This is a genomic window from Thiocapsa sp. (assembly GCF_022340925.1).
Lineage (GTDB): Bacteria > Pseudomonadota > Gammaproteobacteria > Chromatiales > Chromatiaceae > Thiocapsa.
The window spans coordinates 1-57,671 of record NZ_JAJDNA010000003.1 but is presented as its reverse complement, the minus strand read 5'-3'; the positions used below and the strand labels follow the sequence as shown (position 1 = coordinate 57,671).

The 57,671-nt window shown below is 66.0% G+C and carries 44 protein-coding genes and 1 pseudogene; 21 read left to right on the top strand and 24 right to left on the bottom strand.

What is annotated here, in order from left to right; translation table 11 throughout:
- Positions 1–214: 214 nt before the first annotated feature.
- Positions 215–385, top strand: a complete 171-nt coding sequence (locus LJE61_RS00335) for a hypothetical protein (RefSeq protein WP_296917060.1) — start codon at positions 215–217, stop codon at positions 383–385.
- A gap of 12 nt (positions 386–397) precedes the next feature.
- Here LJE61_RS00335 and LJE61_RS00330 read toward each other — a convergent pair whose 3' ends face one another.
- Entirely contained in the window at positions 398–1,351 is a 954-nt protein-coding gene (locus LJE61_RS00330; RefSeq protein ID WP_296917058.1) for a response regulator, read from the bottom strand.
- A gap of 70 nt (positions 1,352–1,421) precedes the next feature.
- Between LJE61_RS00330 and pgl the strand changes: the two genes are divergently transcribed.
- Positions 1,422–2,114 carry a 6-phosphogluconolactonase gene (gene pgl, locus LJE61_RS00325; protein ID WP_296917056.1) on the top strand — a complete coding sequence of 231 codons (693 nt, stop codon included), beginning with the start codon at positions 1,422–1,424 and terminating at the stop codon, positions 2,112–2,114.
- 14 nt (positions 2,115–2,128) lie between these two features.
- Complete coding sequence (locus tag LJE61_RS00320; RefSeq protein ID WP_296912192.1) at positions 2,129–2,272, top strand: hypothetical protein; 144 nt, start codon at positions 2,129–2,131, stop codon at positions 2,270–2,272.
- Between the two features lie 203 nt (positions 2,273–2,475).
- Here the strand turns inward: LJE61_RS00320 and LJE61_RS00315 are convergent, their stop codons facing one another.
- From LJE61_RS00315 to LJE61_RS00290, 6 genes are all read right to left on the bottom strand, one after another.
- Complete coding sequence (locus LJE61_RS00315) at positions 2,476–4,206, bottom strand: nickel-dependent hydrogenase large subunit (protein ID WP_296912190.1); 1,731 nt, start codon at positions 4,204–4,206, stop codon at positions 2,476–2,478.
- A gap of 64 nt (positions 4,207–4,270) precedes the next feature.
- Positions 4,271–5,566 carry a (Fe-S)-binding protein gene (locus LJE61_RS00310; protein WP_296917054.1) on the bottom strand — a complete coding sequence of 432 codons (1,296 nt, stop codon included), beginning with the start codon at positions 5,564–5,566 and terminating at the stop codon, positions 4,271–4,273.
- Entirely contained in the window at positions 5,563–6,225 is a 663-nt protein-coding gene (locus LJE61_RS00305; protein WP_296912184.1) for a hypothetical protein, read from the bottom strand. The genes LJE61_RS00310 and LJE61_RS00305 overlap by 4 nt, the downstream gene beginning before the upstream one ends.
- On the bottom strand, positions 6,222–7,331 hold the full coding sequence (locus LJE61_RS00300) for a hydrogenase small subunit (RefSeq protein ID WP_296912181.1): 1,110 nt from the start codon (positions 7,329–7,331) through the stop codon (positions 6,222–6,224). Before LJE61_RS00300 ends, LJE61_RS00305 begins: the two co-directional genes overlap by 4 nt.
- Positions 7,332–7,349: 18 nt before the next feature.
- Entirely contained in the window at positions 7,350–7,799 is a 450-nt protein-coding gene (locus LJE61_RS00295; RefSeq protein WP_296912178.1) for a hydrogenase expression/formation C-terminal domain-containing protein, read from the bottom strand.
- Positions 7,800–8,022: 223 nt separating this feature from the next.
- Entirely contained in the window at positions 8,023–8,490 is a 468-nt protein-coding gene (locus LJE61_RS00290) for a hydrogenase maturation protease (protein WP_296909508.1), read from the bottom strand.
- A 302-nt stretch (positions 8,491–8,792) separates the two neighbouring features.
- Between LJE61_RS00290 and LJE61_RS00285 the strand changes: the two genes are divergently transcribed.
- Positions 8,793–9,062, top strand: coding sequence for a HypC/HybG/HupF family hydrogenase formation chaperone (locus tag LJE61_RS00285; protein WP_296909507.1), 270 nt, complete (start codon positions 8,793–8,795; stop codon positions 9,060–9,062).
- Positions 9,063–9,190: 128 nt separating this feature from the next.
- Here the strand turns inward: LJE61_RS00285 and LJE61_RS00280 are convergent, their stop codons facing one another.
- Positions 9,191–9,646, bottom strand: a complete 456-nt coding sequence (locus tag LJE61_RS00280; protein ID WP_296909506.1) for a hypothetical protein — start codon at positions 9,644–9,646, stop codon at positions 9,191–9,193.
- 465 nt (positions 9,647–10,111) lie between these two features.
- Between LJE61_RS00280 and ppsR the strand changes: the two genes are divergently transcribed.
- The 6 genes from ppsR (at position 10,112) to LJE61_RS00250 (ending at position 15,754) form a co-directional block, all read left to right on the top strand.
- Positions 10,112–10,930, top strand: coding sequence for a posphoenolpyruvate synthetase regulatory kinase/phosphorylase PpsR (gene ppsR / locus LJE61_RS00275; protein ID WP_296909505.1), 819 nt, complete (start codon positions 10,112–10,114; stop codon positions 10,928–10,930).
- Positions 10,931–11,069: 139 nt separating this feature from the next.
- Positions 11,070–12,167 carry a Re/Si-specific NAD(P)(+) transhydrogenase subunit alpha gene (locus LJE61_RS00270; protein WP_296909504.1) on the top strand — a complete coding sequence of 366 codons (1,098 nt, stop codon included), beginning with the start codon at positions 11,070–11,072 and terminating at the stop codon, positions 12,165–12,167.
- A 212-nt stretch (positions 12,168–12,379) separates the two neighbouring features.
- Complete coding sequence (locus LJE61_RS00265; protein WP_296909509.1) at positions 12,380–12,676, top strand: proton-translocating transhydrogenase family protein; 297 nt, start codon at positions 12,380–12,382, stop codon at positions 12,674–12,676.
- 12 nt (positions 12,677–12,688) lie between these two features.
- The gene (locus LJE61_RS00260) at positions 12,689–14,095 is read left to right on the top strand and encodes an NAD(P)(+) transhydrogenase (Re/Si-specific) subunit beta (protein ID WP_296909503.1); all 1,407 of its coding nucleotides are present in this window, start codon (positions 12,689–12,691) and stop codon (positions 14,093–14,095) included.
- Between the two features lie 149 nt (positions 14,096–14,244).
- Positions 14,245–14,475 carry a hypothetical protein gene (locus tag LJE61_RS00255; protein ID WP_296917052.1) on the top strand — a complete coding sequence of 77 codons (231 nt, stop codon included), beginning with the start codon at positions 14,245–14,247 and terminating at the stop codon, positions 14,473–14,475.
- Positions 14,465–15,754, top strand: coding sequence for an amylo-alpha-1,6-glucosidase (locus LJE61_RS00250; protein WP_296917050.1), 1,290 nt, complete (start codon positions 14,465–14,467; stop codon positions 15,752–15,754). Before LJE61_RS00255 ends, LJE61_RS00250 begins: the two co-directional genes overlap by 11 nt.
- Before the next feature lie 174 nt (positions 15,755–15,928).
- On the opposite strand, the gene LJE61_RS00245 is transcribed toward LJE61_RS00250, so the two are convergent.
- Positions 15,929–17,227 carry an META domain-containing protein gene (locus LJE61_RS00245; protein ID WP_296917048.1) on the bottom strand — a complete coding sequence of 433 codons (1,299 nt, stop codon included), beginning with the start codon at positions 17,225–17,227 and terminating at the stop codon, positions 15,929–15,931.
- A 141-nt stretch (positions 17,228–17,368) separates the two neighbouring features.
- Between LJE61_RS00245 and LJE61_RS00240 the strand changes: the two genes are divergently transcribed.
- Positions 17,369–17,917 (top strand): HugZ family pyridoxamine 5'-phosphate oxidase, encoded by a 549-nt coding sequence (locus tag LJE61_RS00240; protein ID WP_296917046.1) that lies wholly within the window; start codon positions 17,369–17,371, stop codon positions 17,915–17,917.
- 63 nt (positions 17,918–17,980) lie between these two features.
- On the opposite strand, the gene folP is transcribed toward LJE61_RS00240, so the two are convergent.
- Complete coding sequence (gene folP, locus LJE61_RS00235; RefSeq protein ID WP_296917044.1) at positions 17,981–18,775, bottom strand: dihydropteroate synthase; 795 nt, start codon at positions 18,773–18,775, stop codon at positions 17,981–17,983.
- A gap of 223 nt (positions 18,776–18,998) precedes the next feature.
- Between folP and LJE61_RS00230 the strand changes: the two genes are divergently transcribed.
- Positions 18,999–19,361, top strand: a complete 363-nt coding sequence (locus LJE61_RS00230) for a hypothetical protein (RefSeq protein WP_296914902.1) — start codon at positions 18,999–19,001, stop codon at positions 19,359–19,361.
- A 34-nt stretch (positions 19,362–19,395) separates the two neighbouring features.
- On the opposite strand, the gene LJE61_RS00225 is transcribed toward LJE61_RS00230, so the two are convergent.
- Together LJE61_RS00225 and LJE61_RS00220 are read right to left on the bottom strand one after the other, a co-directional pair.
- Positions 19,396–20,448: an FAD:protein FMN transferase gene (locus LJE61_RS00225; RefSeq protein ID WP_296914899.1), complete on the bottom strand. Its 1,053-nt coding sequence runs from the start codon at positions 20,446–20,448 to the stop codon at positions 19,396–19,398.
- A 354-nt stretch (positions 20,449–20,802) separates the two neighbouring features.
- Positions 20,803–20,970, bottom strand: coding sequence for a hypothetical protein (locus LJE61_RS00220; protein WP_296914896.1), 168 nt, complete (start codon positions 20,968–20,970; stop codon positions 20,803–20,805).
- Positions 20,971–21,164: 194 nt separating this feature from the next.
- Here LJE61_RS00220 and LJE61_RS00215 point away from each other — a divergent pair, with 194 nt between their 5' ends.
- Positions 21,165–24,929 carry an efflux RND transporter permease subunit gene (locus tag LJE61_RS00215; protein WP_296917042.1) on the top strand — a complete coding sequence of 1,255 codons (3,765 nt, stop codon included), beginning with the start codon at positions 21,165–21,167 and terminating at the stop codon, positions 24,927–24,929.
- A 291-nt stretch (positions 24,930–25,220) separates the two neighbouring features.
- Here the strand turns inward: LJE61_RS00215 and LJE61_RS00210 are convergent, their stop codons facing one another.
- Together LJE61_RS00210 and LJE61_RS00205 are read right to left on the bottom strand one after the other, a co-directional pair.
- Entirely contained in the window at positions 25,221–28,394 is a 3,174-nt protein-coding gene (locus LJE61_RS00210; protein WP_296917039.1) for an efflux RND transporter permease subunit, read from the bottom strand.
- Between the two features lie 3 nt (positions 28,395–28,397).
- Positions 28,398–29,504: an efflux RND transporter periplasmic adaptor subunit gene (locus tag LJE61_RS00205; RefSeq protein ID WP_296917037.1), complete on the bottom strand. Its 1,107-nt coding sequence runs from the start codon at positions 29,502–29,504 to the stop codon at positions 28,398–28,400.
- Between the two features lie 216 nt (positions 29,505–29,720).
- Between LJE61_RS00205 and LJE61_RS00200 the strand changes: the two genes are divergently transcribed.
- Entirely contained in the window at positions 29,721–32,339 is a 2,619-nt protein-coding gene (locus LJE61_RS00200; RefSeq protein ID WP_519972865.1) for a penicillin-binding protein 1A, read from the top strand.
- Positions 32,340–32,344: 5 nt separating this feature from the next.
- On the opposite strand, the gene LJE61_RS00195 is transcribed toward LJE61_RS00200, so the two are convergent.
- The gene (locus LJE61_RS00195) at positions 32,345–33,256 is read right to left on the bottom strand and encodes a DUF6279 family lipoprotein (RefSeq protein ID WP_296911984.1); all 912 of its coding nucleotides are present in this window, start codon (positions 33,254–33,256) and stop codon (positions 32,345–32,347) included.
- Positions 33,257–33,491: 235 nt separating this feature from the next.
- Here LJE61_RS00195 and LJE61_RS00190 point away from each other — a divergent pair, with 235 nt between their 5' ends.
- The 7 genes from LJE61_RS00190 to LJE61_RS00160 all read left to right on the top strand — a co-directional run bounded on the left by LJE61_RS00190 (position 33,492) and on the right by LJE61_RS00160 (position 45,885).
- Positions 33,492–35,606, top strand: a complete 2,115-nt coding sequence (locus LJE61_RS00190; RefSeq protein WP_296917035.1) for a protein-disulfide reductase DsbD family protein — start codon at positions 33,492–33,494, stop codon at positions 35,604–35,606.
- A gap of 91 nt (positions 35,607–35,697) precedes the next feature.
- Positions 35,698–36,318 (top strand): thioredoxin family protein, encoded by a 621-nt coding sequence (locus LJE61_RS00185; protein WP_296909813.1) that lies wholly within the window; start codon positions 35,698–35,700, stop codon positions 36,316–36,318.
- 323 nt (positions 36,319–36,641) lie between these two features.
- Positions 36,642–37,844 carry an alanine transaminase gene (gene alaC / locus LJE61_RS00180; protein ID WP_296917033.1) on the top strand — a complete coding sequence of 401 codons (1,203 nt, stop codon included), beginning with the start codon at positions 36,642–36,644 and terminating at the stop codon, positions 37,842–37,844.
- Positions 37,845–37,877: 33 nt separating this feature from the next.
- Entirely contained in the window at positions 37,878–39,194 is a 1,317-nt protein-coding gene (locus LJE61_RS00175) for a homoserine dehydrogenase (RefSeq protein ID WP_296909817.1), read from the top strand.
- 126 nt (positions 39,195–39,320) lie between these two features.
- Positions 39,321–42,131 (top strand): multiheme c-type cytochrome, encoded by a 2,811-nt coding sequence (locus LJE61_RS00170; protein ID WP_296909819.1) that lies wholly within the window; start codon positions 39,321–39,323, stop codon positions 42,129–42,131.
- 239 nt (positions 42,132–42,370) lie between these two features.
- Positions 42,371–44,212, top strand: a complete 1,842-nt coding sequence (locus LJE61_RS00165) for a CRTAC1 family protein (protein WP_296909821.1) — start codon at positions 42,371–42,373, stop codon at positions 44,210–44,212.
- Positions 44,209–45,885 (top strand): tetratricopeptide repeat protein, encoded by a 1,677-nt coding sequence (locus tag LJE61_RS00160; RefSeq protein ID WP_296909823.1) that lies wholly within the window; start codon positions 44,209–44,211, stop codon positions 45,883–45,885. The genes LJE61_RS00165 and LJE61_RS00160 overlap by 4 nt, the downstream gene beginning before the upstream one ends.
- Positions 45,886–46,050: 165 nt before the next feature.
- Here LJE61_RS00160 and LJE61_RS00155 read toward each other — a convergent pair whose 3' ends face one another.
- The 9 genes and pseudogenes from LJE61_RS00155 to LJE61_RS00115 all read right to left on the bottom strand — a co-directional run.
- Positions 46,051–46,395, bottom strand: a complete 345-nt coding sequence (locus LJE61_RS00155) for a hypothetical protein (RefSeq protein WP_296909825.1) — start codon at positions 46,393–46,395, stop codon at positions 46,051–46,053.
- A 172-nt stretch (positions 46,396–46,567) separates the two neighbouring features.
- A complete protein-coding gene (locus tag LJE61_RS00150) occupies positions 46,568–48,091 on the bottom strand; it encodes a fused MFS/spermidine synthase (RefSeq protein ID WP_296909827.1) in 1,524 nt (507 codons plus the stop codon).
- A 238-nt stretch (positions 48,092–48,329) separates the two neighbouring features.
- Positions 48,330–49,421: a DUF4340 domain-containing protein gene (locus tag LJE61_RS00145; RefSeq protein ID WP_296917031.1), complete on the bottom strand. Its 1,092-nt coding sequence runs from the start codon at positions 49,419–49,421 to the stop codon at positions 48,330–48,332.
- A 3-nt stretch (positions 49,422–49,424) separates the two neighbouring features.
- Positions 49,425–52,361, bottom strand: a complete 2,937-nt coding sequence (locus LJE61_RS00140) for a Gldg family protein (protein ID WP_296909831.1) — start codon at positions 52,359–52,361, stop codon at positions 49,425–49,427.
- Positions 52,354–53,295, bottom strand: coding sequence for an ABC transporter ATP-binding protein (locus tag LJE61_RS00135; RefSeq protein ID WP_296909833.1), 942 nt, complete (start codon positions 53,293–53,295; stop codon positions 52,354–52,356). The genes LJE61_RS00140 and LJE61_RS00135 overlap by 8 nt, the downstream gene beginning before the upstream one ends.
- Positions 53,296–53,524: 229 nt before the next feature.
- The gene (locus LJE61_RS00130) at positions 53,525–53,722 is read right to left on the bottom strand and encodes a CPXCG motif-containing cysteine-rich protein (protein WP_296917029.1); all 198 of its coding nucleotides are present in this window, start codon (positions 53,720–53,722) and stop codon (positions 53,525–53,527) included.
- A gap of 103 nt (positions 53,723–53,825) precedes the next feature.
- Positions 53,826–55,307: a glucose-6-phosphate dehydrogenase gene (gene zwf, locus LJE61_RS00125; RefSeq protein WP_519972871.1), complete on the bottom strand. Its 1,482-nt coding sequence runs from the start codon at positions 55,305–55,307 to the stop codon at positions 53,826–53,828.
- A gap of 244 nt (positions 55,308–55,551) precedes the next feature.
- Positions 55,552–56,568, bottom strand: coding sequence for a phosphogluconate dehydrogenase (NAD(+)-dependent, decarboxylating) (gnd, locus tag LJE61_RS00120; RefSeq protein WP_296917025.1), 1,017 nt, complete (start codon positions 56,566–56,568; stop codon positions 55,552–55,554).
- A gap of 95 nt (positions 56,569–56,663) precedes the next feature.
- Positions 56,664–57,671 (bottom strand): annotated as a pseudogene (locus LJE61_RS00115) (glycogen debranching enzyme); the annotation flags it as partial.

Sequence of the window (57,671 nt, the reverse complement as noted above, 5' to 3'; positions counted from 1 at the left end):
TGTTACGTCGAGGCGTACCATTGCCCCGGATGCGTTCCGCCTCGGATGGAACGGACGCTCCTCCAGTTTCGGGCGCTTAGGCGAAAAAACGGAGTAGGCGGGAAACCGCTTCGTCCGGTTCCCCGCCGTTTGCTCAATCCGCATGGCCAGGCAATTCGCGTTCGGTTGGAGACGCCTCGGCGATTGCACGGTCTCTGGCAGAGGAGTGAGGACCATGGATCAGAATCCACTCAAGGCGATCGAATTCTTCGGTTTTATGGCGCTGGCCGGGTGGCTCGTATATAGCCAGCTCGTCGCGTCGCGACGTGACCATGCCCGCCAGCACGGAAGCGGCTCCGAGGCGGGCGAAGATGCCTCGCGCGATGAGACGGATACCCCCGCTTGAAGATGATCGGGTTCAGCGCTCGAGACGCTTGAGCGCGGCGCGCAGCGACCGTGCCGAGGCTGACGGGATCTGCCTGAGGGTGTCGAGCATCGCGGAGATTCCCGCCTCCCGTGCCCAAGGGCTCAGAGAGGCGGCTGCCGGGTGTCCGGGGCGAGTCCGGTTGGTTTTCACGCGATCGCCCGGTTCGGCTTCGCCAGTCGCGGGAGTCTTGGCCGAGTCCCATGTCTCCGATCCGGGGCCGGCGCGCTCAGCGGCGACGCGGTGCTCGACAAGCCCCGGCAGGGTCTCGCGGATCAGCCGACTCTCGAGCCCTTGCAGGTCCTCCAGGGCCGCGTGTGGCGGGGTGGCGGCACGTGCCCCCGGCTCATCGGCGAGTCGTGTATCCACGAGATGGCGTGCCTCGACAAGCAGGACCTCGGTGAGATCGCGGCGCAGGTCTTCGATGAGGGCGGTCAGGCGCCTGTTCAGCGCGGCCTCCAGCCGTTCGTCGATCAAGGCCAGGAGCTCCGGGCGGCTCAGGACGCCGGGTGAGACGGGTGAGTGGTCAGCGGCGCCCGGCACCTTCGGGTTGGCGGGGTGCGCGGGCGGCGGGGCGCCATCCTGGACGGCGGCGCGGATGCGCCCGAGAATCTCCGGGAGGCACTCGTCCGCGCGTGATTTCGGCAGGACGGCGAGGACGCCTTTCCGCATCGCTGTCGCGGTCAGGTCGCCGTCCTCTTGCGACGTGCAGAGGACCACCGGGAGGTGCGCGGTTCGCGGATCGGCATGGATGATCTCGAGGGCCTCCAGGCCGTTCAGTCCAGGCATGATATGGTCCATGAGGACGGCGTCCGGCACCCGGCTCTTGAGCGTCTCGAAGGCGGATTCAGCGGAATCGGCCGTGTCGACCTCGACGCCCTGGTGTTGCAGTGTGATGCGCAACGCGTACCGCGTGGTCTTGGAATCGTCGACCAGAAGGATCTTCATATCGTTTTGAAAGGCGGGGGCTTCGCGTTAGGACCGCCGGCAGTGTACTGGTCAGAGGGGGTAGAGCGCCATGGCAGAGCCGTCCATCCGCTTCGTTCGTCTCCGGTCCGCCGCTGCCGTTGCCGAGGAGACGGCCCGTCGGATGGCCGCGGCCGCGCGCCGCGCGATCGCTCTGAGCGGGCGATTCCGCTGCGTGCTGGCGGGGGGACGCACCCCATTGGCGGCCTACCGACGGCTGGCCGATCAGCCCGAGGAGTGGTCGCACTGGCACCTGTTTCTCGGCGACGAGCGCTGTCTGCCTCCCGATGATATCGAGCGCAACAGCCGCGCGATCGAGCTGGCCCTGGCCGAGCGGGTCGCCATCCCGCGGGACAATGTCCACTGGATACCCGCGGAGCTGGGGGCCCAGGAGGCCGCACGACGTTACGAGGAGTCGATCCGGATGTGGCTGCCCTTTGATCTCGTCCTGCTCGGAATGGGCGAGGACGGCCACACGGCGAGTCTCTTCCCGGGTCATGCGGTCCCCCCGGATGTCTATGTGGCGCCCGTGCACGGGGCGCCGAAGCCACCGCACGATCGGGTGACCCTGACCCCAATGGCCATCGCGGCTTCCGCCCAGCGCCTGATCCTGGTCACGGGTGCCGAAAAGCGCGAGGCCCTGGCCGCCTGGCGTCGCGGTGCGGATCTGCCGATCTCGCGGGTCGCCGCTCTGGGGCCAACGGATGTCTTGCTGGATCCCGAGTCGGCCGGGGGATCAACCTGATCCCGTTCCGCCGCATGCAACGGGGTGTCGCCGCCGCCGACTGGTCCCGAGCCGCGTCCACGTTCGGGTGGATCCGCGCCCTGATGGCGATCGACCTGACCCTGGGGCTGATCACCCTGGTGGTTGCCGCTGCCGGCCCGACATTGATCGGCGGCTGAGCGACGATGGCGTTACCCTTGGCTGGCCGATCCTGCAAGCCTCGGAGCCGGTTTGCCTGGGAGACCTGCGGGCACCCGGCGATGGCGAGCGTTTGCCGGGATTGTCGCTGTCTCTCAGCTCCATCTGGGAACCCAGTCTGTAGCCGCCGCGTGCCGTCACAGGCCGCTTGCGCGGCCTCGTCTGCGTTCCAGTGTTCCCTTGCTCAAGCGATCTTGATCTCCAACTGCTCGCCGGTCCCGGGATCAGTGAGGTGGACCGCGCAGGCGATGCAGGGGTCGAAGGAGTGGATGGTGCGCAGGATCTCGACCGGCTGCCTCGCGTCGGCCAACTGGTGGTTGTCCTGCAGCGCCGCCTCGTAGGCGCCCGGCTGGCTGCTGGGGTCGCGCGGTCCGGCGTTCCAGGTGGATGGGACCACCGCCTGGTAGTTGGCGATCTTGCGGTCCTTGATGACGATCCAGTGCCCGAGTGAGCCCCGCGGGGCCTCCGTATACCCGGCGCCGCGCGCCTCGCGCGGCCAGCTCGAGGGTTCCCAGAGGGCCTCGTTGAAGGTCCGGGTGTCGCCCGCCTTGATGTTCGCGATCAGCTCGCCGTACCAGCCTTGGGCGGCATCGGCCACGACCTTGGTCTCGAGTGTCCGGGCGGCCGTGCGTCCGAGTGTCGAGAAGAGCGCGCGCACCGGAAGCTCCAACCGGGACAGGGTCATCTCGACCAGCTCACGCGTCTGGTCGTGGCCGCTGGCATAGAGGACGAGGACCCGTGCGAGCGGGCCAACCTCCATCGCCTGGCCCTTCCAGCGGGGCGCCTTCATCCAGGAATAACCATCGCTCACGTCCAGCTGGGTGTACGGCGGTTTGACGCCGCCGCGCCCGTCATACTCGAGCTTGGTCTCCCCCGCATAGGGATGCAGGCCCTGGTCCTTGCCGCCGGCGTATTCGTACCAGGAATGGGCCACGTACTCCTGGATCTGTCCGTCGTCGTGGAGATCGACCTCATGGACGGTGCTGAGATCCCGGTTCAGGATGATCCCGCGCGGAAAGAGAAACTGCGCAGGGTCCATGACGCCGGCGGCGGGCAGGTCGCCGTAGCTCATGAAGTTGCCCAGGCCCTCGCCACGCTCGCCCCAGTCCTTGTAGAAGCTGGCGATGGCCAGGGTATCCGGCACATAGACCTGATCGACGAAGGTCTGCATGGTCCGGAGGATGGACTGGACCTCGGCGAGGCGCTTGGCGTTGATGGCCGAATCCGAGTTGAGGTCGATCGGCGAGGGAACGCCACCGACGACGAAATTCGGGTGCGGGTTCTTGCCGCCGAAGATCGCGTGCAGGCGCGCGACGTCGCGCTGCCAGGCCAGCGCCTCCAGATAATGCGAGACAGCCAACAGGTTGGCTTCGGGCGGAAGCTTGTAGGCCGGGTGACCCCAATAGCCATTGGCGAAGATGCCGAGCTGGCCGGATTCGACGAAGGTCTTGATGCGCTTCTGGGTATCGGCGAAATAGCCGGGCGAGGACTTGGGCCAGCTGCTGATGGACTGCGCCAAGGCAGAGGTTGCCTTGGGATCGGCGCTCAGGGCGCTGACCACGTCCACCCAATCGAGCGCATGCAGGTGATAGAAGTGCATCACATGATCGTGCACGTGCTGTGCGCTGATCATGAGGTTGCGGATCAACTGCGCATTGTCCGGAAGCTCGATGCCGAGGGCATCCTCGACGGCGCGCACCGAGGCGATGCCGTGCACCAGCGTGCAGACGCCGCAGATGCGTTGCGCGAAGGCCCAGGCGTCGCGCGGGTCGCGGCCCTTGAGGATGATCTCGAGCCCGCGGACCGCGGTTCCGGAGCTGTAGGCCTGCGCGATCGTGTCACCGTCCATCTGGGCCTCGATGCGCAAGTGGCCCTCGATGCGGGTGACGGGATCGACGACGATACGTTCACTCATCTTCGTGTGTCTCCTGTGAGGGGCCGGCGCGCCGGCCCGCTTCAACCGGGTGACGGCCGCGCATTCAGGCCTGGGCGTCGGCTGGCGACGCGGGCCGCGGTTTCTCGACCAGGTGCTCGGCGATCATCTCGGTGAGACCCACCACCGGGATATCCATGTTGAACTCCTCGAGACCCTCCTCGAGCTGGGTCCGGCAAGTGGCGCACATGGTCACCATCCGCTCCGCATTGACCTCCTCGATCTGCGCCTTCTTGTGTTTGAAGGCGGCCATCTTCAGCGGCTCGGCGCGCTCATTCGAGCTCACCCCGCCACCCGCGCCACAGCACCACTGGAGCTTGCCGTGCTCCTTCAGGTCAACGAAGTTCTCGGCCACCAGGTTCATCAGGTTGCGTTGCTGCTGGATCACGCCGCTCTTGCGGGCGAGGTTGCAGGGGTCGTGCATCGAGAGACGATCAGTCTCCATGCCTTCGGTCTGGATACGGCCCGCGGCACGCAGCTCGTCGAGCACCTCGATGATGTGGAAGACCTTGAAGGGGTAAGACCGGCCAATCAGGTTCGGACCCTCCCAGCGGATCGCCGTGAAGGCGTGCCCACACTCGGGACTGATGACCTTGGAAACCCTGAGCTTCTCCGCGGCGGCCACGACGCGCTCGACCAGCTCGGCGGCGACGTCCTTGTTGCCGATCTGGATGCCGGCGTTGGTCGCCTCGAAGCAGTCCGTCGACAGCGTCCAGCTCACCCCGGCATGGGCGAAGATCCGGGTGATGGCCTCGAGATACTCGGGGAAGTTGATGACCTCCATCGAGGAGAGCAGCACCAGGTATTCGGCACCGTCCTTGTCCACCGGGACCGCGAGCCCGCTGCTGTCCTCCACGTGCTTGATCTGCACCGCGAGCGTCTTCCACTGAAGGCCCATCGGACTGCCGGTCTGGATCGCCCGCACCGAGGCGGCGATCAGGCCCTCGGGTGCATGTCCGGACTGGACCATGCCCTCGCGCGATTTGCGGATCATCAGCGCCAGGTCGTTGCCGACCGGGCAGACCATCGAGCAGCGACCGCACATGGTGCAGGAGTCGTAGAGCAGCTCCTCCCATTCGGCGAGCATCTGGTCGGTGACCTTCTGCTGCAGGCCGATCAGGCCCTTGATCCTACCCCAGAGCGTGAAGTCGTTCTCCCAGACCCGCCGCAGGGGCTCCAGCTTGAGGATCGGCGTGTACTTGGGATCGCCGGTCTCGACATAGAAGGGGCAGGCCTGGGCGCAGATGCCGCAGTGCACGCAGCTCGAGAAGAAGGCGGCGACGGGGCCGTCGACCTCGGCACGAAAGGCCGCCAGACCCCGTTCGAGTGTCAGCTCGCTCATGACTGAACCCCCTTGCGGCCGAATGCCGCGCCGTTGTACCAGCGCGCGATGAACAGGGTGAAGATATGCGTGAGCTTGGTGAATGGCAGCAGGATCAGCATGATCTCCGCGGAGAGGATGTGCATGCCCAGCACCAGCGGATAGGGGTTGATCATCCGGTTGAAGGCCAGGAAACCCGTCAGCACCACCGCGAAGACCACCGTCCAGACCAGATAGTCCTCAATGGTGCTGATGCGCCGCTTGACCGGATGGGTCATCCGGTGGATCAGGGTGGCGATCAGGGCAACCAGGGTCACCGCGGTAACCATGCTGATGATCGGGTTGGGCAATGCCGGCCAGGAGAGGCCCGTCAGGCTCTCGATCAGCTTGATGTGGGGAACAAAGAGCAGCAGCGCGATCAGGAAGCCGATGTGCCAGACCCAGCCGACCACCACGTTGAAGGGGGCACGCTTGAAGGTCCCCGGGTCCGCCACCGTGCGGGTGAAGACGGTTCGAAGGCCCGGCAGCCATTCGCTGGCACGGGGCTCGGCATAGTTGCGCTCGCGGCCGAGGACGAAGATCTCGGCGATGCGCACCAGCAGACCGATCGCGAAGATGGCGATCGCGACATTGAACATCGGACCCTTGGTCCAAAGCAGAAATTCCATCGAGCCGCTCATAGTTTCTGCTCCAGTTCATCGACCGTGACGGGTTGGCGCCTGGCCTCTTCCGCCTTGGTCCGTCTCTTGGCGAGGGCCGCCACCGCGCCGCCCACCAGGGCACCGGCCGCGCCGGCGCCCAAGACCGTCATGCCGGACGCGGAGGTCGGCACGGAGAGCGCTTGGTAGAAGCCGCCGGCGTCCCAGAAGCTCGGCTCCGCGCAACCCAGACAGGGGTGCCCCGCCTCTACCGGCCAACTGGTGCCGTCGTTCCAGCGCATGGTGGCGCAGGCGTTGTAGGTGCTCGGGCCCTTGCAGCCGAGCTGATAGAGACACCACCCAAGCCTGGCGCCCTCGTCGTCGAAGCTCTTGGCGAACAGGCCCTTGTCGTAGAAGGGACGGCGATAGCAGCGGTCGTGAATGGATTGCCCGAAGAAGGCCAGCGGGCGATGGTAGGCGTCCAGCTCGGGGAGACGCCCGAAGATCAGGTAATGGGCGAGCACGCCCGTGATCACCATCGGGATCGGCGGACAACCGGAGACATTGACGACCGGCTTGTGCTTGACCACATCCAACACCGACACGGCCCCGGTGGGGTTGGGACTGGCATGGGGCAGGCCGCCGAAGGCGGCGCACGAGCCCACCGCGACGACCGCGGCGGCATGCTCGACGGTCTCCATGAGCATGTCGTAATTGCTGTGGCCGGCGACGGTCGAATAGCCGGGATTGGAGTCGGGGCCGGGCAGCGAGCCATCCACGACCACCAGATAGTCGCCTGCATGCGCCTTCATCGCCTGAACGCGCGCAAGCTCTGCGGCCTCGCCGGCCGCCGCCTGCAGGGTATGGTGATAGTCCAGCGAGATCACATCGAGGATAAGATCCTCGACCGTCGGCGCATGGCTGCGGGTCAGCGACTCGGTGCAGCCCGTGCATTCCTGAAAGGACAGCCAGATCACGGAGGGCCGCCGGGCCTGCTCGAGCGCCGCGGCGATCGTCGAGGTCATGCTCGGCGGCAACGCCATCATCGAAGCGGTGGCGGCGCAGAACTTGAGGAATCCGCGGCGCGACACGCCGCGCTCGCGCAGGCTCTCGCCCAGGGTCTTCTCAGTGGCGTTGCGGGCAGCCATAGTCCCTCCTTACCAGTGTCAGGACGTTGGAGGCGGGTCGCCCCCGACGCGATTCAGGCGGGCGTCGAGCACGGCGATCGCATCATCGAGGTCTTGCGGCTGCGGACGCAAGATCTCGGGAACGTGCGCGATCTCAAGATGCAGGGCGAGGCGCTGCGCCTCGGAATTCAGATAATCCACCAGCCAGACCCCTGCGGTGGCGGTCTCTTGAACGCGCGTCGGGCCGAGGGCTTCGATGCTCGCCTGGACCTCGCCCTTCCCGAGAAACGCGATGAGGCGATCCAGATCGCCCGGCCCGAATGGCATGGACTTCAGATCGATCTTGGTGGTCTCGCCGGTGCCGACCAGGCGGGCGAGGGCATGGCGGACCTCGTGCAGGACGGACTCGAGCGCGCCGTTCAAGGGCAGCTCGCGCGACGCGGGCGCGCCGGCTCCGCTGACGACTGGGATCTCGTCCAGGGACGACATGCGACTGACCTCCGCCTATACATTCAACATTCTAGGCCTTTTCTGAGGCCCCGGGTTTGATTCAGCGCAGCCAATTAGAACGTTAGCGAGCTCGAATGGAGTTGCGGCGCAGCGTCGCGCCGCCAGCCGTCAGATTCCAGCTGCTCGAGATCAGGGGGCCGGCTTCACGCAAGAGCCCCATGGCCCGGCTCCGTGCGACGCAATCGCGGGATCCGGCCACGCGTCACCCCCACCGGGCCAGCAGCTCGCGGATCGCCGCAATGGCTGCCGGGACCGCTGCCTCGACGTCGGCGGTGAGCCGATCGCCCCAACCGACGTACGCGGGCTCGATGCCGACGAGGGCGCGCTGGGCCGGCAGCGTCTCGGTGAGCCGCGCGATGTCCATCAGGTCGGAGAGGCTGACCTCGTGGACGCTCTTGGCGTGGGCTCTCAGCTGCCGGTCCATCGCCTCGCCCTCGAAGACGCGCACGCTTCCGGGCGCATCCCCCATCACGGCGGCATCGACGACGACGAGCCGGGGGCAGTCGCCGATCGGTGCGGCCAGGGTGAAGCTCAGGGTCCCGCCGTCGATGAAGCGAAGCGGGCCATCCGGATCACTCTGAAGCGCGAGTCGGCGGACCACCGTGGCCCCAACCGCCTCGTCGGTCATGAGGACGTTGCCGAGTCCGAGGATGAGGGTTGTTGGTTGCACGGCGGCGGACTCCGAAAGGTGGCTTGGGAATCGCGGATGCTTCGCTGATCGGCCGAGCGGGGCGCGTCGGCATGCGATGCCGCAGCCGGCCAAGGTCGCCATGCCGTGACGCGGGGACCGACCTGTCTGCAATGTCGTCACGGAAAAGAGGTGCGGTGACGTCGCGATCGTCTGATCTGAGTGCTTGCACATGGCGCCGCCGCCGCTTAGCCTCCTCCCTCAATGATACTTCGCACGCCAGGAACCTGTCTGACTTGAGTCCGACAGGCGCTTAGCATGATGCGTCCCTGGGGGTCTTGCCCATGTGTCTCGGCATCCCGATGCAGATCCAGTCCATCGACGGCTTCTTCGCCCGTTGCGCGGCGAAGGGTGCCGAACGCCAGGTGAATCTCTTTATGCTCCAGGACGAGGGAATCGCTGTCGGCGACTATGTCGTCGTTCATCTGGGATACGCGATCAGCCGGATGACGCCCGAAGAGGCCGCGGCCGCCTGGGAGATCTACGACGCGATGCTTGCGGCAGAGGGAGGCGAGGCGATTCCGGTGCGACCGGGGCCGGCGACAACCGGATAAGGGTGCGGCAGCGCGAGATCGGCCGGCGTCGGTCCGGCTCATCGACCAGACCGGATCCCGGTCCCGTATCCCGCGTCTCATCTCTTCAATCGCGGTCCCGCCGGCTCGGCGGCACGGCCGTCCGGGACTCAGCCCATGAAGGCGCTTGCGAGCGCATACTGATGCTCCGCCTCGGAGGTCTCGGGCGCATCCTCGCCCTCCATCATGGTGCAGTTGACGGCCATGCGGGCCTGCATGGCCGCCTTCCAGGCGCGATTCTGTTTTTCGGCGAGCAGCGCGTCGGGGGTCAGCGCGGCCGCCGCAGCGGCGGCGACGAAGTGGTCGGCCTGCGCCAGCCAATCCGTATCCTTGCCGCAGTCGGTGTAGGTCTTGGCCGCATAGGCCTTGGCGGCCTTGTAGGCATCTTCCAGCTCACCCGGGCCGACCTCCTCGCGCAAGCCGGTTGCGATGGCGCGGCTCACCCGTTCGTCCTTGCTCAGCTGCACCACATGCTGCGCGAAGCGCGACCCGAGGATGCGCTGTTGCTCGGAGGTCAGTGCATTGAGTGCTTCACGCAGCGCGTGGTCGTTGTTGATCGTGGGCATATGCGGAGCTCCTCAGCTTGTGAGTGAGCCTGCCGGATGGTTTGCCGGCGCGGCGAGGGTCGTTCGACGTGCTGACCCGGCGCTTATCCACGTCGGTTGCTCAGCGCACCCGCCTCTGCGCGATGCGGGGATCGTACCTTGGTCAGCGTCTATCTATGGAGATGCTGACTGATTGGCCATCCTGGCCAACAATCAGCACGACAAGCGAAAACGCGGTTTCCGCTTTCCTTCATTTTCAGCCGCTGAGGCGGCCGAATACGGCGGGGCATCCTGCCCCGCGCGGGAAGCGCTGAATGCTACAGCGCTTCCCTATATCAACAAACTCCAATATAGATCACATTGACGTGTATCACACCGGACCTGTCCGCGCCCGGGGTGCCGGCCGACGGCCGGCCCTCGTCTGATCCGCTGCGGCGAGGCGTGTGCAGGCGTGCAGGCAAACCCTACGAGAGCCCCCCAGAATCGATGAAGCGCACCGTCTTTTTCGTCTCCGAGAGCACCGGCATCACGGCCGAGACGCTCGGCCACAGCCTGCTGTCGCAGTTCGATACCATCGACTTCGAGCAGGTCTACATGCCCTACATCAACACCGATCTGCGCGCGAAGGCCTTGACGCAGCGGATGCAGGAGGCCGCGGATCGCGACGGGGTCCGTCCGATCGTATTCGCGACCATGCTGAACAACGAGATCCGCGAGATCCTCAAGGGCGGCAACTGTTTCTACATGGAGCTCTTCGAGGGTTTCGTCGAGCCGCTCTCCGCCGAGCTCGGCGCGCCGCCAAGCCGCAAGGCCGGGCGCAGCCACGCCATCACCAAGCCGAGCTCCTACACCAAGCGGATCGAGGCGATCAACTTCGCCATGGCCAATGACGACGGGGTACGCCCGGACAATTTTCACCGTGCAGACGTGGTCTTGATCGGTGTCTCTCGCTCCGGCAAGACACCGACCTGCCTCTATCTGGCGATGCACTATGGACTGCGATCCGCCAACTACCCCCTCACCGAGGAGGACTTCGACCGGGGTGATGTCCCGCAATTGGTGTGGGACTGCCGTCAGAAGCTCTTTGCACTGACCATCGACCCGCAGCGTCTCCAATTGATCCGCGAAGAGCGCCGCCCCCGCAGCACCTACGCCTCCCTGGCCCGCTGTCAGGACGACATCCGCATGGCCGCCCAGATCTACAAGCGGCTGCAGATCCCGGTGCTCAACACCACCAGTCAGTCGATCGAGGAGATCGCTTCTCACATCATCAGAGCGTTGCGCGGAACCGGCGAGCACGCTTGAGCGTCACGACGCACCCGCGAGCGCTGCCTCTCGCCCGGCCGCACCGGGCCGGAGCTTGCGGTGAGTGATTCACGCAACCATAATGCGGCGGTTTTTTGCCGCCTGTCGGCGGTGGCTCGGCGGATAGGATAACCAGAAGATGAAGATCGGAATCCCATTGGAGACCTGCCCGGGCGAGACACGCGTGGCCTCGGTCCCGGATGTGGTCGCGAAACTGGCTCGCAAGGGATTCGAGGTCCTGATCGAGAGCGGGGCGGGTGCGCGTGCCGGGTATCCCGATGCCGGCTTCGAGGCCGCCGGTGCCCGCCTGACCGACCGCGCCGGCGCCTTCGATGTCGATCTGTTGCTCAAGGTGCGTCGGCCCGATGCCGACGATGTCGCGGCGATGCGACCCGGCGGACTCTATGTCGGTCTGCTGGAGAGCTGCGGGGAGGACGCCATCGTCTCGGCGATGCTTGCGAAAGAGATGCGAGTCCTCGGCATGGAGCGGATGCCGCGCACCTCGCGCGCCCAGTCCATGGACGCGCTCTCGTCTCAGAGCAACATCGCCGGCTATCGCGCGACCATCGAGGCCGCGGCCCGCTACGGCCGTTTCCTGCCCATGATGATGACCTCCGCGGGGTCGGCGAAGCCGGCGCGGGTGGTTGTCCTGGGCGCCGGGGTGGCTGGACTCCAGGCGATCGCCACCGCGCGGCGGCTCGGCGCCGACGTCCACGCCTACGACGTGCGCCCCGAGACGCATGAGCAGATCCGCTCGCTGGGTGCCAAACCGATCGAGCTGGACCTGGGCGAGAGCGGGGCCGGGGAGGGCGGCTACGCCAAGGAGCTCTCCGAGGCGGCCAAGGCACGCCAGCAGGCGGCCCTGGGCGATCAGCTCGCCAAGGCCCATGTCATCATCACGACCGCCCTGATCCCCTGTCGACCGGCGCCGGTTCTGGTCACCGAGGAGGTCGTCCGGCGCCTGCGTCCCGGCTCGGTGATCGTCGATTTGGCCGCCGCCAGCGGCGGCAACTGCCCACTCACGGTTGCCGGCGAGATCGTGGAGCGGCATGGTGTCACCATCGTCGGACTGACCAACTATCCGGCGCTCGTGCCGGCGGATGCGAGCGCCTTCTATGCCCGCAATCTGGCCAACCTGATCGACATCATGGTGACGCCCGGCGAGGCGGGGCCCGAGCTCAGGGACCTTGCCGAGGACGACATCACGGCGGCCATGCTGGTCAAACCAGCGGCTTGACCGGGGTTCGACGATCTTCAACCGCGAAGGCGCACGACGACTAACGATGGGTCGCGATCGGCTCACGATTCACCGGGGCAATGAGCGCTGGCGCCGGGCCAAGTCCTGCGAAACCTGCGCGCCCTGTCCGCCTTTGCGATTCGGTCACCTATTTGATGAAGACGGATCACTGGCGCTTCGCCACTGACCATCGTCCAACCGGAGTCATCCTAATGCCCGAGGCACTCGACCCGTCACTCGTAGCCCTCTATGTCTTTGTCCTGGCCTGCTTTATCGGCTATTGGGTCGTCTGGGGGGTGACGCCCTCGCTGCACACGCCGCTGGTCGCACTGACCAATGCCATCTCGGGCATCGTCCTGGTTGGCGCCTTGCTCGTGACGGGCGACCCGGATGCGGGACTCCTCACCAAGCTCGTGGGTTTCATCGCGGTCTTCCTGGCCTCGATCAATGTCTTCGGCGGTTTCCTGGTGACGCACCGCATGCTGTCGATGTTCAAGAAGAAGAAATAGGGAACCGGATCCATGGTGCTCTCAGTCAACCTTCAGGCCGTGGCCTATCTGGTCTCCGCGGTCCTCTTCATCCTGGCCCTGAAGGGTCTCACGCATCCGGCTTCGGCCCGGCGCGGCAACCTTTACGGCATGCTGGGCATGCTGATCGCGATCGGGGCCACCCTGCTCGGCGATCAGGTGCAGGACTATGGTCTCATCGTCGTCGCGATCGCGGGCGGGGCCGTCATCGGGATCGTCGTCGCGCTGCGCATCCAGATGACCGCGATGCCTCAGCTCGTGGCTGCCCTGCACAGCTTCGTGGGCATGGCCGCCGTGCTGGTGGCCGTGGGGACCTTCCTCTCCAAGCGCGGCGCCGGGGAGCTGAATGCGCTGCTGATGGGTGAGATCTCGGCCGGCGTCGTGATCGGCGCCATTACCTTTACCGGGTCCGTGATCGCCTTCGGGAAGCTGCAAGGCCTGTTGAGTGGCAGCCCGGTCAAGTTCGCGGGTCAACACCTCCTCAACGCCGTGATCGGCCTCGCGACGATCGGCCTGGCCGTGCACTTCGCCATGACCGGGAGCCTGGTCTCGCTCACCTTGATGACCCTGCTGGCCTTCACGCTCGGGTTGACCCTGATCATCCCGATCGGCGGGGCCGACATGCCGGTGATCATCTCGATGTTGAACAGCTACTCGGGCTGGGCCGCGGCCGCCACCGGCTTCACCCTGCACAACAACCTGCTGATCATCGTCGGGGCCTTGGTCGGCTGCTCGGGTGCGATCCTCTCCTACATCATGTGCAAGGCGATGAATCGCTCGATCCTGAACGTCGTCTTCGGCGGCTTCGGCTCGGACGGCAGCGCGGCCGAAAGCGCCGGCGCCGTCGCGGCGGAGAAGGGCGTCAAGTCAGCCGCCGTGGAAGACGCAGTCTACTGGATGGAGGATGCGAACCGGGTCATCATCGTTCCCGGTTACGGCATGGCGGTCGCGCAGGCACAGCATGCCTTGAAGGAGTTAATGGAGCATCTCGAGGCGCGCGGGGTGGAGGTCAGGTTCGCCATCCACCCCGTTGCGGGGCGGATGCCCGGGCACATGAACGTGCTCCTCGCAGAGGCCGACATCCCCTACGACCACGTCCTCGAGATGGATGAGATCAACCCCGAGTTCCCGAGCACCGATGTGGTGCTGGTCGTCGGGGCCAACGACGTGGTGAACCCCGCGGCCAAGGAAGACGCATCGAGCCCGATCTACGGGATGCCGATCCTGGAGGCCGGGCGCGCGCGCCAGGTCTATTTCCTCAAGCGGTCGATGCGTCCGGGCTACTCCGGGGTCGACAATCTGCTCTTCTACCAGGAGAACACGTCGCTGGTGTTCGGTGACGCCAAGCAGACCATCGAGGCAATGAACAGCGCTCTGAAGGGCGGTGGTCACGGACATTGAACGGCGGCGTCCCCCGGGCATGCGCCTCATCGTGTTGATGTGGCGGCCCTGCGCAGGTACCGAGGCGTTGTTATCGCACGGGCCAGCGGCTACTCGATGGCACGGCTGGGTGTACGCCACTGCCGGCGGGTCTGGAACGCGAGGAAGCCGTGCCCGAGGCGGACGCCGCGCGCTTCGCGGCGCTCACGCGGCACCTTGAATCCGTTCTGGCGCATTCGGACTTCATCTCCGAGAAGTTGGACTTCCTGATCGTCATGGTGGCGCTGTTTCGCCACGAGAGCCTGCTGGAGATCGCACGCTTCTACCTGGTCTTGACGGTCGCCGCAATGGCAATCCAGTTTCGGTCTGTCCGTTGGGAGGGAGATGGCCATGTCAGATGAAGGTAACGCGCTCGGTACGCAGACGGACCCCTCGGCCCTTGTTGGCTATCGTCAGGCCGTCGCGCTTCTCCGCGCCTGCAGCACCGAGCACGGGTTCGTCGCCTCGCCGACGCAGAGCCGGAACTACTGCAGGATCTGGGGCCGTGACGGAGCGATCATCTCCTTGGCGGCATTGTTGACGGGCGACGACGACCTCCGCGCGACCGCCCGCAGGACCCTTGAGACGCTGGCTCGGTATCAAGGCCCCCACGGGGAGATTCCGAGCAATGTCGATCCCGTCTCCGGGCGCATCAGCTATGGCGGCACCACGGGTCGGGTGGATTCGAATCTGTGGTTTGTGATCGCCTGCGGTGAGTACTGGCGAGCAACTGGAGACGACCCCTTGCTCGAGCAGCTGGTACCGGCTATCGAGAAGGCGCGCTTTCTGCTCGGAGCCTGGGAATTCAACAACCGCGGGCTGATCTACGTCCCGCTGACCGGCGATTGGGCGGATGAGTATCTACACAACGGCTACGTCCTCTACGATCAACTGCTGTACGTGCAGGCACAGCGCACCCTGGCAAGCATCCACAACGCCCTGCACGGCTCCAGCGATCATGCTTTGGCAGAAAGGATCAGCCGGCTACGGCACCTCATCCGCGCGAATTACTGGTTCGATGACACGCGGATCCCGGACGATGTCTATCACAAGGTCCTCTATCGCAAGGGCCTTCAGGCCGCGTCGCACTGTCGCGAACGGCACTGGATGGCGTCGTTCTCACCCAGCGGCTACAGCTATCGTTTTGATGCACTGGCGAATGTTCTGGCATCGCTTTTCGACGTTGCCGACGAAACGCAACGAAATCAGGTGGATGCGTACATCCGCAGTGAGGCGGTGAACGACGAGTTGGCCCTGCTGCCCGCCTTCCACCCGGTCATCCAGCCTGTCGATGAGGATTGGGGGCATCTGCAGGTGATGTTCTCCTACACGTTCAAGAACAAGCCTTACGAGTACCATAACGGCGGACTCTGGCCGATGGTCACAGGCTTCTACGCGTGCGACCTGGCCCGACGTGGCCGGAAGAAGGCCGCGCAACGGTTCGTCGAGGGTATCAACCGGGCCAACGCGATGCCCATGGATGGCGAATCCTGGGGCTTTGCCGAATACATCCATGGAAAAGAGCTCAAGCCGGGCGGCACAGAGCGTCAAGGCTGGAGCGCGGCCGCTGCCGTCATGGCGCAGCGCGCCCTCGAGGGGCACAGCCTTTTTCGCATCGACGATTCCCCAGCGAAGCGCTGACGGTTTGCGTTTTTCGTTTGGGACACACTCAGATGTTCGGATACCACTCGTCCACCGCAAACCAGTGGAACGAAAAAAGCTGATCAAGCTGGAGTTTGTCGAGATCGGAGCCCTCCCGCACTGCAGCGCCGACCTGGAGAAGGGGACGACCGCCCAGGGAGTGACAGACGCGGCTCACTCGCGGCGCGCCAGCAGGGTCCGCCCGTCGTCCGTGCGCAGGATGAGCGCACCCTGGGGGTCCAGCTCGAAGCGCCGGACCCGTCCGATCAGCTCGAAGAAGGCACCTTCCTGATTCATCAGTGCGGGGGCGCAGGCCATCATGGTGGTCGCCGAGGTCGAGAGCGTCAGGCCCTCGCCGGTGAGGACGTATTCGCCGAGATAGTTGTTGCAGGTGGCCCGACCCCAGAGGCGGCCATCGGCGCCGAAATTCAGCGTGGCGCGGGAGCGGTCGATGATGCCGCCCCCGGCGAGGTCTTCGACCACCCACTCAGGGCCTTGGAGCAGCGCGGCCGGGTCGCCCCCGCACCCATCCAGCGAGAGGTCGTCGAGGACGACCTGGACCATCCGGGGATAAGGCATTCCGGTCATGGTGTCGGTGCAGGGTCGGTCCCGGATTGTGATCGTCAGATCGCCGTCCTCGATCAGGTTGCGGTAGCGTCTCCCGTCATCGAGCAGCTCCGGCTCGGTCAGGGCGACGGTGATGCGGGTCTCGCCGAGATCCGTGGTCAGCTCGACGTGTGTGGCGTCCATCTCGAGGTGCCAGGCGGGCTCGTTGCCGGCCGCCCGAAACCCGTTGAGGCCGGCCTCCAGCGGGATGCACTCCGGGTAGGTCGCTCCTGAGAGCGTCAAGAGCGCGCGATCGCCCTTGCTCCAGAAAGCGGTGTCGGGATCGGAAAGGGCCACGTACCGGGCGCCCGAGGCGGACACCGTCTGTCGCAGATCGAAGGTTTGATCGCCCAGCGCGAGCCGCATGCGGCCTTCACTGAAACCGACGCGAACACGCTGATCGCCGCAGGCAAGCTCGGCGCTGAAGGCCATTGGCTCGTACCGACGCACCAGGGTCGTACCCAGGTCGACGGACTGGGCGGTGGGATCGACCGGGATCGGTTCAGTCGCCCAGGCCAGGAGACCTCCTGATAGGATGCTCCCTGTGAGCTCATAGAACGGGGACTCGCTCAATGCCGAGCGCCCGACCCGGAGATCGAAAGGGATCGGCACCTGACGGCCCTCCAAGGCGATCCGCTGCTCGGCGACGACCCGGCCGCCGGGCACGCTGGAGTCGCTGACCTCGACGATGGCTAGGCTGTCGGGCGGCAAGGCAATCCGTGCCAGGTAGGTGAGTGACCCGCTGATCACCAGGGTTCCAGCGGGGTCCGAATCGCCTCCGGGCACCGCGCCGAGCGCGGGCCCGAATCCGCCGAGACGCCCGCATAACAGCAGGGCCACGAGATAGGTCAGACGGTTCTTGTACATCGGCTGGACTCCCGGGTCTCTCGAGTGCGGGCGGACAAACGCCGCTTGGCTTTATATCAAGGTCGATGCCGGCACGGCCAGCCGGCGTCGCCCGCCGCTTGGTGGCCCGCCCGTTTGCAGGGCATTCGAGGAGACAGGTCGATGCGATCAGAGCCGACAGCCCCCGGATCGGACGACGCGGACGCGAACGACCGGGACAGGCTCCGCGAGAAGCTGCTTGAGTTTCGCTCCAGTTTCGCCTCGTTGCTCATGGCGACGGTGAATCGAGACGGATCGCCCGAGGCCAGCTATGCGCCCTTTGTGGAGGAAGGCGGCGACTTCTACATCTATGTCAGCGAGCTGTCGATCCACACCCGGAACCTGATGGACACGGGCCGAGCCAGCGTCCTCTTCATCGAGGAGGAGACCGCATCGCGGAATACCTTCGCGCGACGGCGTCTGACCGTCCAATGCGTTGCCCGGGAAGTCGCGCGCGGAACCCCGGGTTTCGATACGGCCCTGAGCCGTTTCGAGTCACGCTTCGGCGCGCTCATCAAGACCCTGCGCGGGCTGCCGGACTTCCATCTCTTTCAGCTGCGTCCGGGCGGCGCGCGTTACGTGACCGGATTCGGCAAGGCGTTCGAGATCGATCGGCTCGACCTGGCCGGGGCACGGCATCTCAAGGGCGCCGATCTGTCGGGGGAACGCTGAAGTATTCAGCGTTTCCCGTCCGGTGCGGCCGGCCTGAAGACGTCCTGACCTCCTTGCCGGGACTCAGGCGGTTGCCTCGCGAATGGCCCAGGCCACGTCGGCGGCTTGACGGTTGCCGGCGACGTCATGCACCCGAAAGACCCGGACCCCGGCCATGACACCGATTGCCGTGGTCGCACAGGTCGCGGGCATCAGTGCCGCGAAGTCGGGCTCGCCGCAGAGGCTGCTCAGAAAGCGCTTGCGGCTCGTCCCGAGAAGGACGGGCCACCCCATGCGGACCAGCTCACCCAGGCCGGCCAGCAAGGCGAGGTTGTGCCCGAGGGTCTTGCCGAACCCGATGCCGGGATCGATCAGGAGGTTCTGCTCCGCGACACCGGCGGCGAGCGCCGCGTCCACCCGCGCGCTGAGAAAGTCCCGGACCTCGTTCACGACGTCGACGTAGGTCGGGTTCTTCTGCATCGAGAGGGGGGTTCCCCGGCGATGCATCAGGACGATCGGCGCCGCGCGCTCGGCCGCCAGCGCGAGCATGCCCGCGTCGTCGCATCCAGCCGAGGTGTCGTTGATCCAGTGGGCGCCCGCCTCCAGCGCCGCCTCCGCCACCTGTGCCGACGTGGTGTCGATGCTGACGCGGATGCGCTCCGGCAACGACGCGCTGAGGCGCTCGATCACCGGGATCACCCGCCGCTGCTGCTCCCGCGCGGGAACCGGCTGCGACCCCGGTCGCGTCGACTCGCCTCCGACGTCGATCAGGTCGGCGCCCTCGTCAATCATGGCCATGCCGTGCCGGACCGCGCGCTCCGTGTCGGAATGACGTCCGCCATCGGAGAAGCTGTCCGGTGTGACATTGAGAATCCCCATGATGCGGGGACCTGTGCTCGGTCTTTCGGGAGCGCGGACCATCTGGTCATCTCCGATGGATTGCCTTTGACGCCATGCTCGTCATGCGTGCATGATCCGCACGCGCGTCCGGACCGTTGGATCCGCGCAGCCTCGCGGCTCGGCCCGTCATCGCCCGCGCGGCTCGGGGCTCGAAGCGAGAGCGCGGCCGGACGCTGCGGGCAAACCGAAACGGGACCGACTTATGAGCAGCGTGCGGAACGGATTGATCGGGGCCTTGACGGCCATCGTACTCCTGGCCGGGTGTGCCGCAAGGGGCGGATACGTCGAATCCCCGCCGCCTCTGCTGAACCCGTCGGAGGCCGCAACCATCGACATCTACCGGGACGGATCAGCACCCGGTTGGTTCGCCAACATTCGGGTCGAGCTCGAGGGCCGGGAGATCTACAGGGTCGGCCACAACGAGGCGTACAGCTTCAAGCTCGACCCCGGTCAATATCTCCTCGTCTACCGTATCGGTTTCAACGAGTGCCGACAGATCATCTGGGCCGAGCCCCGACGAACCTACCGGATTCGTTTGTCGCCGACCTGTGCCCGCGGTGACTGACCTGAGTCCGGGGTGAGGGGAAGGGCGGGGGCCCTCAATCGGCGCCTCCCTCCTCGCCGAGCAGACGCTCAAATGCCGGCGTGGCCCGATCTTCATGCCGCTCGCCGCCCCGGCTGATCAGGAAGGCCGCGATGTCTCTAGATTCGGCGAGCTCGAAGCCCCGCTCGGGTCCGAGCACGAGGAGCGCGGTCGCGAGTGCATCGGCCGTCGCGCAATCCTGCGCAATGACGGTGACCGAGGCGAGGCGGTGATCCACCGGGTGTCCGGTGCTCGGGTCGATCGTGTGCGAGTAGAGCCTGCCCTCGTGCTCGTAGAAGTTGCGGTAATCGCCTGATGTGGCCATGGCTGCGTCCCGCAACGGGACAACGCGATAGACGGCGCGGGCGGCGGCATCCGGCCGCTCGACCGCGATGCGCCAGGGCGCGCCGCCCGGCTTGAACCCCTTCGCCTTCAGCTCGCCGCCGATCTCGACCAGATAGGCATCGACCCCGCGCTGATCGAGGAGCGCGGCGACCTGGTCGACGCCATACCCCTTTGCAATCGCCGACAGATCGACGTAGAGGTCGGGGCGCTCCTTGCGCAGCGCCGAGGGATCGGCGCGCACCGCGAGCTTCTCGTAGCCGACCCGCCGCCGAGTCTCCTCGATGAGGTGCGCGTCCGGCACCGAGAAGGGATGGGCGTCCGGTCCGAACCCCCAGAGGTTCACGAGCGGACCCACGGTGATATCGAAGGCCCCCGCGCTCGCGACGCTGATCGAGCGGGCGAGGGTGACGAGCTCGACGAGCTCCGCGCTCGTCGGAAACCATTCGGTGGAGGGACTGGCATTGAAGCGGGAGAGGTCGGAATCGGGCCGATAGGTCGACATCAGACCGTTGACGTGCTCGAGGTGCGCGTCGATCTCCGCCTGCAATGCCGCGGGCGACAGACCCGGAGGGAGATCCACAAGCTTGACACTGTAGCTGGTGCCCATGGTCCTGCCGGTGATCTCGACGAGCTCGGGTTGCCGGCTGCAACCCGACAGGGTCAAGGCGACGAGCAGGACGACGGCGAGCAGCCGGGTGCGGGACGGGATGAGGGTGCTTGGCATGGGGTCGTCGCCGGGCCAGCCTGACGCAGGCAACCGGTCGCGGAGGTCCAGTCGTTCGGGTGAGCCAGGATACCGACAGGCCCGAAGCGCTGTGGATCGCCTTTCCCGATGGTTCTGGCGGCGGCCATCGGCCACGGGAGGGTTGGGTGCACTCAGGATCGCCGGCGCGTCGAATGACGCGCTTGCGGCCTGCTGATCGAGCGGGTCGAGGTCAGGGAGCGATGCAGGCCTCGTTGTCTCGCGGGGCATCCCCGAGGATCGGCGTGTCCAGCCGCGTCGGCGAACGAGATCAGCAAACGACGGCACCGCCTCTGGCTGTTCCCGCCCCGGGATGACCGTCCTGGCTTGGGAAGCTCAGGCTTCGAGACAGGGTCGTGTGCAGGGTGACGAGGCCCGGTCTGGCGTGTCTGGAAGCGGCGCATCGAGCTCGACGCGCAGCATCTCGCGGCCAAACAGGAGCGGCATCAACAGATAGAGTGCTGTCACGGTGGCGCCGGCGATGGTCAGATTATCGATATACATGGTCGCGTGTGCACATGTGTGTCCATTAAGGCATGAGTATATTAGCGATGACTAAATAAAAGTCAATCACACCGCCGGGCAGCGGATTCGTCCTTGGCTCATCAGCGGCTTGTTGAATCAGGGCTTGTGGGCTAGATTGGCTAAACCCATTCAGAAGATAGACAAATGTCATGGACGATAGGAGCGAATGAGTTATGCCGGATCCTATCGTAGAGTCGCAGACCTCTGAGCCTCCACCCCCGTCCGATGACGGGCAGGCCGGGTCGCTCGGTCTTGCCGGGCGGATCGCGCGGGCCTTCATCAATACGCCGGTCACGCCGATGCTGCTGTTCGGCGCGCTCTTCCTCGGCATCTTGGGTCTCCTGTTCACACCGCGGCAGGAGGACCCGCAGATCTCGGTGCCGATGATCGACATCTTCGTACAGTACCCGGGCGCCTCGGCCCAACAGGTCGAGCGGCTGGTCACCGATCCGTTGGAGCGGATCATGAAAGAGATCAAGGGTGTTCGCCACGTCTACTCGGCCACCCAGCGCGGGGCGGCGATCGTGACGGTGCGGTTCGAGGTCGGGGAGGAGATGGGGGCCTCGATCGTCAAGGTCCATGACAAGCTTCAGTCGAACCTGGACAAGATTCCGCCGGACGTCGAGATGCCTCTGGTCAAGCCGATCGGGGTCGACGACGTCCCGGTGGTGACCCTAACCCTTTGGTCGGACGACGTCGAGGACCATCAACTCAGAAAGCTGGCCCTCGACGTGCTCCAGGCGATCGGCTCCCTGCCCAGCGCCGGCAAGGGATTCGTGGTCGGCGGGCGCGAGGATCAGATTCGAGTCGAGGTGCTGATGGAGCGCCTGGCGGGACATGGCATCACCCTCGAGCGCATCGCCGACACGATTCGGACGGCGAACTCCGAGCTGACCACCGGGGTCAGCGAGTCGGGCGACGCGGCGTTCAATGTCTATTCCGGCTCCTTCCTGCGCAACGCCGAGGACATCGGTCGCCTGGTCATCGGCAATCGTGGGGACTACCCGCTCTATCTGCGCGACATCGCAACCGTGGAGCACGTGCCGCAGGATACCTCGCACGTGGTCAGCCATTACACCGGGCCGGCCTATCAGGGAACGGTCGAGGCAAACGGCGCCCAGGCCGTCACCGTGGCGATCGCCAAGAAGCAAGGGACCAACGGCGTGACGGTCGCGCGACAGATCCTCGACCAGCTCGAAGAGCTGAAGGCGACCCTGATCCCCTCGAATGTCCATGTCGAGGTGACCCGTAACTACGGAAAGAGCGCGAACGACAAGGTCAACGAGCTCCTGCGGGCGATGTTCGAGGCCGCGGTCATCGTCTCGATCCTGTGCCTGGTCGGACTGGGCGCGCGCGCGGCCTTCGTGGTCATCACCGTCATCCCCGTGGTCATCCTGCTGACCATCTGGTGGGCCTGGATGGTGGACTACACCATCGACCGGGTCAGCCTCTTCGCGCTGATCTTCGCCATCGGGATCCTGGTCGACGATGCGACGGTCGTCGTCGAGAACATCTTCCGCCACTGGCTCGAGCGGGGCCAGACGACCATCGAGACCGCCGTGCGAGCGGTCGACGAGGTCGGCAACCCGACCATTCTGGCCACCTTCACGATCATCGCCGCCCTGTTGCCGATGGGCTGGGTCAGCGGGCTCATGGGGCCCTATATGCGGCCCATCCCGGTGCTGGGATCCTCGGCCATGTTCTTCTCGCTGGTGGCCGCCTTCGTCTTCACCCCCTGGTTCGCGCTGCGGGTGCGTCCGCGCATGGCCGCCCTGGAGAAGGCGGAGCGGCGCGAGGAACGCAGCCGCCGACTGGTCAGTCGCGGCTACCGCCCGCTGGTGATACCCCTGATCCGCAACCGGGCGCTCGGCATTGCCTTTCTGGTCGGGACCATCGCCGCCACGGCGGGCGTCTGCCTGCTCTTCTACACCCAGACCGTGCCGGTGAAGATGCTGCCGTTCGACAACAAGCCGGAGTTCAGCGTCGTCGTCAACATGCCCGAAGGCACCGCCTTGCCGGTGACCGCGAACGTGGTGCGCCGGCTCGCCGAGCAGGTGCGCACCATGCCGGAGGTGACCGCCGTCCAGTCCTATGTCGGCACTGCCCAGCCTTTCAATTTCAATGGCATGGTACGCCACTACTATCTGCGCGACCGGCCCTGGGAGGGCGATCTCCTGGTCATGCTCAAGGACAAGGACGAGCGCGAAGCCGGCAGCCACGCGCTGGCAGTCGCTGCACGGCAGATGCTCACCCCCTTGGCGGATGAGCTGGGCGCGCGGATCGCGGTCGTGGAGATGCCGCCCGGTCCGCCTGTCCTGCAGACGGTCGTGGCCGAGGTCTATGGGCCCGACGCCGATACGCGCCGCAAGGTTGCCGCGAATCTCACCGACATCTTCGAGGAGGTCGAGGGGATCGTCGACGTCGACAACTATATGGCGGAGCCGTACCCCTATTGGCGCTTCGAGGTCGACGCCGAGAAGGCCGTTCGGATGGGGATCTCGGTCGACACGATCAACCGGAACCTCGCCATGGCCATGGGCGGCTTCAAGCTCGGCGACGTCAAGCGCGGCGTGGTGCAGGAGCCGGCCTACATCGTCCTGCAGGTCCCGCTCGCCAACCGCGCGGAGATCAACAGCCTGGCCAGTCTGCCGATCCAATCGGAGCTGGGCGAGCAGGTCCCGCTCGGCGAGCTGGGGCGTTTCGTCCAGGAGCAGGAGGATCCGATCATCTACCACAAGGACCTGCGTCGCATGGAATACGTGGTCGGTGAGATGGAGGGGCGCCTGGGTGCGCCCATCTACGGCATGCTGGACGTCGAGGAGCGCCTGGAGGACTACCGGGCCCCGGACGGGGTCCAGATCAGCGGGATGCCCGGGGGGCTGATCGGGCCGCCCCCGACCGATCGGCAGTCCGGCTTCGAGTGGTCGGGGGAATGGACGGTCACCTATGAGACCTTCCGCGACATGGGTCTCGCCTTCATGGCCGCGCTGGTGCTGATCTATGGTCTGATCGTCTGGGAGTTCCGCAACTTCAAGATCGCCGGGCTCATCATGTCACCCATCCCGCTGACCCTGATCGGGATCATCCCCGGGCACCTGATCATGGGGGCGGAGTTCACCGCGACCTCGATGATCGGGCTGATCGCGCTCGGCGGCATCATCGTTCGCCAGTCGATCCTCATCGTCGAGTTCGTCAAGCTCGAAGTCTCGAAGGGGAGACCCGTCGTCGAGGCCGCGGTCGCCGGTGCGGAGATCCGCATGCGTCCGATCCTGATCACGTCCCTGACCCTGATGGCGGGCGCCTGGGCCATCATCGACGACCCGATCTTCCAGGGCATGGCCGTCAGCCTGCTGTTCGGGGCGGGGTTCGCGACCCTGATGGCGGTGATCGTGATCCCGCTCGGCTGCATCAGCCTGCGGCGCGAGTTCTATCTGGTGGAGACAGCAAGCGGTGAACGGGCACTCTCACCCCGGTATGCCGAGGTCGAGGGGGTGGCGGTGCCCGACCGGCCCGCGCCCGCCGCCAAGCGTCCCCGCCCCACGGGCGGCACGCCGGTCTGGCTGAGGCTGTGGAGCGCGCTGGTCGGATTTGCCTTCTGGTTGTTCGAGGTCATCGGCCGGCTCATCGCCTGGCTCAAGCATCGCCGCTCCAGGGGGCGGGGCGATGGCCCTGGCCCATCTCCTGGGAAGGCGGGCGGCCCGGCTGTGACCGGTCCCGGCGGCCCAGCGACCGCCAGCGGTGCCGCAACGGCGCGGTCTGCCGCTGCTGCGCTCCCGCGGTCCTCCGCGCAGCCGTCGCCAGCTCCTGCGGCGAGAGCGGCTCGGGCCTCGGCCAAGCCCAAGCCCAAGCCTGACACCAAGGTCGTGCGGGCCGAGACCGGTCCCGTCAAGAAACGGCGCGTCAGGCGTGCCCCGAAGAAGACCTCGGACTCCGCCTGAATGCTCAAGTCGTAGCGTCGGAAATGGTTGGGCCGAGCTTGCGAGGCCCGACCATCCTGCCTTGTCCCGGTCGGCTGGGTGTCCCGTGAGTGAAAGGTTCTCTCCCCTTGTCTCACCCAGTGTTGCGCCGAGGCATCCTGGCCCGGCGCCCAGTCTGGCTTCGCGCGCGGCATTGCTCGGATCCGGACCACGCTGCCACCGTTTCGCCGCACAGCAACCGGTTGGAAGCTCGTTGCCTGTTGGGATGATCACCCGGAGCGCCTGCTGCCCCTTCCGGTATAGCGGTTGCGCTCACTGCTTGGAGGCGGCGCGCCCGACGCGCAGCCTCCGTCGAGCGTTCCGCTTCTCGTCCCGTTCCATCAGGAGATCCCAGGCCACCGGGACGATGAAGAGGGTCAGGAAGGTCGCGGTGGCCAGACCGGTGACAAAGGTCGAGGCCATGGTGCCCCAGATCACCGAATAGCTCGGGATGCCGATGGCCATCGGCAGCAGGCCGAGCGTGGTGGTGAGCGTGGTCAGAACGATCGGGCGCAGGCGCAGGTGAACCCCCTCGCGGATCGCCTCTCGTCGCCCCGCACCGGCGCGATAGCGGCGGTTGATGAAGTCGAGCAGGACCAGGGAGTCGTTGACCACCACGCCCGTCACACCGACCACGGCAATGAAGCTGTTGATCGTGAAGAGCGACTGGGTGACTACCTTGCCGAAGACAACGCCGATGATCGAGAACATCACCGCGGAGAGGATGATCAGGGGCTGGCTGTATGACCTGAACTGGGTGGCCAGGATCAGATAGATCAGGAGCACGGCGAGGCCGAATGCCTTGGCAAGACTGTCGAAGGAGCGTTGGGTCTCCTCGTACTCGCCCCCGAAGACCAGGGTCGCGCCCGGGTGGCCGGCGCGCAGCTCCCGGTATTGCGCGCGGACCCAGGCGTTGACCTGCGCCGCGGAGACCGGCGCCCCGGGCCGGATGTTCGCCGTGATGGTCAGGCTGCGCTGGCGCTGATAGCGCCTGAGCTCGCCGGGTTGGATCTCGGCGACAGGTCGGACGATGTCGCGCAGGAGCACTGGCCCGGACGGGTGCTCCCACACGGGGATGTCCAATGCTGCCTCGGGGGCGTCCAGATAGGCGGGATCGACGCGAAGCTTGAGGTCGACCTCTTCGTCGCTCAGACGATACTTGCCGATATAACGGCCGTCCAGCACCGAGGCGGCCATGCGTGCGGCGTCACCCGGGGTGAGACCCAGCTCGCGCGCCCGTGACTCATCCACCGTGAGTCGGAAGACGCGGGCCGGGATGCCGCGATCATCCTGCAGGTCGAGGAGGTGAGGGCCGAATTCGGGATGATGACCGAGCCGCTCCAGCAGCGCCGCGCTGAGCGCGCGCACCGCCGTCTCGCTCGATCCGGCGATCTGGACGTTGATGTCCTTGCCGGTCGGCGGACCGTCCTTTTCGGCACGCACCCGGATTCGGAAGCCGTGCCCTGCGAACCGCTCGATCAGCCGCTCGCGCATCCGCTCGAGATGGGCCAGCGGGTCATCGAAGGCCTGCTCGGATTTGCGCGGCAGCGCGACCATGACCGTGCCCAGGTGACGTCCCATCTCGTCTTCGTAGTCCTCGCTGACTGTGAACCCGGCAAACCCCGCAGCGGAACGCGCGTACCCGGGCCCGTCGTTCATGATGAAACCGGCGATGGCCTTGACGCGGTGATGGGTCTCCTCGATCGGCGTCTCGGGCGGCCCCTCGACGAAGACATAGTAGGTGGAGTAGTCGTCGGGGAAGAACTGGATGCGCATCAGGGGCGCGATGCCCGCGACCGACACGCCGAGGATCGCGACCGCCGCGGCAAAGGTCACCAGCACGACGGTGAGGCTGAGCAGCCGGAAGCGGATCGTGGCCCGGATCAGCCAGTCGGTCATGCGGCGCAGCGCCCGCATCAGGAGGTTGTCCCGTTCTAGGTGCGCCGCGCCGTCACCCGTTGAAACGGGCCGCGGTCCGAAGTCGAGGTAGTGCAGCGGCAGGATAAAGAGGCACTCGATCAGGGAGGCGAGGATCGCGAAGCTGACGGCCTTCGGGATCAAGGCGAAGAACTGCCCCGTCGAGCCGGTCATGATCAGCATCGGCAGGAAGGCGGCGACCGTGGTCGCCGTGGCCGAGATCACCGGCCAGGCCACCTCTGCCGTGCCCTCGACGATCGCCTGCTCGATCGGCTCGCCTTCCTGGGCACGGCGGTAGATGTTCTCCACGACGACGATGGCGTCGTCGACGATGATGCCGGAGACCAGCACGAAGCTGAACAGGGTGATCTCGTTGAGCGAGTTGCCGGTCAGCTGCATCAGCACCATCGTGACCATGAAGGAGAAGGGGATGCCGACCGTGACGATGCCCGCGTTACGCAGGCCCATGAAGTACCAGAGGATCAGGCTGACCAGGAGGATCCCGACGAGCAGGTTCCAGCCCAGTGTCTGGATGGACTCCCCGATGTAGGTCGTCGAATCCTGGGTGAGGACGACCGCGACGCCTTCCTGGTCGAGGGTCGGGGCGAGCTCGGCGATGACCGCCTCGACGGCCGCGTAGATCTCCATGGCGTTGCCGCCCTTAGCCTTGAGGAGCCGCAGCGCCACCCCGTCCCGGCCGTTGGCCGAGGTGACGATGCTCGGCGCGCGATAGCCGAGCCGGGCATCCGAGACCAGGTCCGCCAGCGTCACGAACGAGCCGTCGGCGTCGCGCCGAATCAGGGTGTCGACGACCTGCTCGCGGCTTCGGAACCGTTCGTCCACCCGAATGACGTACTCGCCGCTCCCGTCGCTGAAGTCGCCGGCGGGGAGGGTGACGTTGGCGTCCTGCAATGCGGCGGCCACCTGATCATAGCTGACGCCATGTGACTTGAGCTTCCAGGGGTCGAGGAAGACGTGGAACTCGCGGCGCTGCTCCCCGTCGAGCTTGGCCTCGCTGACCCCCGGGATCTGCGCCATTCGGATCTGCAATTCCTTTGCGATCAGTGACAAGGCGCGGTTCGAGCGGTCGCCGATGAGGTTGACTGTGACCACCGGGAGCCAGAAGGAGGTGCGCACCAGATCGAAGTGCGGGGGGTCGACGCCATCGGGCAGCCGCTCGAGCATGCTGAGCACGCGAAAGCGCAGCTCGTTGTATAGCGCGTCGGAATCGGCGTCGTCGCGGAACTTCACGATGATGGTCGAACGCTCACGCACGGAGGTCGCGCGAACGAGCTCGACGTTCTCGAGCCCGTCGAGGGCGAGCTCGATCTCGCGCGTCACCAGGGCCTCGACGTCGCGCGGCGAGGCCCCGGGATAGACCGTGGTGACGATGACCTTGCCGAAGTTGATCTCCGGATAGCGCTCCATCGGAAGCGCAGCGAGTGAAAAGGCGCCCGCGACGATCATCAACACGAACAGGAGGTTGAAGAGCACCTGCTGGCGCAGGGTAAAGCGGACGAGCCCTCGCATGGCTCAGCGTTCCCCCAGCAGCCGCACGCGATCGCCGGGGCGAAGGCCCGGCGCCGTGACCCGCACCAGCGCCGGGTCCTGCGCGTCCGGCCCGAGTCGCAGGACCGGGAGCCGCGCCCCGTCCTCGCGGATGACCCAGGACTCCTCGTAGCTGGAGCCGAGTGCGGCTGGGGGGAGACTCACGGCACCGGTGGCCTCGGGAAGCCCCAGGCGCAGTCGCACGCGTAATCCCCCGCGCGCTGGGTGCACCGGCTCATCCAGGGCGAGCTCGACGGCGATCTTGCGGGTCTCGGGGTCGAATCCCGGATTGACTCGGTACAGGCGTGCAGACACCTCGGAGGTCGCTCCGCGAGGCTGGTCGAGGAGCTCGAGTCGCAGGGTCCCGCCGCCCCCCTCGAGTGCGGAGAACTGCTCCGGAGTGAGGGCGAAGGGCACCAGAAGGGTCGAGAAATCGGCGGCATAACCGACCGGATCGCCTTCGCGCACCCATTGACCGAGCTCTACCTCTCGGGCGGTGACGTGCCACCCGACCGGTGCGCCGATGGTTGCCCGCGTCAGCCGCTCCTCGAGTATCCGGCGTCGCACGTCCAGCGCCCGCAAGGCATGGCGGTTGTCGCGGAGTGCCTGCTCCAGGGCGTCCAGCTGAGACGCCGATGCGCTGCTCTGGCGCACCAGCTCGCGAAAACGGGTGACTTCCCGCCGATCGAACTCGATCTGCGACTTCAGGCGGTCTTCCTGGACCTTGACCTCCTCGAGCTCGAGGCCGACGAAGGTGGTATCCAGCTGCGCGAAGCGCCCGCTCTCATCGACCCTGTCGCCGACGTCGAGGAAGAGCGCCTGCACACGGCCGTCCGTCTCTGCGACCAGCGGGCGTTTGGCGACGGCACGGGTGAACCCGATCAGCGCCGCCTCCCGCATCGCGGGAACCGCCTCGACCAGGGCGACATCCGGCGCGGCGGCGCCCACGGGGGCAGCGAGCGCGGCACCAGAGGCCAGTGCCAGGAGCAGGATGAGCGGCCAGGATCCCGTCCGGACAGGCGTGGGCGAGTGCCGCCTCCGAGCTTGGTGCGTGGGATGGAACGGGGGTCGCGTCGGATCCAGTGCGCGCATCGCCAGCCCCCTGGGGCGTGGCGACCCGCAACGAGGACGCGCGGATCTGGCCGGGCGGTCTATCCTTGATCGAATCGGCATCGCCTTCCGCTCAATCGGCTGCGGTCAGTTTCCAGGGAGGCTAGTGTACAATCGCCAGCGTCAGTATTGACCAAAAAGACTTGCTCCGACACGTCGGCGTCAGGCCAGGGTCGGGCGCGCCGGATGGAGACCCGCTTGAGCCAAGAGTCCGACACCAACCCATCAGAGAACGGCTGGTCCAAGGCGGCTGTACCTGGATCGGCCGCGACCCGATCCCCTCAGTCCGGTGTTCCCGACACCGCGTCGCCGACCCGCGGTGCGTCCTTGTTGGGGGCGCCGCAGGATGATGCCCCGCGCTCCGGCCGGCGGGGTGGCGGCGCTGAGTCATCGCGGCGTGATCGTTCGGCGTTCATCTGGCTCGGTCGCTTCCTGGCGCCGCTCGGGGCGCCGCTGCAGTTGCTTGCCTTGGGGTTGCTCGGCGCCGGCGTCTTCGTGTCCGTCCATCTCCCGGAGCTGCCGAGCGTCGACGCCGTTCGCGAGGTGAAGTTCGAGGAGCCGCTGCGGGTGTACAGTCGTGACGGGGCGCTGATGGCCGAGTTCGGCGTCGAGCGCCGCCATCCGGTGCCCTACCAAGACATGCCACCCCTGGTGGTGAACGCCTTCCTCGCGACCGAGGACAGCCGCTTTTTCGAACATGGGGGGGTCGATGCGGTTGGCATGCTACGGGCCCTTCTGAGTTTCGCTTCGACCGGCACCAAGACACAGGGTGGCAGCACCATCACCATGCAGGTGACACGGAATTTTCTGCTGAGCTCGGAGAAGACCTTCCGGCGTAAGCTCGCCGAGGTGCTGCTGACCTTACAGGTTGAACGGACCCTGTCGAAGGATCAGATCCTGGATCTCTACCTGAATCAGATCTTTTTCGGCCACCGTGCCTACGGGGTCTCGGCCGCCGCATCGCTCTACTATGACAAAGAGCTGGACGAGTTGACGCCTGCCGAGGCGGCGATGCTTGCCGGTATCCCCAAGGCACCCTCCGCGAACAATCCGGTGAGCAATCCGGAACGCGCACTGGAGCGTCGCAACTACATCCTCGGACGTATGTTGGAGCTCGGCTATATCGGCCGGGACGAGCATGAGATCGCGATCCTCACGCCGGACCTGGCCGGACTCCACCGCCGTCAGCCAGAGCTGGATGCGGGCTATGTCGCGGAGATGGCCCGACAGGCCGTCGCCAAACATTACGGGGAGGCGGCACTCAGTCAGGGCTATCGCGTCACCACGACGATCGAGTCGCGTCTGCAGTCCGCCGCTCAGGAGGCCTTGCGACAGGCCCTGCGGGCTTACGATCGGCGGCATGGGTACCGAGGCCCCGAGGCCAAGGTCGATCTGACCGGGGCCAGCGAGGCGGACATGGATGCCTATCTCGCGACGGTACCGGCGGTTCCGGGTTTGCCGCCTGGGCTGGTGACGCAGTCGTCATCGGGCGAGGCGGAGGTGTATCTGGGACAGGGCCGCCGGACCCGGATCGGCCTCAAGCAGGTCGTTTGGGCGCAGGAGTTCCGTAACGCGAACTGGCGCGGACCCCGACCGAGGCACGTCTCGGACGTGCTGGCGGTCGGTCATCTCATCCGGCTGCAGCAGGTCGGGGAGGGGCAATGGGGGCTGGGGCAGAACCCGCGGGTATCCGGTGCCCTGGTCTCGATTGCGCCACAGGACGGTGCGGTGCGCGCCCTTGTCGGTGGCTATTCGTTCAATGAGAGCAAATTCAACCGGGCGGTGGATATGCGCCGCCAGCCGGGGTCGAGCTTCAAGCCCTTCATCTATGCCGCGGCGCTCAGCGAAGGCTGGACGCCTGCAAGTCTCATCAAGGATGAGTCCGTGCGGGTGCCCGGCGAGCAGGACTGGAACCCTCGCAATTATGATCGCCGGGAGCTCGGGCCCATACGGATGCGGAAGGCCCTGGCGCTGTCGCGCAATCTCGCAACGATCAACCTGCTTCAGAGCGTGGGCCTGGAGGACGCGCAGCACTTCATCCGCGCCTTCGGATTCGAGCTCGAGGCGATGCCTCTGGGTCTGTCGATGGCCTTGGGCACGGGCGAGCTCTCGCCGATGAAGCTGGCCGAAGGCTATGCCGTGTTCGCGAATGGCGGCTTCCACGTGATGCCCTACTTCATCGAGCGGATCGAGAGCGGAGAAGGGCAGGTGATCTTCGAGGCCAATCCGCCGCGGTCTTGCGCGGATTGCTGGTATCGGTACGGCGACGCCCCCGCACGCGTTCAGGGTACCCAGTCAGCCCAGCCGGCTCCGCAGGTCATCGATCCGCGGATCGCCTACCAGATCACCTCATTGCTGCGCGAGGTGATCGAAACCGGGACAGGAACCGGAGCTAAGAAATTGAATCGCGAAGATATCGTGGGAAAAACGGGCACCACGAACGATGTGCGCGACTCCTGGTTCGCCGGCTATCAGGCCGACTTCGTCACCGTGGCCTGGATGGGCTTCGACGATTTCGAGAAACTGGGTCGAGGCGAGGAGGGTGGTCGGGCCGCCCTGGGGCTGTGGGTCGACTTCATGTCAACCGCGCTCGATGGCCATCCCGTTGCATCGCTTGACCCGCCTGCGGGGATGGTGCAGGTCCGGGTCGATCCGATCCGGGGCACCGAAGTCAAACGGGGCGGGATCGTCGAGATGGTGAGCGAAGAGTTCCGGACGGCCTTGCTCGGGCCCGAGCCGATCCAGGCGGCCTCCGCGGAGAGGCGAGATACCTCGGTCAGACGATCCGCGCCACGTGTGATGGATGATCTTTTTTGAGCCGATCAGGCGACGGCGTGCAGTCCGGTGGGAGTGCCACAGGTCCGCGGTGCCATGCGGGGTTGCTTCTGAAGCCTCATGAAGTCGTCGCGCAGGTTGCGCAACCGGTTGTCCAGCCTCTCGCGTTGACGCTCGTCGAGGGTCGGCCCAAGCCGGATGAACAGCTCGGCGATCCGCTCGCCCAGCACCTCACCATCCCGGTCCAGAGTGGCCGGAAGGTCTTTGAAGTCGACCAGCCATTCGGTTAGGAAAGACTTGATCCGGGCCTCTCCCGCATTCGCCCGGAGCAGCCCGATCAACTGCCCGCGCTTGCGGCCGCGATACTCGACGACGTCGCTCTGCGTATCCGGCATGCGGCTGGTCACGTCGGCGACGATCGCCCGTTGCTCAGCGTCGAGCGGACCCGTCCAATCCTCGACGGAGCTCACGTAGCGTCGGGCGCGCCGTTCGCGCTCCTTGGTGCGGTTGCGCATCGCCAGCTCTGCGCGGTCCTCTGCGGCCTCGTCCTGGAAGCGTCTCGACAGGCGCTCGATCTGGGATGGGCTCAGCTCTGCCAGAAGCGGCGCCGTGACCGTGACGGCGAATCGCGCCTGCCGCCGATAGAGACTGCGAAACTCACCGGTGAGGCAAGTCATGTTGCGCTCGTCGAAGCCCAGGCGGCTCGCCTTGAGGAGCTGATCGAAAAAGGCCGCGAGGTAAGGCAGCTCCTCGGCGCGATGGCGCGCCAGCTCGGCATCCAGGACCGAGTCCCACCCGCTGAGCTGGGCACCCTCCAGATTCAGGTAGTCCTTGGCGTAGCCTTTGACGAGCAGATCGGCGGTATTGTAGGCGATGCCGACGCGGCTGCAGCCTGCGAGGGTCAGGACAGCCGCGAACAGGGTCACGGCGAGACGAATCGGGGCGGAGGCGCTGGGCATGATGGGCGACATCTGCTTGAGGGGTTCTCGATCTCCGTCATTGGACGTCTGTGACGCCGATTGGATCCTGAATGCGGACGCCCGCTCTTGTCGAAAGCGGGCGTGCCCTGATCTGGGCCGAGACGAGATGACTGGAGCGATGGTCTCGACCCCTCGAAAGAGCCCGCACACCGATGGGATGATCGCGATACACGAACGACTGCCGCGGCGCTTCAACCCTCGCCGGCAGAGGGGCATGGCGATTGGTACAATCAGCCCGCTCTTGCTGTTTGCCTGCCTCGCCTGGCTTTCGCCGACGTCGGCCAACCCGGTCACGACCGAGCATGTTACCGCGCGCCTGGTGGCCGAGCGAACCGAGATGGCGCCCGGCGAGACGGTCGACCTGGCGCTCGTTCTCGAGATCGAGCCGGGCTGGCACACCTACTGGCGAAACCCTGGCGACTCGGGCGATTCCCCAAGGGTCAGCTGGAGTCTTCCCGAGGGCGTTGAGGTTGGGCCGCTGCGTTGGACGCGGCCGGAGCTCATCCCCGTCGGTCCGCTCGCGAACTACGGCTATTCGGGCCGAGCCGTTCACCTGTTCGCCTTGAGCCTGCCCGAGGACTGGCCGATCGGTGAGCCCGTGCGGATCCGTGCGGACGCCGACTGGCTGGTCTGTGAGGCGCATTGCATCCCCGAGTCCGGCACCTTCGGGCTGACTGTGGCGACCGCGCTTGGCCCCGGACCGATTGACCCTGCGCAGGCCGAGGTCTTTGCCTCGGCCCGCGGTGATCTCGCCGACGGGACAATCGAGGGGGCGGTGCTCAGGACAGAGGCGGCTGGCCTGAGTCTTGATATCCCGGCCGATCTTCTGCCCGCTGGCTTAGATGAGGCCTGGTTCTTTGCGGGATCCTGGGGGCTGATCGAGCATGCCGCCGCGCAATCCTGGCGCCTCGTCGACGGTGATCTTCGGATCCAGCTCACCGCCGGTCCCGCGGCGGCCCAGGTCGATCCCGAGGGTCTGCTGGTCGTCAGCGACAGACAGGGAGGAGTCCGCTCGTACGAGGTGGCGGCCGTCCGCGGGCCGCCCCTTCTCGAGGGGGACGCGCAACGCTCGATCAGCCTGCCGCTGGCGCTGGTCTTTGCCTTGCTCGGCGGGTTGATCCTGAACCTGATGCCTTGCGTGTTCCCAATCCTGGCGATGAAGGCGTTGAGCCTGGTCAAGGGCCTGGCCGGGGAGGGCCCCGGTGCGGCGCGCGCGCGCGTGCTCCATGGGGTCGCCTACACCGCGGGCGTGCTGGTCTTCTTCGCTGCCCTGGCCGGACTCCTGCTGGCCCTGCGCTCGGGTGGCGCGGCGGTGGGTTGGGGCTTTCAGCTCCAATACCCGCCGTTTGTCGTGCTCATGGCCTACGTCTTCCTGGTGATCGGCCTGAGTCTCTCGGGCGCGATCACCGTTGGTCGGCGTCTGATGTCACTCGGCGGGACCCGGAGTGGAGGTGGGACCCTGGGTGCATTTGGGACCGGCGCCCTCGCGGCCCTGGTCGCGGCACCTTGCACCGCGCCCTTCATGGGGGCGGCCTTGGGGTATGCGGTCACCCTGACCTGGCCGCCGGCGCTGGCGATCATGCTGACCCTCGGGTTCGGGTTGGCGCTACCCTTCTTGCTGCTGTCCCTGGTCCCGCAGCTCGCCCGCTGGCTGCCCAAGCCCGGCCCCTGGATGGAGACCCTCAAGCAGGTTCTGGCCTTTCCCATGTTCGCGGCCGCGGCCTGGTTGGTGTGGGTGCTGAGCGTCCAGACCGGTCCCCGCGGGGTCGCCTCCGTCCTCGCGGGCTCGGTCCTGGTGGCCTTTGCGCTCTGGCTGCGTGAGCGCGCCCAGCATCTGCGGCCGGGGCAGCGGCGGTTGGCCCTTGCGATGCTGCTGGCGACGCTGGGCGGGGCGGCCTATCTGGGCGTCGCGACCGTTCGGCTGTCTGCCCCGGCGCAGTCGCTCGGGGCCGAGACGGGCCGACAGCTGCCGAGCGAGCCCTACTCGCCCGAGCGTCTCGCGGCGGCACGCGCCGAGCTCCGCCCGGTCTTCGTCAACATGACCGCCGCCTGGTGCATCACGTGTCTGGTCAACGAACGTGTCGCCTTGGATACGGCGGGCGTGAAGGGGCTTTTCTCGGCTGCAGACGTACTCTACCTCAAGGGGGATTGGACCAATCGGGATCCCGCGATCACCCGGTACCTCGCCGAGTATGAGCGCAACGGTGTTCCGCTGTACGTCTTTTATCCAGTGAATGGCGAACCCAAGGTCCTGCCTCAGATCCTGACCGAGGACATCGTGCAAGGCGCGGTCCGGCAGGGGCCAATGGCGTCGTCGCGGAGCCACTGATCGAGGAACGGCACAGGCACAGCAGCGTCGTGACCGTCTTCATTGCATCCCTGGACATGAACCACTTTGACCTGAAGAGAAGGAGAAACCCATGACAGCATCCTGTCTGAAGGCCGCTGCCCTCGGCGTCGTCGCGCTGGCGGCCGCATTGACCGTCGGTCCCACCGCCGCGGCCCCCAAGGTCGGTGCACCGGCGCCGGATTTCAGCGTCCTCGACACCAAGGGCGAGACCTGGAGCCTCGGCCAGCTCGCCGGCAAGCAGGTCATACTGGAATGGACCAATCACGATTGCCCGTTTGTGAGGAAGCATTACGAGTCGGGGAACATGCAGGCCCTGCAGAAGGAAGCCGGCGACGCTGGTTATATCTGGCTGTCGGTCATCTCATCGGCTCCGGGTAAGCAAGGGCATGTCACCCCTGCCGAGGCCGACGCGCTGACCGAGAGCCGAGACGCCACTCCGACCGCGGTCCTGCTGGATACGTCCGGAGCCATGGGCCGCGCCTACGACGCCAAGACCACTCCGCACATGTACGTCATCGACGCGTCGGGCACACTCGTGTATATGGGCGGAATCGACGACCGGCCCACGACCAAGCAGGCCGATGTCGAGGGTGCGAGCAATTTCGTGCGCCTGGTCATGGCCGATCTGGCGGCCGGCAATCCCGTCGCTAATCCAGTCACCCGACCCTATGGGTGCTCGGTCAAGTATTGAGCCTGTGGGCGGATCAGGCCGGCGTCCGGAGGCGTCGGCCCCTGGGAGCGCCGGGCTCGGGCCATGCCACCCGATGCCCTTGCGGGGTCAGCTTTGAATCTGCCTGGAGGCACTGTAAACTCTCGGCTTTTACCCGCGAGTGAGCGGCCAGCCAGCGGCGTCCAAGGCTCGGCTCGGATTCGTCGAGCAGCCCCGAGGATGGCCGGCCCCGTTGCCAGGTCAGCGACCAGCGTCCCGGGATTGCCGACAAGGCATCGCCCCGGCGACCGATCTCCGGCCGCTCCTTCCAGGTTCACGTCCCTTCAGCATCGAGAGGTCCTCGCGTGGTCGCCCCCGAGCCCGAATTCCACCGCATCAAGCGGTTACCGCCCTATGTCTTCAACATCGTCAACGAGTTGAAGGCCGAGGCGCGAGCCCGGGGCGAGGACATCATCGACTTCGGGATGGGCAATCCGGACCAGCCGACGCCGCAGCACATCGTCGATAAGCTGGTCGAGGCGTCGCTTCGCAAGGACACCCACCGGTACTCCGTCTCGCGCGGCATCCCCCGCCTGCGCCGTGCCATCTGTCATTGGTATCGCGACCGCTTCGATGTCCACCTGGATCCCGACGGCGAGGCCATCGTGACGATCGGCTCCAAGGAGGGACTCGCCCATTTGGCCCTTGCCACCATGGGCAGCGGCGACACCGTTCTGGTGCCCAATCCGGCGTATCCCATCCACCCCTACGGCTTCATTATCGCGGGCGCGGACGTGCGCCATGTGCGTCTCACGCCTGACGTGGATTTCTTTCAGGAGCTGCAACGCGCGATCCAGGATTCCTGGCCCAAGCCGAAGATGCTCGTATTGAATTTTCCGGGCAATCCGACCACTCAGTGTGTCGAGTTGAACTTCTTCCAGCAGGTCATCGACATTGCGAGTGAGCACGGCATCTGGGTCGTCCACGACATCGCCTATGCGGATATCGTCTTCGACGGTTATCGTGCCCCCTCGATCCTGCAGGTCCCCGGGGCGAAGGACATCGCCGTCGAGTTCTTCTCCATGTCCAAGAGCTACAACATGCCGGGTTGGCGGGTCGGCTTCATGTGTGGCAACCGCACCCTGGTCAGCGCACTGGCGCGCATCAAGTCCTACCTGGACTACGGGACCTTTACCCCGATCCAGGTCGCAGCCATCGCCGCCTTGGAGGGGCCACAGGATTGCGTGCGTGCCATCAGGGACAACTACCAGAGTCGTCGCGACGTGCTGTGCGGCGGTCTGAACGCCGCCGGTTGGCCGATCGATCCGCCGCAGGCGACCATGTTCGTCTGGGCGCCGATCCCCGAGCCTTATCGCGCCCTCGGATCACTCGAGTTCTCAAAGAAGCTCCTGCAGGAGGCGAAGGTCGCGGTCTCACCCGGGATCGGCTTCGGCGAGTACGGTGACAGTCATGTTCGCTTCGGACTGATCGAGAACGAGCATCGCACGCGCCAGGCGATCCGCGGCATCAAAGAGATGTTTCGCCGCGAATCGCGCGCCGGGAGTTGAACCTAGATTGAACAGTCGCACAAGGGGAAAGGCATGGAACCGGTGAAGGTCGGACTGCTGGGCTTGGGAACGGTCGGTGGCGGCACCGTCACCGTCTTGTCTCGCAACGCCGCCGAGATCGCGCGGCGCGCCGGACGCGGGATCGAGATCTCGCATGCCGCGGCACGGGCGTACGATCCGGACAAGATCCAGGGGCTCGAATCGATCGGCCGGATCGGTCAGGATGCCTTCGCCGTGGTCGACGACCCGGAGGTTCAGGTCGTCGTCGAGCTGATCGGCGGCTATTCTCCGGCGCGCGAGCTGGTGCTTCAGGCGATCGCGAACGGCAAGCATGTCGTCACCGCCAACAAGGCCTTGATCGCGCTGCATGGGAACGAGATCTTCGCCGCCGCGCGCGAGCGTGGGGTCGTGGTGGGCTTCGAGGCCGCGGTCGCCGGTGGCATCCCGATCATCAAGGCCCTGCGCGAAGGCCTTGCGGCGAACCACATCGAGTGGATCGCCGGCATCATCAACGGCACCGGCAACTTCATCCTGACCGAGATGCGCGACAAGGGCCGTGACTTTGCCGATGCCCTCGCCGAGGCTCAGGCGCTGGGCTATGCGGAGGCGGACCCGACCTTCGACGTGGAGGGCATCGATGCCGCGCACAAGCTGACGATCTTGAGCTCCTTGGCCTTCGGTATACCGCTCCAGTTCGACCGCTGCTTCACCGAAGGTATCTCGAAGGTCGGGGCCTTGGACGTCACCTATGCGGCTGAGCTCGGTTATCGCATCAAGCATCTTGGGATCACACGGCGCACCAACGGCGGGATCGAGCTGCGCGTGCACCCGACCTTGATCCCCGAGCGTCGGCTGATTGCGAACGTCGACGGGGTCATGAACGCGGTTCTGGTCAAGGGCGACGCCGTCGGTCCGACACTCTATTACGGGGCGGGCGCGGGTGCCCTCCCGACCGCCTCTGCCGTCGTTGCCGACCTGGTCGACGTGGTGCGCGCCCTCACGACCGATCCCAACAATCGCGTCCCCCACCTCGCCTTCCAGCCGGACGAGCTGTCCGACACCCCCGTGATTCCGATGGATGCGGTCGAGACCGCTTACTACGTGCGCCTCTCAGCACTCGATCAACCCGGCGTCATGGCGCGGATCGCCAGCATTCTGGGCGAGCAGGGAATCAGCATCGAGGCGATCAAGCAGAAGGAGCCGGAGGAGGGACAGACGCATGTCCCACTGGTAATGTTGACCCATCGCGTGATCGAGCGGCAGATGAACGAGGCGATCGCGCGGATCGAGGCGCTGGAATCGGTCCAGGGCGCGGTCACGCGCATCCGTATGGAGACCCTCTCGGGTTGAGGGCGGTCCGTCCCGGCCGTCGTCAGGTCGAACCCTGCCTGTCGAGTGGGTACGCCGCACTGACCGCCCGGCTCGACGAGCTGTTACAATCAGCCCACCAGTGGATGTGATCGGTTTGCGCTGGGCATGTCTCCTCCGTCAATCTCTCCCGAATTATCCGGATATCAAGGCCGACTCCCTCCTGTCCTGAGTCCGGGTCTCAGACGACTGCTCGGCCTGCTCGCGGTTCTGTTCGGCCTGATGGCCGTGAACTCGCTCTACCTGGCCGCAGTGACCTGGAACGAGTGGATCTCCGGGGAGATCCTGGAGAATCAGTTCTATCTCCTGATGTTTCTGGCTCATCTGGTCATGGGCCTCGTCCTCGTGGCGCCGCTGGCGCTCTTCGCCACCCTGCATCTGCGCCGGGCCTGGCGGCGGCCGAACCGCTGGGCCGTCCGCGCCGGGGTCGGCTTGCTGGCGACCCTGACGCTGCTGGTGGTGTCCGGCGTCCTGCTGACGCGTTTCGGTTTCTTCGAGATCAACGACCCATCGGTGCGTGACCTCTCCTACTGGGTCCACATCACGACGCCGATCGTCGCGCTCTGGCTCTTCGTCTTGCATCGGCTTGCCGGGCCCCGCCTGCGCTGGCGGGCGCTGGCGGCTTGGGGCTCGGTTGCGCTGGTCTTCTCGGTCGTGGCGCTCGGCCTGCATCGCCTCACAGGCGGTGAGCCCGATGACCCGGGACGGCCGTTGGAGCCGGCCTTGGCACGCGTCCCGACCGGCGTTCCGATCCCGGCCGGTCGTCTAATGCAGGACGAGACCTGTGCCGAGTGCCATGCCGACATCGTCAAGCAGCACGCGGGCAGCGTCCACCGGTTCAGCTCCTTCAACAACCCCATCTATCGGTTCAGTGTCGAGGAGACCCGCCGCGTCCTGATGGAGCGTGACGGCACAGTGAGGGGCGCGCGTCTTTGCGCCGTCTGTCATGATCCGGTGCCGCTCTTCTCCGGGCGGTTCGATGCCTCTGACTATGATCCGGATGGCGATTCGGGCTCCCAGGCTGGAATCACCTGTCTCGCCTGCCACGCGATCACGGCGGTCAACAGCCCGCGCGGCAACGGTGACTATACCCTGATCGAGCCGCCCGCCTATCCGTTTGCCTTCAGTGAGAGTGCCTTGCTCCGGGGCATCAGCCGTCAGCTCATCCGCGCCAAGCCCGCGTTCCACAAGAAGACGCTTCTCAAGCCGCTGCATCGCGACCCCGAGCTGTGCATGGCCTGCCATAAGGTTCACCTGCCTTATGAGCTCAATCAGTATCGGTGGTTGCGCGGTCAGAACCATTACGACAGCTTTCTCTTGAGCGGGGTCTCGGGTCACCGGGTGGACAGCTTCTACTACCCTGATCAGGCGGTCCCGTCTTGCAACGCCTGCCATATGCCGCTTCGCGCATCTGAGGACCCGGCCGCGCGTGTCCACGCGGCCGGGGAGCCGAGGAGTGTGCACGACCATCTGTTTGCGGCCGGCAACACGGCGGTGCCCGAGCTGCTCGGCCGCCCACCCGAGGAGAACGCGCTGCGCCTGGCGACCCTGGAGCGCGCGGCGCGTCTGGATATCTTCGGGCTGCGCCAAGGCGGGACCATCGACGGAAGACAGCTGGCGCCGATCCGCCCCGAGCTGCCGAACCTGGTGCCCGGCGTGGCGTATCTGCTGGAGGTCGTCGTGCGGACCACCGGTGTCGGGCATGCCCTGACCCAAGGGACCGCGGACTCGAACGAGCTGTGGCTGGACGTCACGCTGCGCGCCGGGGGGCGCCTGATCGGACGCTCGGGTGGCCGCGCCGAGGAGGATGGCCGGGTCGATCCCTGGGCCTACTTCGTGAACGCCTACGTTCTGGATCGCGAGGGAAACCGCATCGATCGCCGCAATGTCCAGGACATCTTCGTCGCCCTCTATGATCATCAGATCCCGCCCGGCGCGGCGGCCGTGATTCAGTATGGGTTCCGGGTCCCGGAAGACCTGGCCGCCCCCGTGACCATCGAGGCGGCGTTGCGCTACCGAAAGTTCGATACGGATGTCTATCGTCACGTCCTGGGTCCCGAGTTCCGCGTCAATGATCTGCCGATCGCGACCATGGCATCCGATCGGGTGACATTGCCTGTCCGGGGGGGCGAGCAGGCGCCACCAACGGCCCAGGATATCCCGGTCTGGGAGCGCTGGAACGACTATGGCATCGGTCTGCTGCGCCAGGGCCGCAAGGGCCGGCTGCGGCAAGCTGCCGAGGCATTCCAGGTCGTTGAATCCTTGCGGCCGGGCGAGGGCGCGCTGAATCTAGCGCGCGTCTACTATGAGGAGGGTCGACTCGATGAGGCTGCCGCGGCGCTGGGACGGGCCGCCTCGGCGGAGCCCCCGGCAGCACCCTGGACAATTGCCTGGTACGGCGCCCTGATCGAGCGGGAGTTTGGGAATCTGGATGCGGCCATCGCGAATCTCGAGGCGCTGGTCGAGACCCGTTTCGAAGCGGCGCGCGACCGCGGCTTCGACTTCGGTCGCGATTATCGAATGCTGACCGAGCTGGGCCGAACCCTCTACGAGCGCGCCCGCCAGGCGCGGGGCGAGGCGAGGCGGGCGGAGCGCGAGGCCTTGCTCGAACGGGGAGCCGATCGGCTCGAACAGGCCTTGTTGCTGGATCCCGAGAACGCCGCCGCGCATCATACCCTGAGCCTCGTTTACGCCGAGCTCGGGCGGCCCGCTGTGGCGGCCGACCACCGCCGTCTGCACGAGGTCTATCGCCCCGATGACCAAGCCATCGAACGCGCGGTGACCCTGCACCGCAGCCGCAACCCCGCCGCGAATCGTGCCGCTGAGCCAATCGCCATCTATGATCTGCAGCGTCCCGAGGCATTGAGCCCGGATGAGGAGGCGCTCGGCGGGCCGGCATTGACCGTCAGGGGTCGCTGAGCCCGATCGTGAGAACCGCACGAATCCGACCCGCAGGGGTGTAACGGACGCCGGAAACGATCAGGGCTCGCTCGCCTTCCGCGAGGCGCAACGCGCGGAAGGCTTCACGTTCAGGCAATGAGGTGCCTGAACATGCCGGGGCCGCCTGCCCCGGACGTGCCCGGCGATATCGGGCGCGATGGCCGTGACGTTAGGATTTTGAAGCAGTTCTTGCATTCGCCGCGCAATGAAGCACTCACATGAAGCAGCCCAGACAACCAAGACCCACGGCCGGTGAGGCGCGGATTCGGCGCGCCTTTTTCGTCTCCCTCGCGATCCTGTTCGTCGCGCTTGTGGCCGGCACCGTGTTCTACTGGCTGGCGCGGCCATCGCTGGATCCCGGGCCGGTGCGGGATGCCGAGATCCTGGCCCCGTCGCGCGCGCCGCCGATTGCCGCGGATCGGCCCCCGCCGGTCCACTTCACCGACATCACGGAGGCCGCGGGCATCGATTTCATTCATGTCAATGGTGCCTATGGCGAGCGTCTCATGCCGGAGACCCTGGGCAGCGGCGCGGCCTTTTTCGATTACGATGGTGACGGTCGTCAGGATCTGATCCTGGTCAACTCGACCTACTGGCCGGGTCATGAGCCCGACGGGGGCCAACGGCCGCGGCTCGCCCTCTACCACAACCTCGGGGGCGGTCGCTTCGAGGACGTCACGGAGGCGGTGGGTCTCGATCTCGATATCTACGGCATGGGCGTCGCCGTCGGGGACTACGATGGCGACGGCCGGGTCGACCTCTATCTGACCAGCCTGTATCGCAACTCCCTCTTGCGCAACACAGGCGGTCGTTTCGAGGATGTGACGGACAGCGCCGGGGTCGCCGGCGGTGAGAAGACCTGGAGCTCGAGCGCGGTCTTTTTCGATTATGACGCCGACGGCGACCTGGATCTCTTCGTCGTCAACTACGTCCAGTGGTCGCGTGAGATCGACCTGGAGATCGACTTCCGTCTGACCGGCCTCGGGCGTGCCTATGGTGCGCCGCTCAACTTCGTCGGAACGGACAACACACTCTTCCGCAACGAGGGTGATGGCCGTTTTGTCGATGTCACTGCCCAGGCCGGCATCCCGGTGGCCGATCCGGTGTCCGGTCAGCCGGTCGGGAAGGGGCTGGGGGTCATCGCCGTCGATTACGATGGCGACCGCTGGCTCGACCTAGTCGTGGTCAACGATACGGTGCGTAACTTCTTGTACCATAACCTTGGGGACGGCCGTTTCGAGGAGGTGGGCATCTTCGAGGGTCTGGCGTATGACCGCAACGGCAAGGCAACCTCGGCGATGGGTGTGGATGCGGCACGCTTCCGCGACGACGGGGATCTCGGCGTGGTCATCGGGAACTTTGCCAACGAGATGTCTTCGCTCTATGTCACGACGGATGGCCGCCCGCCGTTCGTCGACGAGGCGGTGCTCGAGGGGTTGGGCCCCGCATCACGTATTCCGCTGACCTTCGGTCTGGTCTTTTTCGATTACGACCTGGACGGGCGCCTCGATCTGCTGTTGGCCAACGGGCATCTGGAGCATGAGATCCAAAAGGTGCAGCAGAGCCAGACCTATTCCCAACCCCCCTCGTTCTTCTGGAACTGTGGGGAGCTCTGTCCGGGGCGGTTCGTCCCGGTCCAGGAGGCGGGGGATCTGCTCGTGCCCTTGGTCGGTCGCGGCGTCACCTATGCCGACATCGACGCGGACGGCGATCTCGATGTACTGATCACCCAGAATGGACGCCGCCCGGTCCTGCTGCGAAACGATCAGCGCACCGGACACCATTTCCTGCGGGTTAAGCTGATCGGGCGTGCACCCAACACCGATGCAATCGGCGCCGGGCTCGAGCTCACCGCAGGCGGCATCACGCGTTATCGCCAGGTCATGCCGGCCCGCGGCTATCTCTCCCAGGTCGAGCTCCCGGTGACCTTTGGTCTCGGACCCTCGACCGAGATCCAGCGCCTCTTGATCCGCTGGCCCGATGGGACAGAGCAGGTCATCGAAGAACCCGAGATCGACGCCTCGATCGTCATCGAGCAGCCCGCGGGGAGTGCGTCATGAAGGCAAGCCGAGATTGTGCGCCCCTGCTGTTTGTTCTGCTGGTCCTGACCGGCTCCGGCCTCTCGGCCGATCCCTTGAGCGCGCTCCCCGAGCCTTGGGACACGCGTCTGTTGCCCGTCGCCGAGACCGACATCAGCGGCGCCGAGCGCCTGATGCAGCTCGCGATTGGGGAGGGGCGTACCATGCTCGCCGGGCTCTTGGAGAGTTCGGACGTGACGGACGATGAGCTTGCCGAAGCCTATGGGCGTCTCGGGGCGCTCTTTCTGCTGGTCGAGGTCGAGGCGGCCGCGGATGTCTGTCTGCGCAACGCCGAGATCCTCCAGCCCAATGTGTTCCGCTGGCCTTACTACGCGGGGTATCTCGCCATGTTGTCCGGCCGGTCGGACGCGGCCGTCAACCATCTGGAGCGGGCACGGGCGCTGGATCCCGAATATGCGCCGCTCAATCTGCGGCTTGGGAAGGTCCTGCTGGACACGGGTCGGTTGGGGGAAGCTGAGGCGCTGCTGAAGCGGATCGCCGATGCGCCCGGGCTGGTAGCCGCGGCCAACTTCTATCTCGGTCAGATTGCCAATCTGCAGCGACGGTACGCCGACGCCGTGATCGTGCTTGAGCGATCACTGGAGGCCGACCCCGCACCCTCCGGCGTACGCTATCAGTTGGCCGTCGCCTACCGGGCGATGGGCGACCAGGAGCGGGCTCGGGCCTATCTTGCGGATTTCGATGCCGGAAGCCCGGCCGCTCACGACCCGCTGATCGAGGAGCTGGAGGCGGTGACCCGTCGCTCGCTGCCGGCCTTCCAGGAGGCGATGCACGCGGCACGGCAAGGCGACTATGAGGCGGCCGCGAGCCGTTTCGCGGACGGTTTGTCAGTCGATCCGGACAATCGCGCGGCCCGCGTGAGCTACGCGCGCACGCTCTACCTCGCGGGCTCCCGAGGCGAGGCAGAACGCGAGCTAGCACGCGTCTTGTCGGAGGATCCAGGTGAGGCCTTGGCGAGCTTTCTGATGGGGGTGCTCAAACAGGCCCAGGGGGACAAGGAGGGGGCCGCGAGCGCCTATCGCCGGACGCTGGAGGCGGAGCCGGGGCATCCCGGAGCGGCCTTCTATCTGGCGAATCTCGAGCTGGCGAGGGGGCGATTCCGCGAGGCGGCCGCGGGGTACCGTGCCGTCTTGACGTCCGATGATGCGGTCGGCCCAGCCTATCTGCTCGAGCTGATCGCCTCGCGCCGATCCGGCACGAGCGAGCGCGACATCGTCGAGCGCCTTGCGGAGCGGGCCAGCGAGCGTCCTGATGACACCGTGCTGGCCTACGCCCTCGCACGCCTCCTCGCGGCGGCCAAAGATCCGGTCTTGCGCGATCCTGAGCGCGCGCTGGAGCTGGCCGGGGATCTGGCTCGGAGGCAGCCGATCCCGCCCCACCAGCGCGCCCTGGCCCTGGCGCTGATGGCTGACGGCCGGACGGAGGAGGCGATCGCGACGCTGCAGCCGGTGATCGCCTATGCGGCTTGGTCGGTCCCGCCCGGCGAGCTTGCCCTCCTGCTGGATGAGTCGGAGGCCTATCGCGAGGGTCGCCTACCCGATGACCCCTGGCCCGATGGGGATGGGCTGCTCGCACCCCCGCCATTCGACCCGCTCGCGGCATTCCGGGACTATCCGTCAGCAACACCTTATTGACGCGATTCAGCGCGACGACCGGCACGGAGCCTGGGAGCCATGCAAGGGAGGCTGGTTTGTGAGAGCAGGCGCCGAGAGGGCGCGGGATAGGTCGTGGGGGGTCGTCCCTGACCCGAACCTCGCGCAGTGTCTAGACGACGTGCAGCGGCGTCGTCCCGCAAGGCATCACTTGTCGGCGGTGGATGTCGCCGGTGCGGTGGGTACGGTCACGACCGGGGCATAGGGGTAACCGCCCCAGCCGCCATAGGCGGGATAACCATAACCACCGTATGGATAGCCGTAGCCTCCCCATCCCGGATAGCCGTAGCCTCCCCATCCCGGATAGCCATAGCCTCCCCATCCCGGATAGCCATAGCCGGGGTAACCGCCGTACCAAGGGCCGCCGTGCCAGGGGCCGCCGTACCAGGGGCCGTCACCCCAGGAGCCCCAGAAGGCATTGGCGGGAAGCGTCGCCAACGCGGAAGTCGCGGCGAGGGCAAGTCCGGCAGTGGTTTTCAAGACTGTATTCATCTCGATTCTCTCCTCGTCGTTCACGGTCACAGAGTGCGTTGATACGCATCTGAATTGTATAGGCATTCCTTCCTATGAAGCCAGCTCAATTTTAGGCTCGATGGGTTGGGCATCGGAACGGAGTGGCTCGGCTGAACCGCCCTGCGGTCGGCGAGAACGTCGGCGTGACTCACTAGCGACCAAGATCCTGGAAGTAAAACGGCGCGATGAGGCGCTCGACCGGCACAGAGTCGTCGGTGAGTATCGGCAACCGGCTGAAGGCAGTACCGGTCGTGTGCATGGGCTCGGTGACCCGCAGCCACCGCTGATCGAGGCCACGTTGGGCGATCAGGACCTCGGGGGGCTCGCGACGGTCACTTGCCGAGATCACGAAGGTCAGGCGCTCGGCGTCCGGTGGCGCCATGTCCATCCAAACATGGACGTGCGCGAAAGACTCGTCTAACGTCTTCATGATGCTCTTGACCAGCCGAGGGTCGGGAAAGGCGTCGACGACATTCAGCAGATAGAGCCCGTCCGGAGCCAGGCGGGACTTGACGAGCTGCGCATATTCAAAGGTGACCAGGTGATACGGGATCGCGATGTCATGGAAGGCATCGGCAACGATCACGTCGTATCGCTGCGACGCCTCACGCTTGAGGACGGTCCGCGCGTCCGCATGGACGACACGCATTCCACGCGTCTGCAGGAAGAGCCGTTCCTCGGCCGTGCGCGTGACCAGCGGATCCAGCTCGGCGACCGTGACCGCGGCCGCCGGTGTGCGGTCCCGAACGGAGCGGGGCAGGGTATAGGCACCACCCCCGGCGAAAAACCAGCGCAGGGTCTCCGCCCGATCCGTCCCGAAGTGCTCGAGGGCCAGCTCATCCATCAACTGGACATAGGGGGCGAGGAGGAGCCCGGGTTCGCCCTGGTGATTCGTGCCGTGGACCAGGTGGTCCAGCACCAGGCTGCGCGCCACGCCGAAGGGGACGCGGTCGGACTCATCGACCACGCGGATACAGAAATAGTTGCTCTCACGGTCGCACGGGTTCGAGAACCCGTTTCGAGCGGCCGTCACGAGGACCAGGGCGGCCGCGGACGCGACGATCGCGGCTGGCACAAGGCGTGTTGAGCGTCTGAAAAACGGGATGGCCAGCAGGAAGAGGCCCAGGGCGGTGACGATGATGACGCTGCGGGTCCCGAGATACTGGATCAGCCAATAGCCGGTGACGAAGGTACCGAGGATGCTGCCGAGCGCGGCCAGCGCATGCATCCGCCCGACGATATGACCGGTGCGCCGATCCAGACGCAGAGCCAGTGTCGTCAAGAGCGGGTTGACCACGCCCAGCAGCATTGCGGGCATGAAAAAGAGGGCGAGCACGTAGACGAAGCTGGCACCCAGCAGGGCCATCTCTCGCGCCTCGATCAGTGGCGCGACCAGGGTGAGCAGAAATAGGATCGCCAGGCTGAAGAGTCCCGCCAATGCAAGCGTGGTCCCCGCCGCGAGCTCGTTGCCGCCACGATCCGCCCAGAGTCCGCCCAGCCAGTTTCCGAGTGAGAGCCCCGCCAAGATGACACCGATGACGGTCGTCCAGGTATAGAGCGAGACCCCTACATAGGGTGCGATCAGCCGTCCGGCCAGGATCTCCAGCACCAGGAGAAACGCCGAGCTCAGGAAGATGGTGATGCCGTACCAGGTGACGCGGAGGCGAGCGGACACGGTGGACTCCGGAGGTGCAGGATCGGTCCGCAAGGATAGCGAAGGGGGAGGTTGATGGCTATGAAGGCTGGCAACTCAAGCCCCGGACGTCGGAAACAGGCGGGGCTTCAGCGAGAGTCCAGTCAGTCTGAAAGCGCCGCTGAGGCGTCGGAGGCACCCCGTGCCATGCCGCGCAGATCCGCAGGCTCAGCCCCTGTGCCCCGGATGCAGCCCAGCCTGGCCGGCGGGGCGACCTTGCTCACTCGGCAGACGACGCCGGTGCCTGCTCGCCCCCAGCGTCGCCGGGCGATTCCGACTCCTCCGTCGGCGCCCCCGGGTGATCCGGTTGTGCCGGCGTCTCCTGGGAATCCGTTTTCCCGGCCAGACTCGCGGCATCGGTGCTCAGCAAGTCCCCAAGATCGAATTCGGACAGCTTGAAGTACCAGGGCCGTCCGGTATCCTTGAGGACGTAGTCCTCGCTGTCTTCGGCTTGAGAGATCCGATAGGTCCGGGTGCTGCCGTCGCCGAGACCGATGCTGAGGACGAGTCGGGGGGTCTGCTGGTTGTAGGCCGGATCATCGTCGGTCCCGAGAACGCCGCGGTAGCCCAGGTTGGAGAGGCTCGCAAGCAGGCTGTCCACGGCCTGCTGGTCGACAGCCTGGTCAGTGTTTGCCAAGGTCCAACCGCCATCCCCGGCCTTGGTCAGGGTCCAGTCGTCGGTCCCGACGCGCGTGATCTGCTCGCGCTCCAGATGCAGCAGCCCCATGTCGATCCAATCGTCTCGTCGCGCGGACACGTCCGACAGGGCGAGCTTGAGGTCATAGACGGCCGGATCATCGGGGGGTCTCCCGAAGACGCGTCGGAAACCGGGCGAGTCTCCGATCAAGAGGCTTGCGATCGGCCCATGCTCGCCATCCAGGACGAGGCGCCGCTCGAACTCGGCATCAGCCACCTTGAACCGTTTGCGGGCGGCCTCGCTGGTGGCGATGGGCAGGGACCGTTTCAGCTCGGCCAACCCGACGAGGAGCTGATCGACCTTGGATCCCTCGACCGGCAGGTCGGCGAGATCCGGCAGGATCCAGCTGTCGCCACGGCGCCTGATGACCACGCCCGTGGACTCGGCGCCACCTTCGATGTGGATGGCCTGGACCTGATCCGCCGTGAAGCTGAACAGTGGCGTATCGGCGCCGCCCGGGGCCATGCCGCGACCGCTGCCGAGGCCTAGACCGAGTGCCACCAGGAGTTGGAGGATCAGCAAGCCTGTCAGTCCCATGACGATCGGTGCGCGCAGATCCGGCCGCCAACTGATGTCCGCTTGAGATGTCATTTCCGTCACGCTCGTGTCTGCCATGACTCAGTGCCCTCCCGTACCCAAGATCGCGGCATCGGCCCGCTCGCGACGGCTCCGGACACGTCGATAGAGCCAATACACCAAGGCGAGCCCCGCGAGGGCCAAGAGATAGTTCAGGGTCTCCCAGAAGATCCGGCCCTCACGTCCCACTGGCTCCAGCAGGCGGCTGAACTGGCCTCGCCCGCGCAATGTCAGCAGACCCTGGTCCTCCAGAGACCAGTCGATGGCGTTCTGGATCAGCTCCAGGGGCTTGACATACCGGCTCTGGGTCGCCTCAGAGGCCAGGCTGATCGCGGTGTCGGAGAGGAAGGTCGAGGAGCCGATCAGGATCAGGCGCGCCGACGGGGGCGAGGAATCGACGACCCCCGAGATCACGGGTGAACCGTCCTGGGTTGCCTCGCTTGCCTCCCCATCGGGGGTGTCCCCTCCGGCATCTTCGGCTCCTTGCCCCTCGTTGGACTCATCTCCGGCTGATTCGTCCTTCAGCAGCGGGGAGGGGCGACCGGCGAAAGCCGACTGGAAGCGCCCCTCGAGCGAGAGCGCGAGCACCCGGCTGCCGCGATCCTCGCCGCGCGGGAAGCCGAGGCTGCCATGCGCCTGAAAATCAGGCTGCATCTCCTCGGACTCGCTGGTCCATGAGCCGGACGAGCTGCGGATCAGCTCGATGACTTGCCGTTCGGCGTTCTTCGCGGCATCGACTTGGATCGGCGACGACCAGTTCATGGTGATCTGGCCGAGTGTCGCGGTGATCCCGGAGTCCTCGGCGAGGCCGTCGCTCCGCACGTCAGGGAAGTAGGGGTAATCGAGCGTCTGGATCTCCTCGACGACGAACCCGCCCAGGTCGCGTTGGACCGGGATGGGAAAGGGGGTGTTCTTCGGATCCAGGACGAGGCCTGGGCCCAATGCCAGACCCTGATCCTCCAGCCAGCCCTCAAGTCCGGTCGTGGCCGCCTGAGCCGAGATGGAGCGTCCAGTCAGATCCAGGTGGAAGGGAGATGCGGCCAGGATGACCGTCCCGCCCTGCATGAGGAACTGGTCGATGGCGAACTGCTGACGCTCGTCCAACGCCTCCGGCCCGACCACGAGGAGCAGATCGGCATCTTCGGGAACCTGACCGGAGGCAAGATCTGTCTCGCGCAGGTTGAAGGCATTGCGCAGCGTCTCCTGCAGCAGGCTGTAGCCGGGTCCGGAGGCCGGCTCGCCGAACATCCCCGGTGTCGACGGGGGTGTATACAGCGCGACGGTGCGCAGCACACCGGGTGCGAAGCGCTTGATTCCGGCCTCGATGGCGCGCTTGAGTCCGGCCCGATCGAGCGCTTCCGGCAGTGGGATGGGGACCGCCTGATCGCCCGATTCGAGCACCATGTAGAAATAGAAGGGGGTCGGATCGAGCAGGCTGACGACCAAGGGCTCGAAGCCGAACTGCTCGGCGATGGTCTGCGCCAACGCACCGTCGCCGGCGGCGGGGTCCTGAATGTCGAAGCTGAACCGCTCGCCACCCGTGGCGTCGAGCTCGGCCAACACCGAATCCAGCTCGGACCGCAGCTCGGGCAGCGGATCGGGCAGACGATCTGTTGGCGAGATGAACCCGCGGAACCGCACCGGCTCGGCCAGGTTGGCGAACAGGTCGCCCCCGCCTTGATAGCCGTAGAGCACCTTGCGGATGACCCGAGTGAGGTCGTATTCCGGATTGCGGAGGCGCACGTCGAGATCGGTCTCGCCGCGGACCTTGACGTCGATCAGGTCCTGGAAGCCCAGGGTCTCGAATTGATCGCCGTATTTGATCAAGACGTCGAAATAGGAGTTGACCACGGAGGCCTGATATTTGGTCGCGGTCTGGAAGGCGACCGGGCGGATCCCGTAGAGCTCGCCGGCCTCGCGTTCCAGCTCTGGCGAGCGCTGGGGATCGACGAGCTCCACCCGGACCTGGCCGCCGCTCGCGATCTCATACTCCCGCAGGAGGTCGCGGATCTGAGGAACCAGAGGGGCCAGCAGTGGGTGAGTCTCCGAGCTGAAATAGCCGCGGATCAGGAGCGGCTCCTGGAGCTGCCCGAGGTAGGTCCGGGTCGCCTCGGAGATGGAATAGACCCGGCCCTCGGTGAGGTCGACGCGGGCATGACCGATCGCCTGGAGCCACAGGTTCGCGGCCAGCAGGTTGGCGACCGCGAGTCCGGTCACCAGCGTCCAGCGACGGTGGTGACGCGGGTTGGCCGAATGCTCGGCCCAGCGCAGCCGCTCCAGGCTGTAGAGGGTGAGGGCGAGGAAGGCACCGACGATGCTCAGATAGTAGTAGAGGTCCCGCACGTCGATGACGCCGCGCGTGATCGACTCGAACCGCGAGCCGCTGCCGATCAGCCGGAGGACCTCTCCTGCGCCGTGGCCGACGAGGCTGGTCAGTGCCGGGGTGCCGATCAGATAGAGGATGGCCCCCACCAACCCAGTCCCGATCAGGGCGACGATCGGATTGTCGGTCCGCGATGAGACGAACAGCCCGATGGCCAGATAGGCCGACGCCAGCAGCAGGGTGGCCAGATAGGCACCGATCACAGGTCCCCAGTCCAGCGGTCCCAGGAACGCGACGGTCAGCGGCAGCGGCAGGGTCAGGGCCAGGGCGATCGCGACCAGGGCCAGGGCGGCCAGAAACTTGCCGAGCACCAGATTGAGGGTCGGTACGGGCAGGGTCAGCAGTGTCTCGAGCGTGCCGGCGCGCCGTTCTTCGCTCCAGAGCCGCATGGTGAGGGCGGCACAGAGGAAGATCAGCAGCAGCGGCATCCAGTCGAAGAGCGGCCGCACATCGGCGACGTTCCGCGCGAAGAAGGCATCGACCCAGAAGAAGACGAAAAGGGAGACGGCCAGGAAGGCACCGATGAACAGATAGGCGACCGGCGAGCCGAAGAAGGCCGCGAGCTCGCGACGGGCGACACGCAGGATCTCAGCCATGGGCCACCTCCTCCATCTGCTCAAGGGTCACCGCGCCGAAGAGGTCTTCCAGGTCTCTCCGCTCGGGCGCGAGTCCGTAGAGGTCCCAGCCGTTCTCGGCAACGGCCCTCGCGACCGAGGGACCGATGGCCTGAGGTTCCGCGGCGCCGAGTGCGAAGCAGTGCTTTCCGCCGTCGACCGTCCATTCCTCCACCGCGGTCACCCCGTCGATTGCGGTGAGCACGGGACGCGCCGTCTCAGGGGGGCGGTCCAGGGTCACCAGCAATCGCCTCGGCCGGCCGATGGCATCCAGCGCGCTGTCGAGCGCCAGTTCACCGCCGCGCATGATGAGCACCCGGCTGCAGACGGCCTCGACCTCCTGGAGGACATGGGTCGAGATAATCAGGGTCGCCCCGTAGGACAGCTCGCGGACCAGGCCACGCATGTGCTGAATCTGCGAAGGGTCCAGCCCGTTGGTCGGCTCGTCCAGGATCAGGATGGCAGGCTCGTGGAGGATCGCCTGGGCGACACCGACCCGCTGACGATAGCCGCGCGACAGGGTGCCGATGGTCGAGGTCGCCTTGGGACCGAGCTCGGTGCGCTCGATCGCGCGGCGGATAGCGCCTGCACGCCGGCCGCTGGGCATCCCGTGCAGCGCCGCGTGGTAGTCCAGGTAATCCAACACGCGCATCTCCGGGTAGAGCGGGCAGTTCTCCGGCAGGTAGCCGATCCGCCGCTGTGCCCGTCGACGCTGCTCGGCGATGTCCACGCCTTCGATCCGAATCCTGCCACTGCTCGGCTCCAGATAACCCGTCAGCATCTTCATGATGGTGGTCTTGCCGGCACCGTTATGGCCGAGCAGGCCGACGATCTCGCCGCGGTCGATGTCAAAGGACACCTGATGGACCGCCCGGAGCGCTCCGTAGCTCCGACTCAGCTCGCGAACCTCGATCATGACGACTCCTCACAACTCATTGTGGCGCCCACCTTGGCTTCCGGACGCCGCCCGGGCGCGCATTTCACCCTAGCCTGGCAGGCGATGCAAGATCCTTGTTGATGGGAGCCGGGGTCGGCTCCGCGAGCGCCCAGAGACCGCATCGATCAAAGGCCGATCGTCCGGCTCGGATGCCGGGGTCTCGGGGCGGTAGAAGAGACATCCGCTCCATGTCCCGCGGCGGGTCGGCTCAGTCGCCCTCGCGTTCGAGGGTGACGCGCAGGCCGTCACCCGAGCCCGGATCCATTGCGACGTCGACGAGCATTGGGGCACAGCAGACGGGGCAGTCTTCGACGTAGGTCTGGGGGCCGGCGCTGACATCGATGCGGATCTCGATCGGCGCACCGCACCAGGGGCAGCGCTCGTCACGATCTTCGAGCGGGTTCATCTTCGGACTCGCCTCCTGCCGTCAGTCGCTCGCTGCGGGGGAGTTGCGGCGCCGGCGTCGCCGGAAGTGAAGACAACCGACTCCGAGCCGATGTTCCCATGTCTCACCCCGGCATCGTGATGCGGCGCCAGAGACGCCCGTCGTTCTTGAGCAGGTTCCCGGCGGCGGCCGGACCCCAGGTCCCCGCGGGATAATTCGGGAAGTCCCTCGCCGGCAGCGCGGACCAGACGTCTTGGACCGATTCGACGATCTCCCAGCCCTTCTCAACGGTCTCGGCATGCTTGAAGAGGGTGGCGTCGCCGTTCATGCAGTCGTAGATGAGTGTCTCGTAACCGGTTGCCGGGGCATTGCCGAAGTAGTCGGCATAGCAGAAGTCCATGTTGACCGTGCCCACGCGCATCCGCGGCCCCGGGATCTTGGCGCCGAAGCTCATCTGGATGCCCTCGTTGGGCTGGATGCGTAGCACCAGCATATCGGGGTTCATCTGGGCCGTGTCGGCGTCCTTGAACATGATCTTCGGCGCACGTTTGAACTGGATCACGACCTCCGTGTATTGCGCGGTCAGACGCTTGCCGGTGCGCAGATAGAAGGGGACACCCGCCCAGCGCCAATTGTCCATGGTGAGCTTGAGTGCGGCGAATGTCTCGGTGCGTGAGCCCGGATCCACACCCGGAGAGGACCGGTAGGCGGGCACCTTTTCCCCGTCCGCCATCATGCCTTCGGCATACTGACCGCGCACGGCATTGGTGAGGACCTGCTCCGGGGTGAGGGGATGGACAGCGTCGAGCACCTTGTTGATCTCATCGCGGACCGCTTGGGAGTGGAACGAGTTTGGGGGCTCCATCCCCAGAAAACCGAGCAGGACCAGCAGGTGGTTCGGGATCATGTCGCGCAGCGCGCCGGCCTTATCGTAGTAGGGGCCGCGATGCTCGACCCCGACCGACTCGGCCACCGTGATCTGGATATGATCGATATGCTGACGGTTCCAGAGCGGCTCGATAAACCCGTTGGAAAAGCGGAAGACCATGATGTTCTGGACCGTCTCCTTGCCCAGATAGTGGTCGATCCGATAGATCTGATGCTCCTCCAACGTCTCGTGCAACATGCGATTGAGCGCCTTGGCACTGTCCAAATCGTCGCCGAAGGGCTTTTCGATGATCACCCGACGCCAGTCGTCCTCGCTCTCCGCAGTCAGGCCCACGGCACCGAGCAGCCGGGTAATGTCGGCGAAAAGAAATGGGGGAACAGCAAGATAGAAGAGGTAATTGCCGTCTGTTCCACGCTCCGAGTCGATGCGCGACAGCCGCTCGCAAAGCCCAACATAGGTCGCCTGCTCCGTGATGTTTCCCTGCATGTAGTGGAGGCGCTCGCAGAGACGGGACCAGGTGCGAGCATCCCAGGCGCTGCCGACGTGCTGCTTGACATCCTCGGCCATCATCGCCTGAAAGGCCGCGTCATCCATGTCCAGGCGATCGAGGCCGACCACGGCGAAGGTGTCCGGCAGCAGATGGCCGTGACAGAGATGAAAGAGTGCGGGGATCAGCTTCCGCTTGGTCAAATCGCCGGCAGCGCCGAAGATGATCATCGCATTGGACGGCGCGGGTGGTGTCGTTTCGGAGGTCAGACGCTGAATAGGCAAATCGGCTTTCCTCAATGGGAACCGCAAGGCGCAGCGTGCGCAAAACAATCAGCTAAAGACAGATTATTGCGGAGCCGACGTCATCTTCTCGATGAATCAAGGCGCGATTCCAAATCGCTGGAACGACCTTGCACGCTCACCGTCTTTGGGGTTCGGATTTCAGTCGTTCGCCCCCCCGTGACGGGCGGCTTCAACCCTTCGGCTTCTCATGATGCCCGCCGAACTGATAGCGCATCGCCGAGAGGAGCTGATTGGCGAAGTCGCCCTCGCCGCGGGAGCTGAAACGCTCGTATAACGCGGTGGTCAGCAGGGGCGCCGGTGTCCCCGTCTCGATCGCGGCCAGGCATGTCCAGCGACCTTCACCCGAATCCGAGACCCGGCCGCCGAACGACCTGAGCTCCGGATCCTCCCGGAGTGCGTTCGCGGTCAGGTCCAGCAGCCAGGAGGCGACCACGCTGCCGCGACGCCAGACCTCCGCCACTTCGGCCACATCGATCCGGTACTGGTAGTGCTCCGGGTTCGCAAGCGGAGCAGTCTCGGCATCCGCCTCACGATCAGCCAGGCCGGCACCGGCATGCTTGAGCAGATTGAAGCCTTCGGCGTAAGCGGCCATCAGCGCATATTCGACGCCGTTGTGGACCATCTTGACAAAATGACCTGCGCCACTCGGACCGCAGTGCAGATAGCCCTGTTCAGACCGACTGCAGTTGCCGGCCCGTCCGGCGGTGCGCTCGATGGCGCCGGGCCCGGGGGACAAGTCGGCGAAGATGGGGTCGAGACGCTCAACGGCGGCCTCGTCTCCGCCGATCATCAGGCAGTATCCCCGTTCCAGACCCCAGACGCCGCCGCTGGTGCCGCAGTCGACGAAGTGGATCCGTGCTGGTGCAAGCCGTTTGGCGTGCTCGATGTCGTCTCGGTAGTTCGAGTTCCCGCCGTCAATGACGGTGTCGCCGGCTTCGAGATGCGGCAGCAGATCATCGATCAGGGTGTCGACCAAGGCGGCGGGGATCATGATCCAGACATTGCGCGGCACCTCCAGCTTGGCGCAGAGGTCTGCGACATCCTGCGCTCCGGTCGCGCCCTCGGTGACCAGCGCCCGGACGGCGGCAGGGTCGCGGTCGTAGACCACGCACCTGTGGCCGGCCCGCATGAGTCGAAGCACCATGTTGGCGCCCATTCGGCCAAGGCCGATCATTCCGAGTTGCATGACAAGACTCCCGTTCGGCGTGAGATGCGGTTCAGTCGGGTGCGAAGGCAGAAGGGGCTCGGGCCGCGCGGAACCCGAAGCAACCGCGTCCGGACTCAAGCGGCCTGCCCCTCGAGCACCATGACGCTGCGTGGACCGACCCGAAGGCGGCCTTTCGTGACCGCTCTCCGAGCGGACCCCCCGCTCATCGACGGCTCTCGACCCGTATCGATCGCCAGGCGCCAAGTCCACCCGTCGATGATCGGGATCGCGAAGTCGAGGCGTTTGGCTCCCATGTTGAGCAGGACGTGCAACGGAGGCTCGTCGACCGTGCAGCCCGCGAGCGTAAAGGCGAGCGCGATGGCATTCGGGTTATCCCAATCCGGCCGCCCGAGCTCAACCCCATGCCAAACGATATCCGGCAGCGGATGGGACGGCTCGGGCTTGCCGGTCAAGAATCGCTTTCGGTGCAGGGTGGGGTGGCGGCGGCGGAACGCAATCATGCTGCGCACGAAGTCGTGCATGCCGCAGTTGTGCCCGAGGAGCCTCCAGTCGAACCAGGACACCTCGTTGTTCTGACAGTAGGTGTTGTTATTGCCCTGTTTACTCTGCAAGACCTCATCGCCGCACCGCAGCATGGGTACGCCCTGGCTGAGCATCAGGATGGCGACGAAGTTTCGTGCCTGACGGCGGCGCAAAGCCAGGATCTCCGGATCGTCGGTTGGCCCTTCGACCCCGCAGTTCCAGCTGAGGTTGTGGTCGTGCCCGTCGCGATTGTCCTCGCCATTGGCCTCGTTGTGTTTGTCGTTGTAGCTCACCAGGTCCCAGAGGGTGAAGCCGTCGTGGCAGGTAATGAAATTGATCGAGTTGCTCGGAAGCCGCCCCCGGTCCTGATACATGTCGCTCGAGCCGGCGATCCGCGTGGCAACCTCCGCGATCAACCCCGCATCGCCTTTGACGAAGCTGCGCATCAGGTCGCGGTAGCGCCCGTTCCACTCCGCCCAGCGATAGCCGGGGAAGTCACCGACCTGATAGAGCCCGGCCGCGTCCCAGGCCTCGGCGATGATGTGCGAGCTGCCGAGGGTCGGGGACAGCTCGGTCGCCCACAGAATGGGGGCATGGTA

Excerpts from the sequence above, each read along its gene's own strand:
- LJE61_RS00315 (WP_296912190.1), bottom strand. The coding sequence starts at position 4,206 with ATGAGTGAACGTATCGTCGTCGATCCCGTCACCCGCATCGAGGGCCAC.
- LJE61_RS00245 (WP_296917048.1), bottom strand. The coding sequence starts at position 17,227 with ATGTACAAGAACCGTCTGACCTATCTCGTGGCCCTGCTGTTATGCGGG.
- LJE61_RS00310 (WP_296917054.1), bottom strand. The coding sequence starts at position 5,566 with ATGAGCGAGCTGACACTCGAACGGGGTCTGGCGGCCTTTCGTGCCGAG.
- LJE61_RS00280 (WP_296909506.1), bottom strand. The coding sequence starts at position 9,646 with ATGCCCACGATCAACAACGACCACGCGCTGCGTGAAGCACTCAATGCA.
- folP (WP_296917044.1), bottom strand. The coding sequence starts at position 18,775 with ATGGGGATTCTCAATGTCACACCGGACAGCTTCTCCGATGGCGGACGT.
- LJE61_RS00145 (WP_296917031.1), bottom strand. The coding sequence starts at position 49,421 with ATGGCAGACACGAGCGTGACGGAAATGACATCTCAAGCGGACATCAGT.
- LJE61_RS00230 (WP_296914902.1), top strand. The coding sequence starts at position 18,999 with ATGAGCAGCGTGCGGAACGGATTGATCGGGGCCTTGACGGCCATCGTA.
- LJE61_RS00135 (WP_296909833.1), bottom strand. The coding sequence starts at position 53,295 with ATGATCGAGGTTCGCGAGCTGAGTCGGAGCTACGGAGCGCTCCGGGCG.
- LJE61_RS00140 (WP_296909831.1), bottom strand. The coding sequence starts at position 52,361 with ATGGCTGAGATCCTGCGTGTCGCCCGTCGCGAGCTCGCGGCCTTCTTC.
- LJE61_RS00175 (WP_296909817.1), top strand. The coding sequence starts at position 37,878 with ATGGAACCGGTGAAGGTCGGACTGCTGGGCTTGGGAACGGTCGGTGGC.
- LJE61_RS00295 (WP_296912178.1), bottom strand. The coding sequence starts at position 7,799 with ATGTCGTCCCTGGACGAGATCCCAGTCGTCAGCGGAGCCGGCGCGCCC.
- LJE61_RS00250 (WP_296917050.1), top strand. The coding sequence starts at position 14,465 with ATGTCAGATGAAGGTAACGCGCTCGGTACGCAGACGGACCCCTCGGCC.
- LJE61_RS00270 (WP_296909504.1), top strand. The coding sequence starts at position 11,070 with ATGAAGATCGGAATCCCATTGGAGACCTGCCCGGGCGAGACACGCGTG.
- LJE61_RS00160 (WP_296909823.1), top strand. The coding sequence starts at position 44,209 with ATGAAGGCAAGCCGAGATTGTGCGCCCCTGCTGTTTGTTCTGCTGGTC.
- LJE61_RS00285 (WP_296909507.1), top strand. The coding sequence starts at position 8,793 with ATGTGTCTCGGCATCCCGATGCAGATCCAGTCCATCGACGGCTTCTTC.
- LJE61_RS00265 (WP_296909509.1), top strand. The coding sequence starts at position 12,380 with ATGCCCGAGGCACTCGACCCGTCACTCGTAGCCCTCTATGTCTTTGTC.
- LJE61_RS00155 (WP_296909825.1), bottom strand. The coding sequence starts at position 46,395 with ATGAATACAGTCTTGAAAACCACTGCCGGACTTGCCCTCGCCGCGACT.
- LJE61_RS00190 (WP_296917035.1), top strand. The coding sequence starts at position 33,492 with ATGGCGATTGGTACAATCAGCCCGCTCTTGCTGTTTGCCTGCCTCGCC.
- LJE61_RS00130 (WP_296917029.1), bottom strand. The coding sequence starts at position 53,722 with ATGAACCCGCTCGAAGATCGTGACGAGCGCTGCCCCTGGTGCGGTGCG.
- LJE61_RS00335 (WP_296917060.1), top strand. The coding sequence starts at position 215 with ATGGATCAGAATCCACTCAAGGCGATCGAATTCTTCGGTTTTATGGCG.
- LJE61_RS00305 (WP_296912184.1), bottom strand. The coding sequence starts at position 6,225 with ATGAGCGGCTCGATGGAATTTCTGCTTTGGACCAAGGGTCCGATGTTC.
- LJE61_RS00300 (WP_296912181.1), bottom strand. The coding sequence starts at position 7,331 with ATGGCTGCCCGCAACGCCACTGAGAAGACCCTGGGCGAGAGCCTGCGC.
- LJE61_RS00205 (WP_296917037.1), bottom strand. The coding sequence starts at position 29,504 with ATGCGCGCACTGGATCCGACGCGACCCCCGTTCCATCCCACGCACCAA.
- LJE61_RS00225 (WP_296914899.1), bottom strand. The coding sequence starts at position 20,448 with ATGCCAAGCACCCTCATCCCGTCCCGCACCCGGCTGCTCGCCGTCGTC.
- LJE61_RS00320 (WP_296912192.1), top strand. The coding sequence starts at position 2,129 with ATGCAACGGGGTGTCGCCGCCGCCGACTGGTCCCGAGCCGCGTCCACG.
- LJE61_RS00195 (WP_296911984.1), bottom strand. The coding sequence starts at position 33,256 with ATGCCCAGCGCCTCCGCCCCGATTCGTCTCGCCGTGACCCTGTTCGCG.
- LJE61_RS00220 (WP_296914896.1), bottom strand. The coding sequence starts at position 20,970 with ATGTATATCGATAATCTGACCATCGCCGGCGCCACCGTGACAGCACTC.
- LJE61_RS00210 (WP_296917039.1), bottom strand. The coding sequence starts at position 28,394 with ATGCGAGGGCTCGTCCGCTTTACCCTGCGCCAGCAGGTGCTCTTCAAC.
- LJE61_RS00165 (WP_296909821.1), top strand. The coding sequence starts at position 42,371 with ATGAAGCAGCCCAGACAACCAAGACCCACGGCCGGTGAGGCGCGGATT.
- LJE61_RS00260 (WP_296909503.1), top strand. The coding sequence starts at position 12,689 with ATGGTGCTCTCAGTCAACCTTCAGGCCGTGGCCTATCTGGTCTCCGCG.
- LJE61_RS00215 (WP_296917042.1), top strand. The coding sequence starts at position 21,165 with ATGCCGGATCCTATCGTAGAGTCGCAGACCTCTGAGCCTCCACCCCCG.
- LJE61_RS00330 (WP_296917058.1), bottom strand. The coding sequence starts at position 1,351 with ATGAAGATCCTTCTGGTCGACGATTCCAAGACCACGCGGTACGCGTTG.
- pgl (WP_296917056.1), top strand. The coding sequence starts at position 1,422 with ATGGCAGAGCCGTCCATCCGCTTCGTTCGTCTCCGGTCCGCCGCTGCC.
- ppsR (WP_296909505.1), top strand. The coding sequence starts at position 10,112 with ATGAAGCGCACCGTCTTTTTCGTCTCCGAGAGCACCGGCATCACGGCC.
- LJE61_RS00170 (WP_296909819.1), top strand. The coding sequence starts at position 39,321 with ATGTCTCCTCCGTCAATCTCTCCCGAATTATCCGGATATCAAGGCCGA.
- zwf (WP_519972871.1), bottom strand. The coding sequence starts at position 55,307 with ATGATCATCTTCGGCGCTGCCGGCGATTTGACCAAGCGGAAGCTGATC.
- LJE61_RS00185 (WP_296909813.1), top strand. The coding sequence starts at position 35,698 with ATGACAGCATCCTGTCTGAAGGCCGCTGCCCTCGGCGTCGTCGCGCTG.
- LJE61_RS00240 (WP_296917046.1), top strand. The coding sequence starts at position 17,369 with ATGCGATCAGAGCCGACAGCCCCCGGATCGGACGACGCGGACGCGAAC.
- gnd (WP_296917025.1), bottom strand. The coding sequence starts at position 56,568 with ATGCAACTCGGAATGATCGGCCTTGGCCGAATGGGCGCCAACATGGTG.